Here is a 42,727-nt window from a genome sequence, read left to right as displayed (position 1 = left end):
CTGCGGGTGTCACGCTGAGCGATGTGGACATCTATCACAGCGACTGGGCTGTGGCGGGAGTATCCGGTCTTGAATAAACCCACCAACCCGCCCGGCATGGCGCCGGGCACGCCGCCAATCCTGCAACTGCGCGGCATCGCCAAGCTCTTTCCCGGCGTCGTGGCCAACAAGGACGTGGATCTTGATGTCTGGCCGGGCGAAATCCATGCCCTGCTGGGTGAAAACGGGGCGGGCAAGTCCACGCTGATGAATGTCGTGACCGGCATCTACCAGCCGGAGGAAGGCGAGATCATCCTCGATGGCTATGGCCAGACCTTCTCCTCCCCGCAGGATGCGATCCGCGCGGGCATCGGCATGGTGCATCAGCACTTCAAGCTGGTGGAAGCCTTCAGCGTGGCCGAAAACATCCATCTGGCTGGGACGAAGCGCCCCGCATCGCGTCACCCGCCGTCATGGAAGCCCGCACGCGCGAGATTTCGGAACGCTTCGGCTTTCCCGTCCGGCCCGATGCGCGTGTATGCGACCTGTCGGCGGGCGAGCAGCAGCGTGTCGAGATCCTGCGCGTGCTGGCGCGCAAGGCCCGCCTGCTGATCATGGACGAACCCACCGCCGTCCTGACGCCGGAGGAGACGCAGGAACTCTTCCGCGCGCTGCGCGCGTTCCGGGCGCAGGGCAACGCCGTCATCATCATCAGCCACAAACTTGATGAAGTGATGGAGATTTCGGACCGGGTGAGCATCCTGCGGCGCGGGCGCAAGGTCGGCACGTTCAATACGGCGGACTGCACGCCCTCCATGCTGGCCGCGACCATGGTGGGCCGTGACATTGTCCGGTGCAACATGCGCACCCGCCCCGAAGGGGCCGCCCCGATCGCCACCACGCCGATCATGCAGTTGCGCAATGTCACCGTGCGCGATGACCGGGGCGTGGACACGCTGCGCGATGTCAGCCTTGACCTGCATGGCGGCGAGATTCTGGGCATCGCGGGCGTGGCCGGTAACGGACAGCGCGAACTGACGCATGTGCTGACCGGCCTCATGGCCCGCACATCGGGCGAGATCGTGCTTGACGGCAGTCTGGTCTCCCGCGCGGATCCGGCCCTGTTCGCGGCGGCGGGCGTGGGCCACATCCCCGAGGACCGGTTGCGCAGCGCGCTTGCGCCCTCGCTGTCGATCACGACCAACATGGCGCTGCGCGAATATGTCCATGCCCCCATCGGGCGGCACGGCCTGTACGACGCCGCCGCCGCCAGCGCGCTGGCGGGCGAGATCGCGGAACTGGCGCAGGTCACCATTCCCGATTTCGCCATGCCGGTGCGCAACCTGTCGGGCGGTAACCAGCAAAGGCTGGTCGCCCGGCGTGAAATCCGCATCGCCAGCCGGGTTCTGGTCGCGGCCTATCCCGCGCGCGGGCTGGATATCGGGGCCATCGCCACCATGCTGGGCTACCTGACCGACCTGCGTGACCAGGGGGTGGCCGTTGTCTTCATTTCAGAGGATCTGGAAGACCTGCTGAATGTATCGGACCGGATCGGGGTCATGTTCCATGGCCGCCTCATGTCCGTGATCGAGGCCGAGGGGGCGGACATCGCCACAATCGGGATGCTTATGGGGGGGCGCGAGCCGACCGACATGCAACCAGGAGCAGCACAGTAATGGCCACACGTGCATTCCAGCGCCTGCCAACGGCGCCCGCGGGGCGGATTCTCGCCCTCCGGCTGGTGGCGATCATCGTGTCGCTGTTCATCATCGCCGGGGTGCTGGCGCTGGCCGGGCACAGCCCGCTCATGCTGGCGCAACTGATCCTGCGCTCCACACTGGGTTCACGCTTCGGGCTGGAGGATCTGGCCCTGTTCATGTGCCCGCTGCTGCTGACCGGCGCGGCGGTAACCGTATGCGGCACGATCGGCCTATGGAATATCGGGGCGGAGGGCCAGTTCTACGCTGGCGCCATCGCCGCGACCGGCGTGGCGCTGGGGCTGCATGGCCCGGCGCTCGTGCTGCTGCCGCTCATGACCATCGCGGGAATTCTGGGGGGCATGGCGTGGATCGCGGTGCCGACTCTGGCGCGTGCCTATGCCGGGGTGAATGAGATCATCACCACCCTGCTGCTCAACTTCATCGCGTCGCTCCTGACATATTACCTGACCACCGGCCCATGGCGGGACCGGATCAGCGGGGCGCAGGTCTCCACCCAGCGGATTCCGGTTTCCATTCCCGAAATGTGGGGCATCGTGCACTGGGGCTTCCCGGTGGCCATCATGATCGTGATCGGGCTGGCGCTGGTGCTGTCGCACACCCGCTGGGGGTATGAAATCCGTATTGGCGGGGCGAACCCGGAAGCGGCGCGCTATGCCGGGATTCCGGTGCAGTTGCGCATCATTTCGGTCATGCTGCTTTCGGGCGGGCTGGCGGGACTGGCGGGCATGTTTGAAGTGGCGGGCACGGTCCACCGCCTGCAGGGCGGCATGGCCAATAATTTCGGCTATCTGGGCATTGTGGTGGCGGTGCTGGCGCGGGGGTCGTGCCTGAACGTGATCCCGGCCGCCCTGCTTATGGCGCTTATCCTTGATTCCGGCATTGTCATGCAGACACAGCAGCTTTCGGCTTCGGTCATTCTGGCCATTACCGGGCTGATCCTGTTCATGATCGCGATCGGGGATGAACTGGCGCATTACCGGCCTGTGGCCAAGGTGGCGACGGGGGGGAAACTATCATGATCACATTGCTGACAGGCATGCTGGCCACCGCCGTGCTGGCCGGTGGCGTGCTCGCCCTTGCCGCGCTGGGGGAAGTCCTGGCCGAACGGGTGGGCGTAACCAACCTGGGCGTGGAAGGACTCATGGCGCTGGGGGCGGTTACGGCCGTCATCACCGTCTTTTCCATTCACTCCCCATGGGTCGGGCTGCTGGCCGCCATTCTGGTGGGCGCGCTGGGGGGCATGGTATTCGCCTTTGGCGCCGTGGTGATGCGGGCCAACCAGGTGCTGTGCGGTCTGGCCACCACCTTCATGGGGCTGGGGCTGTCCACCGCGCTGGGGCATAATTACGCGGGGCAGCCGGTGGATGCGATCTTCGGGCATGTCAACATCCCGCTGCTTTCCGCCATTCCGGTTATTGGCCCGGCCCTGTTTGGCCAGAACATCCTGATCGTGCCGATCTACGTGCTGCTGCCGCTGCTGGTGCATTTCGTGATGTTCCGCACACGCCATGGCCTGAACATGCGCGCGGTGGGGGAAAACCCGGCGGCGGCGGATGCGGCGGGCATCCCCGTCATGGCCATGCGGTTCTGGTACGTCACCCTTGGCGGGGCGTTCGCGGGCATGGCGGGCGGCTACCTGACGCTGACCTATGTGCCGGTATGGTCCGAAGGCATGGTGGCGGGACGCGGCTGGATCGCGCTGGCGCTGGTCATCTTCGCGGGCTACCGGCCGGTTATCGTCACACTTTCAGCCCTGCTGTTCGGGCTGGTTACGGCGCTGTCCTTTGTCGGGCAGGCGCATAACTGGCCGATTGATCCGCGTTCCTGAACATGCTGCCCTATCTGGGCACGATGGCCTTCATCATCGTGCCCGTGGTTGTCTGGCACCGCATGCGCCGCATCATGCCGCACCCGCCGCGCTGGCGCAGCCCTATTATCGCGACGTGCGCTGAAGCCTTCGTAACCCCTGCATCACGGGCGGGTTCCCGACCCGTGATGCAGGATATCGGCCGAGATATGGCGTGCGTAGCCCGCGGAATCGAGCTGTCGGGAAACAGGCCCAGCAGCTTGAGTTCATCCACATAGCGCGCGATCTGGGTTTTCAGGTCGTTGCCAACGGGGCTTATGCCCAGTACCTCGTGGCGCATCATCTGCAGGATCTCGTCCTGCCGCATGCCCGCCACCCGGCCATCAAGCAGGGTCGCGGCCTCGGGCATGTGGGCGGGAAGCCAGCGGGCGGCATTGTACAACGCCAGCACCAGCGCCACGGCGGCGGGTGGCGTCTGCTGCAGCAGATCCGTCGAGACGCCCAGCGCGAGATTGGTGCGGCGCGCGTACAGGCCGTTCACGCTATTGACCAGTTCGACCAGACCCAGCGCCGGGTTGCCCAGCAACTGCCACGCCAGCGGATCGTGCAGCGCCACGGCATCGACTTCCGGCCAGCAGGGCGTCATCAATCTGGTCAGGCGGCAGAATGACCCAGTTCGGGGCGGTATCGGGGTTCAGGCCCTTGCGCCGCAGGATGACGGAAAAGAACAGGCGATCGGCCATATCCGCATTCAGCACGGCAATCCGGTGCCCGACGAGATCCTCGATCTTGGCGATTCTGAGCCTGCGGCGCACCAGCAGGCGGAACGTGCCCGCCTGCAACCCCATGACAAGCCGGGCCGGCAGATCCGCATTCGCCTGAAAGGCCTGCAACCATGACAGCAGCGGCGCCACCGCCGCCATGCACCGCCCGGCCTGAAGATCGGCAATGGCGTCCCGCCCTGTCAGCACCCCTTCGCGCAGATGCACGTCCAGCCGGTACTGTGAAAAGAAATCCTGCCTGAGCGCCACGTTATACAGCGTTGAAGTCGTGACATAAGGCCATGACAGGGTCAGGTCATGGGGTTCGCCATCCAGCAGGGCATCATCACGCCGGACAATACGGGCCTGCTGGCGGCTTTGCAGCCATTGCGCGCCCACCATGGCGCACCCCGCCGCGGCCAGCAGCGGCATAACCACGCGACGGCGCGGCAGCAGCCGCTTCCCGTCCCTGTTCTCTTCTACCATTAGCTGCGGTTTCTCCTGCCCTGCGAAGGTGTTACCGTTCTTTTACCCGGTATGGCCCCCCTTATTTCCCTTTTTGAAAAAAAAGTTCAAAAGAGGGGTTTACGCCTCCCCATCCGTATGGCTATAAGCTGCTCAACGCTGATCCCGAATAGCTCAGTTGGTAGAGCAAGCGACTGTTAATCGCTGGGTCGTAGGTTCGAGTCCTACTTCGGGAGCCACCTTTCCTTAAAATAGAATATGGCGCGACAGGGCCACCATTCAGACTTCGATCCGAAGCTGGAATGGTGCCTTCATGGCTGTGGTCGCATGGCGAGGATGGGGATAATAGCCCCCATGCCTCCTTATGAGACTGTCTGCAAAGCCTGCTCAGGGATATTCCGCGAATTGCAGGAAGGCTTTGCCGCCATTTAACGAAAATCCGCCCTGAATTTCGTAACGGCGGCCTGTGCGCAGGCTTCGTCCTTCTCCCCGCCCGGCGCGCCCGAAACGCCGATACCACCCAGCACGGCATGATCGGATACGCGGCGCAACGTGACCCCGCCCGGCACGAACAGCACCTCCGGAATGGTGTTGAGCGCGCCATTGGCCGGGCCTGTCACCTTGGCCGCGATCAGTTCGCTGGTCGTATCCATGTTGAAGGCCAGACCATAGGAATAGGCCGTATAGGCCTTGCGATACGACACTGACAGCGATTGCAGCGGCACGCTGTCCCCCTTGATTACGGCCTGCTGGTGGCCGGTCGTATCCACAACCGTGGCGGTAACGGAATACCCCTGCGCGGCGCAGGCGCGCACGGCTTCGGCGGCCAGTTGCCCGGCCGTGGACCAGTCCAGTTTCGCTGTCGTGACAATATGGCTCTGGGCATGCGCATGACCACCTGCCACGAACCCCGCAAGGACAATGGCATTACGTAACAACCGATGTGAAAACATCTCCGGCCATTCCCTGTTGTGGTGCCACATGATGCAGAACAGTCCTGACCCCACGCAACCACAAAAGCCGCCTGTTCCGCCCCCTGCCGGTCACAACAAGGCGTGAAGTCCGCCCCGCCCATGCCCGCATCCGGAACCGGGGAAGGAAATAATCACGCAGCCGCACGGCATATGCCCGGAAAGCCCGGCCACAACGCAGAACCGTATCCGTAAACCAGCGTTACAGACTTTCTTTCCCCGCGCGGATGTTTCCATTCCGGGCAGGCGACAGAGCCGTGCGGAAATGGCAGGAAAGCATGCACAGCCTGTCATATATTGCATATATTTCACAACTTAACAAAAATAAACTTCCGTGCCGGAATTTTTATATATCATATGTGAGATATAAATAAGGAAGAATGCAATTTGTCAGACATTACGGCACTTGTTCTTGACGTTGGCCTGTTTGTTATTTTCCCGTGGGGATTGTGGCGGTTGCTGCACCGGGCGATACCTATTGTCGTCCTGCCGATCCTGCTCGGGATCATACTGGCCGTCATGCATGCGCCGGTGCAACGGTTCGGCATTCCGTCCGTTCTGGGCAACAACATAGGCTGGCTGGCCGTACTGGTGCTGGCGTTCACCGCCGGGCTGGAAATGTGGCAGGATCCGGATGTCCACCCTTCCGCCCATACCATCCCCTCCCCGCCACTGGGGCGGCTGCTGGGGGGCGCGCTGGTCGCCCTGGGGGGACCGTTCCTGCTCGGGTCCGTCTGTGTCTATTATTTCCTTCTGCCGCTGCATGGGTGGCAGCCGCCGCATGTCGGGCCGCTGATCGGGGCAATGTCGATCGGGCTGTGCATCGCCGTCAGCGCGCTGCCCGTGCTGATCGGGATCGTGCGTGAACTGGACCCGGTCCAGCGTTCCATCGGCCAGCTTGCGCTCAAGCTGGCGGTAGTGGATGACGCGGCGCTGTGGATCGGGCTGGTGGCGCTCCAGTTCATGGCGCGCGGTTCCGCCGCCCTGCACGGATGGACCGGACTGGAATTCGTGGCGGTCGCGCTGCTGGTCGCGCTGGCCATAGCCAGCAACTGGGCCACCCGCCACATGCCCAATCCCCCCGCCTGGGCATATGGGCGGCGGTGCCGGTCTATCTGGCCGCCGGATCATGGGCCAGCATGCAGCTTGGCCTGCATGAACTGATCGGGGCCTATTTTGCCGGTGCCCTCATGCCGCCCCGATGGGTCGCGCGCCTGCCGGTGGAACGGGTGGGCACGTTCTCGCTTATCTGGCTGGCGCCGATGTTCTTTGGCCATAGCGGACTGCACATCAATGGCGATGCGCTGACATGGCCCTCGGTCACGGCATCGCTGCTGCTGGTTGTCATTTCCGTGCTGGCCAAGATGGGATCGGTCTATCTCTTCCCGCCCGCCCCGAACCTGACACGGCGACAGGCGCTGGGCATGGGCGCGCTTTTGCAGTGCAAGGGACTGATGGAAATCGTGGCGGCCACCATCCTGCACGCGCAGGGCATGCTGTCGGATTTCGCCTTTGCCTCGCTCATGGTGCTGGCGGTGATCTCCACGGCGCTGACCGGCCCGCTATTCCGCCTGCTGGCCCCGCGCACGGGCGATGGACGCGCCACCGCCTGAAGGAAAGGCCGGGTGCCTGATCCCCACTTTCATTCAGGGGTAATGTCATCCAGCCGGTCCAGCTTCCATAGGGCGGGAAACATCCGTATCCACAGGGCGGTCACGACCAGCGTGCCCACACCGCCCAGCGCCACGGACCCGACCGGCCCGATCAGGCTGGCGACCATTCCGCTCTCGAACTCGCCAAGCTGGTTGGAGGAGCCAAGGAACAGCATGTTCACGGCGGAAACCCGCCCCCGCATGCTGTCGGGCGTGCGCAGTTGCACCAGCGCCCCGCGCACCACCACGCTGACCACGTCCGCGCCCCCCAGAACGGCAAGCGCCACGATGGAAACCGCCATGGACCGCGACAGGGCGAAAATAATGGTCGCCACCCCGAACAGGGCCACCGCCGCGAACATGCGCGCCCCCGCATGGTGGTTGAGCGGCCGCCATACCAGCAGCAGCGAACACAGCACCGCCCCGACGGCTGGCGCGGCCCGGAGCAGGCCAAGCCCCAGTGGACCGGCATGCAGGATGTCACTGGCATAGACCGGCAGCATGGCGGTCGCCCCGCCCAGCAGCACCGCGAACAGATCCAGCGAGATCGCCCCCAGCATATCGGGCCGGGCACGCATGAAGTGCATGACCTCCACAAAGGCCGCGCGGGAAAGCGGGGCACGCGCACGCGGCGTGAACGCAAGGCGGATCCGCAGCGTGCCAATGCACGCACACGCGAACCCGGCGGCGCAGACAAGGTAGCATACCCCCGCCCCCGCCCCATACAGCAGACCGCCCACCGATGGGCCGGTCACCGCCGCGGCCTGGAATAGGGAGGAAGAGACCGCCGCCGCGCGCGGGAACATGTGGGCGGGCACAAGGGCGGGCAGGAAGGTCTGCTGGCACGGCATCTCGAACGCGCGCGCCGCGCCGAATATGATGACCAGCACATAGATCATCCATGGCGTTGTCCAGCCCCCCAGCGCCCCGATGGCCATGAACAGCGCCGCGACCGCCTCGATACACTGGCACGTCACCACAATGGCCTGCCGGTTGAAGTAATCCGCCGCATGACCCGCGGGCAACAGCAGCCCGACCATGGGCAGGAACTGCGCCAGCCCCACCAGCGCCAGCGCGGTGGTGCTGTGGGTCAGCGCATAGATCTGCCACCCCACCGCCACCGCCTGCACGCAGGCGGAAAAGGACGAAGCCGTACGCGCGGCCAGAAACGCCACAAGGCCCGGATTATGGCGAAGGGAATCGGGCCGGACGGGCGGTTGGCTCCCGCTGGCGGCAGGCGAATGGGGGCTGAAGACATAATCTCTGCATCCTAGCAGCAGCCATGGCGGATTTCCTACGCTTCCCCGCTTAAAAATTCTGTTCCCGCGTTTGCAAATCCGCCCCAACACGGGCAAAAGCTGTTCCATGACAGACCCCGCCAGACATGCCGCCACCGCCGCCCCGCAGGGGGACGCGCGCGACTGGCTCGATATTCGTGCCGGTACGGTCGTGGCGGCCCTGCCCGTGCCCGAGGGGCAGCCGCACGCCTTCTGGCTGACCATTGATTTCGGCCCCCATATCGGGACCCGGCATTCGGTGGCGCGGGTCGGTCGTCGCTACAGTCCTGCCCGGCTGATCGGGCGGCAGGTCTGCGCGGTCATCAACATCCCGCCCCGGCAGGTCGGAACCTTCCGCAGTGAAGTGCTGACGCTGGGCATGCCCGACAGTAATGGAGAAGCCATCCTGATCCGCCCGGATGGCCGTGTTCCCGATGGAGGAAAACTTTTCTGATGGCTACAAGCTACGCAACCGTAACATGGGACCAGCTGCACCGAGATGCGCGCCAACTGGCCAGCACGCTGATCACCCGTGGCCCCTTCAAGGGAATCGTGGCCATCACGCGCGGTGGCATGATCCCCGCCGCGATCATCGCCCGTGAACTGGACTGCCGCCTGATCGAGACCGTCTCCGTCGTGACCTACGACGAAGAAAAAATGGGCCAGCCCAACGTGATCAAGAAACCCGAAGCCGCCGGTGACGGGGAAGGCTTCGTGATCATTGATGACCTGGTGGATTCCGGGGTCACGGCCCAGCTCGTGCGCCAGATGCTGCCCAAGGCGGTGTTCGCCTGCCTGTACGCCAAACCCGCGGGCCGTCCCATCACGGATCTGTTCGTGGTGGAAGTGCCGCAGGACACATGGGTACTCTTCCCGTGGGACACCGCGCCGCTGTTCATTCCGCCGCTGGCCAGCAAATCGGCCGGGGAAGAGTGATTTCCTCCTCAACACGAGGTATTGTTGACCGCGCCCGCCGCCATGACTTGCCGCGGAGGTGACGGGCGCGGTATTTTTTTGCAAGAATGTGCTTGCCAGCGCGGCAGTTGCCACATAGGTTCCCGCTCGTGGTCGCGGGGCGTGGCGCAGCCTGGTAGCGCGCGTGTTTTGGGTACACGAGGCCCCCGGTTCGAGTCCGGGCGCCCCGACCATATCCAGGGAGACGAGATGTTGTTACGAGCCCGGATTTACAGAAAGTCGAAGCCCTCCACCCAGTCGGGTCAGGCTGGCACCCACACATGGGTGCTGGAATATGGGCAGAACCGGCCCCGCCATGTCGATTCCCTGATGGGATGGACCGGCTGTGCGGATACGCCCTCACAGGTGCGGCTCCAGTTCCCCGATCAGGATAGCGCTGTGGCCTACGCGACCGAGGAAGGCATCCCCTTCGATATCGAGATCCCGCCCCCCGCATCCGCCGCGCCAAAGCCTATGCCGATAATTTCCGTTATGATCGTATCCAGAACTGGACGCATTAAGCGCCATCTGGCACAACGACATGCCACGCGCCCTTAGCTCAGTCGGATAGAGCAACAGCCTTCTAAGCTGTGGGTCGCTGGTTCGAATCCAGCAGGGCGCGCCAGTTTTCAAGGGGTTAGCCGCTTTGGCGCTTGCCCGGCCTGCTACATGTCATGGCTCGTGGCGGGATCGACCTGCGCTGGTCGACCCCGCGTAACGATGGCCCGGTGTTACGTCGCCACCCTTACTCCCAATGCTGTTACTGGCTAAACCATCTGCGCAGATGGCGCAGGTTGCAGGTATTCCTTCTATATTTTATCTCGGGCTCCGCGATCATGGCGTGGATGACCATCATGCCCGAAATCCCCCTCCCCTTGCAGTTCCAATAGCGATACTGAACCAATGGCGACCGGTCACATGACCAAGGGTGCAAATGACCGCCTCCCATATTGAAAAGCGGGGCGCGGTCTTTCTGCCTGTCCGGCCTGAGATGGTGGAAGAAAAGCCTGACGGTCACGGATGGCCAGCCAGACCATTCGCCCCTGGCCCGACCAGCTGAATTGACGGTGTATTTGCGTACCGCAACGCATATCCAGCCTCGCAACCATATAGATTGGGGCGATGAGTACGGCTGGCACAATCGCCATGGTCTCTGCCCGTATCTGGAAGAACGGCGTTTCCTGATGCTTTTTGAAAAAAGCTTCACCAAAAACTTTCTTCTGGTTTAAAAATATTTCATAGGCAGATCATTAGCAAATATCCAAAAATAAATTCTAAATATTCTTCTTGTAAATGACGAGTATTTCCTTGCCCTGCCTGGCTTATAAACTTCAGCATAATTTCTATTTATTGCATCATACAATTTCTTTCTCACCGTTTCATTTTCATCACTATTCGCAGGTGCATGCGACATAATATACATCGGCTTCTGGCTCAGCACCTTGTCAATCTCCTGAGCCGGGTCCATGCCTGTCGATTTTTTTTCGATGTCGGAATGGAAATGTCCGGGAAAAGGATGGTCCGTCAATTTACAGAACTGGTAAAAATCATAGAATATGGTGGAACCATTATAGATAAACAGGCATCCCCTGTCTTTTGAAAGCACATTCAGGACTTCCCTGAATACTTTGCCATTCCCTTCTTCCTGCCGGTGTTTGAGAATAATCATCTGCCCCTGTATCGTTCCGGCAAGCAGCAGCAGCGGCAGCCAGACCTTGCCAACCGCACTGGTAAAAAGTGGAGCCGAGGCAATGGAAAGCGGCAGGAATGCCGGTATTGCATAATGATTATACCATCCACCAATTGATAAAATACCAACAATGGAAACAGCAGACCATGCGTTGAAAAACAGATCGCATTTTCTCTGCTCATCCGTTCTGTTTTTACAGATTACTTTTTGCAAAATTATATTTACGAACAGCGGCACCACAAGCAACAGCAGATTCATGCCGTTATGCATAAGGATGTTGGCCGGTTCCTTGCCGCGCTGGAATATGGAAACCATATTGGCGAACCACCACGCGTGCCCATACCCGCACAGACCGTAAATCCCGCCCACCAGTGCGGTTGGCAACAGGGCGATGGTGGCGAACGCAAGGGCGTATTTACAGATTTCCGGCCATGAAAACCCGTTTCTGGCCAATAGATAAAGCAGGTAAATACCAGCGAAACAGCCTTCAAACACGGTCGTATATTTTATCTGCATGGACAGGCCAAACAGAAGCATGGCAATGCAGGATTTCCTGATAATCCGGGCGTGGGAAATATTCCGCGCAATAATGATCTGGACAATGTGCAGCATCGCGTAACTGACAGGCAGATCATAAAATACCGGCGACTGGCCGCGTTCACCACCAGCAAGGTTGAGCCAGGCAATATAGATCAGCGCAACCACAAGCGCGCCAGCACGCGACGAGACGGTTCTGGCCATTTTCATGATAAGAAGGCTTGTCAGCCAGACGCTGATCAGTGCCCCCACCTGATAGGCCCAGACCCGATATGGGCCAAACAGATGGAAAAATTCGTAGAGTATAAAAAGACCTAAGGGCTTCCTGTCCCATATATCCACAAAAGGGATGGAACCATGAAGCATTTCCCCACCGACGAACAGGTAGAAGGCTTCATCAGTAGTAAAGACAGGATTTCCGAAAGACAGGAACCGACACAGAATACAAAAAACAAGACTTATGAAATAATATTCATAGGGTATGCGATTATAACTTCCTTTGTTTTTACCCATTATAAATCTCATAATCCGCTTAAATTCCACAATCCATGAATAAAAAGTAAAAAAATCGGCAGACCTGTCTTTATTTCTTACCCTTACCCCGCACGGAAAATATCCGTTTTTCTCATACGGGAAAAGCGGCACGGACCCGACAGGACCAATTTCCCGCATGCCCCATGCGCGCGCAAACATACCGGCCTGATTTACCCGACGCGAGAGAACGCCACGGGTTCCCGGAACGCACGCAATTCTTCCACCGGTTGCAGGAATTGCAAAAAAAGTCTCCGCCCGGCCCAGGGGAGTACGGTCCCTGTAAAAGACGTCAGCCAGCCTTTTCCTTGATCCCGGCGGAAACGGATTCCGATGGCGGCTCCACCGGTTTGCGGCCTGGCGCCACACGGCGAAACCAGGCAAAGACAGGACGCAGGCAGACACACAGCATGATCAGCGCCGCCACGTCGGCCGCCGCCGCCGCCCCCTCCAGATGCCAGGTCATGGTCATGCCATAGACCAGGGGCAGATAGGTCAGCGTGACGATGATCCGTCCCTTCAGCACCTGCGAAATCTGCCCCATGACCGTCAGCAACGGTTCCAGCGGCACCACGCCCAGCCCCAGAATGGCGCTCCCCAGCATCAGCATGATCAGATGGCGTCCACCGTGCCAGTGCACATGCAGCATCCATGTCAGCAGGGTATTGCCCACCGCCATCGCCACCCCCATGAGCACGACGGAAAACCCGGCAATCATGCAGAACAGCTTGATCGTCACGCGCTTGATGCCATACCAGTCCTGCTTTTCACGCAGGCGGATGAATTCGGGGTAAAGGGCCGGCATCATAAGCTGCGCGGGCTTGGCGATCCCTTCGCCAATCTGGCGGGAAACGCGGTACACTGCCGCATCCGCCGGCCCCAGGATTCCGCCCACAAGCAGGGTGCCAAACTGGTTGAAGACCGAGCCCAGCACATGGTTGAAACTGGTGGAAAGCGTGAACCGCCAGATGCCCGGCGCATCCTCCGGCTTCAGGCGGGTAAACAGGCTGAACCGCAGGGAACCTCTGGCATGGCGCAGTTGCAGCAGCCCCAGCGTGGTGCCGCTTATGAACATGGTTATCTGTGTCGCGCTCCACACCATCAGGTAATAATCCAGCCCCATATGCCACATGAACCCGATGCCCGAGCCCACGGTACGGACCATGATGCCGGTCAGGTCGGTCAGCATTGTCAGCCAGAAGCAGTTACACAGGCGGAAAACCCCCGCCGACCAGCTTATGTTCATGAACCACAGGGTCAGCATATAGCCAAAGGCCGCCCCCTGATCCGCCGGGGGCCACCCCATATAGGTGCCGAACAGCGCCACCCCCCCGGTCCCGACAAGCCAGCCAAGCCCGCCGCTGATGTAATCCGCCCGTATGCAGAACGCCAGCACGCGTGAGAACTGCGCCCGCCTGCCGTTGGTGAACGGATCTGTGCCATAATGCAGCAAGGGCTGCCAGGATTGCAGATGCGTCGCGGCCGATACCGCCGTGCCGAAGGTGGTCACGAGCATGAGCACACCGAACTGCTGCAGCCCCAGCGCGCGCACCGCCCATGCGACATACACAAAACTGCAGATCGCGTTCGTCGCCCGCCCGGCGATCAGGAAACCGGTATTGCCGAATATACGCTTGAGCGCATCCCGTTCCTCAGTGGACATGGGTCATCACACGCGCAAAAACCCGTGCACGGGACAGAACCGGACACGTTCCTTCCAGGCAACAGACGAAAACGATGGCGCAAGCTCCTCTTAATACGGTCATGACCGGCGGAGAGTGAAGCGCCTTATCCGTCACTTCGCCCCGCGCGGGCACTCTAATGCGGCACCCCCTTCACGACTAGCCCCCCGCACCCCGCATTGCAACCGGCTGGCAACTGGAGAGGCCGCCAGCGCCCAGCCAACCGCCATGAACATCCACCCCGCACTTGGCTGGGTCAGGAATGAACTGCTGGACTGGACCGGCCAGAACAGGACGCCACATGTCACCGCCAGCATCAGCCGCTGCGGATCACGCGCGGGCACGATCCCCGCGCACATCACCCGCAGCCAGCACAGGCTCAGGGCCATGAACAGGATCAGTGCGGGCACACCCCCCATGGTTCCCATCAGCAGGTAATAATTATGCGGATGCAGGTTACATCCGCTGGCCCCGCCATACGGTCCTTCAGCCACACCCAGCCATGGCAGGCCATGGAAATAGGCCGGGTCCGGGCAGGCATGGCGAAAACCGTCAAAGCCCAGCCCCAGCCATGGATGGTGCCAGATCATGACCCCGGCGCGGATGAACAGCATTCCGTAAGGGCTCTGGGCAAAGCCGCGCATATGCATGATAAAATTCACAACCAGCTTGTGATAGGCCTGCGGCGCCAGCACCGGGGACACCCCGATACCGATTGCCCCGCATATACCGACCACCACCAGCCCGCCCCGCAGGCGCGGCACCAGAATCCCGACAATTCCCATACCCGCCAGCAGGCAGAGCAGCGGCATACGCTGGGCCACCAGCACCATTGTCAGGACCAGCCCCAGCAACATGCCCCCCGCCATGACCCGCCCCCGCGCGCCTTCACGCCAGGGCAAGCCGTATGGCTGGGGAAAAGGGCTGGCAGCGCGGTCATGACCAGCGCCTGCCCGGCGCGGGGTGCCCATAGCGGCCCCAGCAGCGCGCCATCCGCCCAGCGGCCATACCCCAGGAAATTACGTCCACACAGATATTGCTGCCAGCATCCGGCCACCAGCCACAACGCGACGGCCCCATAAGCCCGGACCATGACGCCACGCGTCCGCGAATCTGGCAATATCCATACCTGCAATGCCGCGACAAACAGGAAATACCGCACCAGACACAGGGCTTGCATGACCGCATGCGCACCGCCCATCACCGCGGAAGACAGGACGATTTCCCCCCACAGCATGCCCGCCACGACAACCCATGCCTGTCGTAGCCAGCCCCAGTCACGGCACAGCATACAGTGGGCGACAAACAGCACGGCCACCGCCGTCATGACGATTTCCGCCGGGGCGAGCGCGTACAGCAGGAGCAGCGGCATCGGGACAACAAGCCCGGTCACAACCCGCCGCATCCAGAGTTCTGCCTGCCGCATTCCCGCCCCCTTCCGGCTCCGCCTGTTGCGTCATACCGTATCAGGTGGATGTATCGCAGGGAGCAGGAAAACCAAACCGAAGGAATCCTCCTGAAACGATCCGTCACCTCATTCCAGGGGCCATCTGAAAAGCCCGCCTGAACATCCTGTTGACAGGACGCACCGCCACGCGACAGGTCAACGGAGCGTTCGTCCCTACAATCCGGAAGGCCGGCACCATTCCACGCCCCGGCCATCCATCACGGAAGTCATTCATGCCGACACTGTCCTACCACGCCGAATGGCGTCCCCATGCTCCGGCGGATTTACCGTCCTGCCATGCCACATCCTATCCGGCGCGGTTGCGGGATGGCTCCACCCTGATCCTGCCCCTCCGTCCGCTGCCTGATGGACACAGGGCCATCGCCCTGCTCATGTCCAACCAGACGGATTTTGCCATCGAGCGTGAAATCATCCGGTTGCTGACGGACATGGCGCGGGAACTGGCCCCGGAAGTGATCGTGGGGGTTCCGACCATGGGGCTGGCCTATGCACGGCCCGTGGCGGAAAACCTCGGGCTCGACAACTATGTCGCACTGGGGCACTCACGCAAATTCTGGTACGATGAGGCACTTTCGGAACCACTCACCTCCTCCACCAGTCCGGACCTGAGCAAGCGGTTATATCTGGACCCCGCACTTGTCGAACGTGTGCGGGGCAAGCGTGTCCTGATCGTGGATGACGTGCTGAACACTGGCCGGACCGCTGCGGTTGCGACCCGGCTCATGCACAGGGCGCAGGCCAAGGTCATCGGCATCATGGCCGTGCTGACGGAAGGCTGGGCCTGGCAGGCTGAGTTGCGCAAGATCGGACAGGACGCGCCCGATCTGGTTCACGCCCTGGGGCATATCCCCCTGTTTGAACGTGAAGCTCAGGGATGGCGCCCCATCGCGGGGACCTGAATGCGGATACTTCCCGGCATGCAGGGCTGCGCAGGTATATTCCGTAAATCGGAAGTTTCGGGGCGTCGCCTTTTCCCGAAAAGGCGACGTTTCCTGAAGCTTTCTGGATAAAGCTTCACCATGATTACAGGGTATTTCGTGGACTGGCTTTTTTAACAGCCTCCCATAAGGACGTATCGGGAAAACGCCGCCTGTTTGGAAACCGGTTATGGCCCGGAATTGTTGGCGACGACGTTTACCTTCTCCCTGGAGTTGTCCGCGACACCTCCGGCGCAGCCCCGGAACACATTGCCCGTGATGGTGCCATAAGCCACCTTCGGATCAATACGAACCGCTCCCATTGCAGTAGTACTGGTCCTGTCGGAACCACCGCAGAAATTCACCCCGCTGACCACGAAGGAACCGGAATCGGCCCCCACGCCATCAGCCTGCGCCTGCAGGAGAATGCCAAACGTGTCGGCTGACCTGGAATATGCCGCCCGGCGCTGATTGCACCCCATGATATCGCCGCCGATGAATTTGAAATCCTTGGCCGCGAACGTAACGCATGACCCCGCCGCACCTTCGACCTTTCCACCGTAAAATTCAACATGACCGGCACCGGCAAATGCACCCGACGCGACAATGCGAATGAGATTGTCAGGCCGGTTATAACCGAAGCACTGGAACGAATACGCCTCCAGATGAACAAGGTCGGTCGAATCAAGGCATGCGGACCTGTCAACGTTGTTGAGTGCGTTAATCTCCGTTTCCATGCGATCTATGTGAATGAACTGCGGGCATTCCCCTATCTGGATCGCGTTGGGGCAGTCAATTTTCAACCCGATGCTTGGCTGGTTACAGGTGCCGTGGCGGATCCACGTTGTCGCGGCGAAGCCTGACAGATGAATACAGCTTCCCGGAACAAAGCCCCTGGCGGATGACAGCATTTCATCAACGTGAAAATCGAATATTTCCGTAACATCACCCCGTGTCGCGCAGCCGCCGGGGCCAGAGGCGCAGTAATCTCCGGTAAAGGCGACAGCATACCCGTCATGAAGGGCCGGAGATGACGCCATCTGCTTTGCATAGAAGTCGTGAAACCGGTTCTTGAAGCCCGAATACGCCTTGAACAGGTTATAGGCTCCGTACGAATAGACATGATCCACCAGGCAACCGGCGCAATGGTCGAACTCGACGGCATAGCCGGTCTGGGTGACGGCTTCCGGTGTGTTCGCAAAGGTGAAGGCAACCGATGTCAGCCGCCCCCCATAGAAATATTTGTCACCCGCAGGCACTGGCATATTGAACTGGAACAGGGACGCATTGCCGCTTCCCCGCACCACAAAGCGACTGCCCCCGCTGGTGCGCGCCGCCGCCGGTGCCGCGAATGGTCACACCCGCGCATGGAATGGAATGACCGGCCGAAGCGGAGATGACATAATCCCCCGCCGGGAAGAACAGTTCACCGCCGGGGCTCGGGCTGTGCGCGCAGATTGCCGTTAGTGCGTTCTGGATGGCCGCGTCATCATTCGTGGTGCCATCCCCCTTGGCCCCGAAGTCCTTGACGCTCACGGTATCCTCAAGCCTGAGCAGCAACGTACGCTCCTTTGCCCGCGCCCAGGATGGAGAATACTGGATGAGCGTGGACAGCACGCAGGCCGCAGCATTCTGACATGTAAATGATGTCGCCGTGATCGCGCCATTCGTGGCCGCCGACGTCGTGGGGTTCTCGTGCCAGTTCGACAAGGATTGCGCCCATCCCTGCGCGGTCATGCAGACAAGACACAGGGCGGCCAGGAGGAAGCGTTTCATTCTTCGGTTTCTCCATCCCCCGGTTCATCCCCCCAGGGCAATTTCGTTATGGTACGGCCTGCGCCAGCCGATGAAACTGTCGTCAACGGCAAGGACGCCAATGCGGCTGTCGGGCGTGGTGGCAAGAATATACCGGCTGTCACAACTGACAATGTCACCCGGCGCGCATCCTGCATTCCGCACACCGCATAACGTATCCACCGGGGCAAGAGATGCAGGAGCGAATATTCGCCGCGCCGTTACCCATGATGCAGCCACGGGGAAACGTATCCATGACCGACCGGATCCGCCTGACAACGGACAACGTGGACTACGAACAATGCCGGTTCAGCCTTCGCCGCGCCCTACCGTATGGGAGCATCCCATCACAACACAGCCCCAAACCAGTGGCCCCAAACTTTGGGCTGGTCATGCCCCGGATTGCCGCAGACTATGAGGCACCATGGACGCAGCGTTTTTGTGCGTGCCGACATCTAGACGGCGGCGGATTACCTAGCTAAACAGACGATATGGAGAGGTGGCCGAGCGGTTGAAGGCAGCGGTCTTGAAAATCTCCGCCACTCTCCGATAAAATCCATAAATTGTTTATTATCAATGAAATAGCGTGCGCCTTCGTTTCGCATGTGACGCCCTGTTCCTGCCTTTCCGCACAGCAGGTCGGCACAAAAAGCGGCACAAAAAGCCTCATATTTTGAGGCATGTTCACGCACTTTTGCATTCCTAAATTCAAGACATCCGAGATGCTTTTCTAGCCAATGTAACAACAGGAAAATCAGTCTACATTCCTATTTAAAACATTTGGAGAGAAACGTAATATGCCTCTAGCAACTGATGTTGAAGTCCAAGGAACTGATGGTAAATGGCGGCCATTACGAGTTACGGCTCTATTGGCGATGTCAGAAGATGCGCGCCGTCAACGGCCCTTCAGATGCCTTGAGTGTCATGGTGCTGTCACGCTTCATCAACCATCAAAAGATAAAAAGAAAGCAGCCCATGCTGAACATAAAAGCCGATGGGCCGGATGCCCTCGAAGCGATTGTTACGATCATGCTGGGCTAAGACCTCATCCCAATCAAGTGCGATGACGCCCTGTTTGTCTCGCTAGGTGCCGAGGTGTCGGAACGGGAAGGCTCGCGCATTGGCGTAGTCCTGTTCGGGGAGATCAGAGTCTTTCATCGGCCCCACCCAAAGCCAGACACGGATAAGGGGGCGGTGGCATCTGTACGGAAATGGCTGGAGCAGAACGGAGTAACGCCATGAATAACATGATGGAGATTGGCAGCCACCGGGCCGTCATCCAGTTTGACCCGGAAATCGGCATGTTCTGGGGCGAGTTCCTTGGCCTGAACGGCGGAGCGGACTTCTACGCGGACAGCGTGGAAGGACTACGCAAGGAAGGCGAGACCTCGCTGCGCGTGTTTCTGGAGATGTGCGAGGAAAAGGGAATCGAGCCCACAAAACGCTACTCAGGCAAATTTCAGGTGCGCCTGTCCCCGGATGTTCATGCCCGCGCTGCTGAGATCGCGGCCGCCCGTGGCGTAAGCCTGAATCGGCTTGTCCAAGATGCGTTGGAGCTTGTGGAGCAGTAAGTTCTCCTGACCAAGATCAGGGCTTTTTTCCAGTATTTTGTGGATAACAACAGAACGACAGGGCCTTAACAGGTTCCTGCCGTTTCTATTTCCGGCACCCTTTCCGCAAACAGAACAGCCGGTGAATCCGGCGCCAGATCACGGCGCGGGCGGCCCGAGGTTATCGAATATGTAACGGCGATGATCTGCACGCTCTACGAAGTAGATCACCCATGCCAGAACGGACTGGGCTGCGATGATGCCAAGCGCCACACAGATCATTCCATCCGCCCCTGCCGCCAACAGTCACGCGCGAACGCGATGAGCAGATAACCCACCGCGCAGGCTGCCCCCAGCACAAAGCCGAGGGCCAATCCGGAATAGAAGTTCACGATGCCTGAATGGCCGCATTATCGGCCTTGCACTTGGCATAAATGGCCTCGATGTCCGCGGCGGTCGGGCCGCCGGATGACGCGGTATCTTCCACCGCCGTCTTGATCGTGGTCCAGGCATCGGGACCGTATTTCTCGATCAGGCTGATAACGGTGCTCGCGCCGCTTACGATGGCGCTCAGTTCTGCTGCTTCCATGTCAGTTACTCCCCGTGGTTGTGGTGGTCTGCGCGGTGGACAGGGCCGATTGCAGCCCGGCCAGCGCGCTTTCGGCCGTGGCCAGTTCAGATGCCGTGACCGTATCGCCATTGGATACGGCAGTATCCAGCGTGGTCAGGGGCACCAGCGCGGCTGCCGAAGCCGTCTTGATGTCGGCCTTGACCGTGGCGTTCACACTGCCGGAGGCCAGATAGGCTTCCGCACCGGTGGCGGCCACATGATAGGCGCTCATGGTATCGAACGCGGCCTTGCGCAGATTGGTCTGGCCGGCGCAGGCCCCAAGGGCTGCCAGCGAAAGAAGGGCCGCGCATGCCGTGATGCGGGATCGGTTGATCATGTCGGTTTTCCTCATGGAGTCGGCCACGCGCCGGGTACGAAGCACACCCAGCTATTCGTGGCGGTGCAGAGATAGATGCCGGACGCGGCGAAAATGATCTGGCCTGGCGCGCCGCTTGCCGTTACCGAGGCTGGCGGCGTGCCGATCTGGACAGTTCCCTCGAACACGCCGGTCAGGGTTCCTGACGACTCGCCAGAATACTCGCTGCCGTCGCTGGAAAGTTTGGATGCGAAGGCATCCAGCGCCTTGGTAATCGGATCCGTTGCGTTCGAAATCGCCACGGCAGTCGCGCGCCGGGTCAGGTATTTCCCGGCGTCGAAGCGGTCCGGCCGCCGGATGGGGTCAGGCGTTCCCATTGGTCGCCTGCTCCGGCTGGCCCTTTTTGTTCAGGACCGGGATGCCTGCCGAGGCTACAGCCTGTTTCGCTGCAGGCTTGTCAGCCACCGGCACGCGCACGGCGCTCTGCCCCGGCTTGAAGTGGTTCTCCGCCCATCCGATATTCAGGCCGATGGTGGTCATGACCTGATAGACAACAGCCCACCAGCTGCTGCATGCGGCGGCGGGACCATCGCGGCGGCGGCGCCACAGGCGATGATGAAGAGAGCCACGTACAGGTCATACTGTGCAGGCACATATTCCAGCATCATGGCGATGACAGCCCCGAGGCCGCCGAATTTCGCGGCTGTATTCATTTGCCGTCTCCATGCAGGCCGATCCGGTAGAAATCGTGATGGCCGATTGTCTTGATGAAAAACCGGGGGCTGGCCCATATCGGCACCGGGCTGCCGTGCCGGTAGTAACTGTCGGCCCCGTCCGTCAGGTCCACCAGCGTTCCCGCAACCAGCGACAGGGCCAGTTCATGCGCCACGCGGTATTGCGGGTCGGACTGGTTCAGGCAGGCCAGCCTGGCGGCATTGGGATCGCCGGGGTTCCAGCAGGAGAACTGCCACGGCGCGCGGCATACGGATGTAATGTCCGTGCCCCACCAGCCGGGCCGTGCGGCCCGGTTGCCGATCACGTTCAGGACCGCCTGCATGCCGTGCGGGCCTTCCCCCTCGCCTCGCCCCATGCGGTCATGGCGGACATATCTATGGCGGTGGCGTCCAGCATCAGCCGAACATCCCGTGCCAGAGGTGGCAGACGCCACGCCATGCGGCATCCCCGATCTGCCCCCAGCCCAGCAGGCCGGTAATCAGGACAGCCCAGAACATCATCCGTTTGTCGCGGGCGGCCTCCCGTTCCTCGATACGCCCCAGACGGGATGAAAGATCGTTGTCCCGATTGTCCTGCTTTTCCTGCAGGGCGCTGAACCGGTCGTTCATCTCCCGGCGTGTCTCGGCCGCGTTATCGTTGACCGCCTGCATCAGAAGCGCGTTCTGGTGCTTCATGTCGTCGCGCAGGTTGTCCTGCACGCCCTCCACACGGGCCACGCGCTCACGCACCACGGCGACCTCCTCGACCGTGGCATATCGGGGATCAGACATCAGTGGGATACCGCCTCACCGGACACGCCCGTCCACGCGCTGCCGTTCCACAGCACCAGCACGCCCTTGCTGCCGCTGCCGATATAGCAATCCGTGCAGCGGATCACCTGATCGCTGGATGCGGGCAGCTCGGCATAGGTGAAAGATGGTGGCGCATAAGCGGACAGATCAGCCTGGGTGGCGATGCCACCGGCCTCGGGCGGGAAGTTCCCACCATCAAACAGCCCATGCTGTTCGGGCGATGTGGGCGCGGCATGCGCCTGCACCGTGGCAAGAAGGCTGGCGGCTGCCAGAAGGTGAAAAAAGCGCATGCCGTCCCCGAAACTGAATGGTCAGGATTTCGGGGTATGGGTAGTTTGTTAGTACGGTGTGGAGAGATGGAGAACTATCATGGCACTTGATATGCACCCGTCCCTCGCCGTAAGCGTCGGCGGCTGGATCAGGACGGAACTGGTTGAGCCCCACGGCCTGAAGATCAAGGATCTGGCCGAACATTTCAGGGTATCGCGGCAGGCACTGAGCGCCCTGCTGAACGGCCGCACCCACCTGTCCGCCGATATGGCGATCCGGTTTGAAAAGGCATTCGGCGTGAAGGCCGATACCTTGATGCGCATGCAGATGGCATGGAACATGACACATGGCCACACCCTTGATGATGGATTTTGTTCCATCACGGGCGATGGTAAATAGATCACCCAGCCACTGATTTTAGCGAGTCATGCCCCTCAATTACCCTCCGCGCGTGGGAGATATTCTCCGATGCAATTATAATACCGGATTTGTCCCTCCAGAAATGGTCAAAGAGCGGTTGGTAGTCGTGGTCAATTCCCGATTGCCAAAAAGGGACAGACTTTGCTCAGTTGTGCCCTTAAGCACCACGCCCGCATGCTCGGGCGTGACCTATCAGGTAAAAATAGATATCGGACAAAGCCCTCCGGAGCCATTCCCTGGCCAGATCAAATGGGCGAAGGCTGACATGATGAGCGTTGTCAGTTACGACCGCCTGAACCTTCCCTATGACGGACGCTGCATCAAAACCGGCAGGCGTAAATACGTCCAGATTCGCATGCCTTTGGACCAGATGAAATTAATCAGAGAAGCGATTCTCGTGTCGCTCGATCTCGCCTACTTGATACCCGCGCTGAAGTGACCTACATTCTGTGTGCTTGCGGTAGCTTTCGGCGGTTACGTCATGGCTATGCGCCTCAAGTCCACCTTCGGGTGGCGGATGTGATGGCGATTCCAAGCTAGACCATTGACGGCCCCACCTTCCGAGGTGGGGCCTTTTTGATTCTAGCGATCAATCCTCAGGCTCGGCCTAACTGCCGGGCCCGCTCCAGCTTGATCCGCTGCACGTCATTCCACATCTGCATGATGCCATGCGCGGCAGACCGCAGGCTGCGTTCGCAGTTATCGGTATTGGCCCGGTCAGGCTCATGATAGATGCGGGTGCAGACAGCCAGCGCCTTACCCAACTCACCGGCGACTTCATTGGCAGGCAGGGGCTGCGCATCTTCAAAGAAATCGGGCTTCTGCGGCTGGAAATCTGTAGCCTGTGCAATATCCTGCTTCATGTCGGTGTCACTCCCGAGCGATGCGCGAAAGGGCGCGGGGTAGCCTTCTGGCTAGTTCGGCCGCCAGCGTGGTGTCATCTTCCGGCACATCCCCGATGATCGTCCTGATCTTCGCCAGCCCCTTCTGCGTAATCATCGGCTGGCCCACGCCTTCAACATAGCCGCTCCGCTTGACCTCGACATTCTTGGACTCCATCAGACCTGCCTTGATCTTGTCGGCATAGGCGCACTTGCGACCCGTGACGCTGTGGATATAGAGCCAGCCGAGTTCGATCAGGCGGTTGATGAACTTCCGCTCCGGCCACCCGCACTGCTGGGCCGCGGAACGCAGGTTATGGACACCTTCGAGGGATGCCAGTTTCTGCAGCGCCCCAGCCTGCGGAGCCAGTTCCGCAATTTCCTGATCCTTGGCCTCAAGCGCCTTCTGCTGCTCAAGCGCCAGCGTCAGGGCTTCGACCATGTTGGCTGGGGCTTTAATGGTCCTGTAGCCACCCGTCTTGCGGATGGAAGGCAGAACCTCCTCAAACACCCAGCGCTCAAATTCTTCCGCTTCGGGCAGCCTGCTCTTGATGATGAGGCGCAGCACGTCAGGCTCAAACAGGATGCGTACGTTCTGCGTTCCGCCGGACGTCCTAAGGGGGTGGCGTTTTACCACCCCCTTACAATGCAGCTTCATGGCATTGTTCGAATCGGCATATCCGAGGCGATCGCATACGTCCTTGCCGACGAACGCGGGTTCACTATCGACCAGAACAGTGCGGATTTCGTGGCCCTTGAATGCGAAGGGAATGATGCTGGATTTGTTGGTATCGAGTGTGTTATGTGTCGTCATAGCTGTTTTCCTTATTCAGCATGAGAGGCGTCGGAATTGCTGCCAGGCTGGTCCGACGCCTTTTCCATTTCCGCCAGATTGCGGACGATGCTCAAAAATTCTTTGTTGATACTCCGATCATTCTTCGCCGCCCGTACGCGCAGGTAACGAAGGAGGGACCGGTCCATTCGGAAAGTGATGCTTACGGTTTCTGTCATTTCCTCCTCGCGCAACCAAAATGGTTTCATCCATCATATGGCAGAGCAACCATTTTGGTGTCAATTGAAAAAGTGCAACCATTGTGGTTAGTGTTTTGCATGACTGATGAGCGCCGTGTGCCCATAACCCTGCGTATGCCGAGAGATCTTCTGGATCGCCTGAAGGCGGCGGCTGACGCGCGCTCGCATTCCATGAATGCGGAGATCATACAAAGGCTTGAGGAATCTTTTATTCCTCAAAATATAGATGACATCTTTGCCCTGCATAGCAAACCGCCGCCAGATCTAAATTACGCCCGAGTTAATGTTACCCTTGCTCACGATGCGCTTGAGCATGCCCAGGAAATGGTCGACTTTGCTGAGAGCGATCCTAGTGCAGGTGATCTCGAAAAGGCTCTCTCGCGTTACGAAGTCAAACGCGCTCAGAAGCATCTCGATAGATGTATCGCTATGCTGGAGATTTTAGAGGCTAAAAAATAAGGATACCATATCGGACAGAAAAAAGCCGCGTAGAGTGGAATACTATTCTGGTTGTAATCAGGAGCCTTCATGCAAGAAAAGACCCTGACTGGCCAAAGCGGCAAAGAATATCGCTTCGTTGCGATAGACCCCAAAGATGCTCCAGACAGGGCATGTCTATTTCTGGTTCAGGACACGCAATCCAATTCTTCATCTGACCAGATGTATATTGCCCATGTCCGGCATGGCAGAAGATGGGTGAAGTTTTACGGGGAAGTTCCGAATGGGCTAACCCCGTTCAGAGATATTATTGACGGCGGGGCGGAGCAGGTTTTGAGATATAAAATGCCACATGGAAGAGCGTGCCCTTGAGCTGATAGCAAAAAGCCGCCCCCAAGGGAAAGAGCATCTTAGCACTAGGCGGATGAAGTCCTGCATAACGGCAACATTAAAATAATTTTTAAATTTACTTCCCTACACTTTATTTAATAATTTAAACATTATTCCTGTTATTCTTTGATATGTCATACAAGAGTAAGCTCCGGATGCTGCCCATAGGCAGCCAAATCCACGCACAATACCCGCAGACATATGCTGACCTTGAGGAGCTACAAAAAAACCAGCAACAGATATAATGGCAAACATTACAGAGCCAGATATACCTTCTTTTAAATATTCAAATAGCAGTCCTAATAGGTCAGTTTTTTTAAGAGCGCCATATACTTCGCTGTCTTTAATAGTCAGTATTAAGCCCTGCGACACTCCAAGGAAGCCGGCAAAGACAGCAGCTAGTGTTGCTGAGGCCCCCAGCAATCCTGAAGGATCTTTGGGCAAAGAAAAACCTGAAATAAACCATATTCCGCCGGATGCAATTGCGACTATATATGGGCCATACCTTTCAAATTTTCGACCTGCCATTGTTTATTTACTCCAACACACCATCGTGCTGCCACTGTTTAAAAATTCCGACTAAGGCACTCCACCTTTCTTCAAGAGGTAGCCTTCTATTTTCGCCTAATGGAACTGATACATTTTGTTCGAGACGGGATTCCAGTAAATCCAGGGGCTCTCTTGGGCTGTCTTCATCAACGGATCCATCAACTTGCAACACATCAACATCTATACCAGACGAAATAATTTCCTTAATGGCAGATCTTACAACTCTCGCAGGAAGTTTTTTTTCTTTTCCTCGAGATGAGGAAATCTCAAGATTCAAGACATCTCCGTAGGAAACCAAATCACTTTCTATTATATCACTCAACGATTTGTTGTTTAAAACTGCGCCATCATCGCTATGTGGTATATGTATTTTACACTTAAATTTTTTAACGAAACTCATTTTGTCAAGCTTATCTATAGCACCCGGCTGCATTATTGGAATAATATTGAATCCACAATCTTCTTTTCCATTCGAAATAACATTGCAAAAATATGACAAGTATGAAGATATATTATTAAAGCGTGCGCCATAATGATTGTATTGAACAATTAACGCTTTACACTTATCCGAATATACGGCCGCGGTTTCCTCTCCAAAATCTTCAAAATCCTCCAGATCAAAATCCCTAATCGGATTTTCTGGACTCAATCTGCCAGGGCCATAATATCTAGCCTGAGAAAAATTTAAGTACCAGCCATTACTTTTTGTTTTTTTTGCTTCTTCAAGTCGAATTTTATGCATTCCGACATTTACAAAACGATCCTCCAGCGGAAGACCATTTATATAATCAACAATGTTAGAAAGCGTTAAACCATTCCGGTCGTAAACTTTGAATGCATGTATTTTCACCGAGTGTCCCTCATAATATTTACTATATTACCATCATGAGGCAGGACGCTAATCTTTGTGTTTGATTCGCGCAAATTTAATAATTATTCGATAATAAGATAAATGTAATTCAATACTCGATGAAATTTATGAGGAATTATTTGATATTATTATATAATAATTTCTTTTTTATGTAGCATCTGTCGAACGGATACATTTCGGGCGCTCGCACAGGAACAATTGGAAAGGCCGCTATGAGCCGGGCGAGGTCAGGAGCGGAGACTACGGAAATCCCGTATAATCTCTTCTATGGAAAGCAGCTTTGATCCTGCCAAGGATGACAACCATCTGATCATCCCCTCGATCCGGCCGGAAGACAATGAAGAGCGTTTCAAGGTTGTCGGTCTGGTTGGTGAAAAGCTGTTTACCGGCGTGTTTGTCTGGCGGGATGATCTGCCCCGCTTCATTTCCGTAAGAAGGAGCAACACAGGTGAAGAACGATCCTATCATTCTTCCTGCTGATCCCACTGACCCGGAAGATTTTCCTGTCACGCAGGAAGGCATGGACCGGGGCCAGCGTGCCCGGATAATCCGCCGGACACGGACGGCACTGGGCCTGTCGCAGGCGGAATTCGCCAGCCGTTTCCGCGTGCCGGTGGGTACGCTGCGCGACTGGGAACAGGCCCGTGTCAGCGCACCAGATTTTGCCATCGCCTACGTGCGCGTGATCGGCCTGCATCCGGATATGGTTGCTGATGCGGTGGCTGCTGAATAAGGCCATTCAACGGGAGGCAAAGTTCCATGCCGCGCAAACCTGAAATCATCATGCCAACGAACGAGGAAGATGCCCGGATCAACCGTGGCATTGCAGCGGACCCCGACAGTCCCGAACTGACGGCAGCGGATTTCCGCAATGCCTGGCCTGCCCGGTCTGTCGTCCGTAATGCGTGGAAAACTCTTGCTGACCTGCCGGCTTCCAAGGATGATTCCTCTTTAAAAATATCTGATAGAGAACTCATGAAAAGCTGGACCGAAGATCCCTATTTCACTGACGCCCTGGATGCACTGAACGATAAGCGCGAACATGGCCTACGCTTCCTCACGCTTGATCTGGATGCAATCAGTGAAGTTATCTCCAATGGCGATGGTCCTGCTTACAGGCTACTTGATGCCATGGTCAGCATAAAGGAAACGGAAGGCTATGACGGCATGAGGGGCGCGCCCCGTGTTCTGCTGGCTACATTGTTGAGATTGGCGGAGATATCAAAAACCGTGGAACAGCAACCGCGCCGTTAAGCAGATTCCTGCTGGAGTATCTTCGAGGCATCCCCTCTCTTCCTCCACACCACGACGCGCCGTGACACGGTATAATTCAGCCTGCCGTAGGACGGTTTTCGAACCGGATCGCCATGCAAGGTTACCGGGATGCCTTGCCGGTACGTCACTCTCCCCACAATTTCCTTGTCCGACGATCACCAATGCACATCGGGCCGTTGGGCCAGCTTCCCCTTTTGACCAGCGGTGAGGTGCGTTGACGCGACTCCTGCCGATCAGGAACAGTTGCAAGATGAGCAGCCAACCATTCACCGGCGAAATTTATAAAACCTACTGCGTCCTTGAAAGGGGTGGGTCACCACCCGCAATTCATATTGCAGATTTCATCTACATTGATGGCGCGCCTATATCGTCATCGAATGGAGGCCTGTGCCTGGCGGTAAACATCCAGAGATTCTTGTTCCCTTGGATGCTTCACAACTGACCGCCATTCCTGATCCCAAAGCGACGCATAATTATGCAGGTCCGCCCGTGGCAGATCCTCGCCGGCATAACTAAGGCAGACCGATGCGCGCTTAAGATTGTTCTTCCTGATATTCAGGGCAGCACAGAATCTGTAGAATGCCTTGATATCTTCCGGCTTGCTGCTGATGAATTCCATTCCTGATCTTTTCATCAGTTCGCCCCCATCGCCTGATAGGGACTCCAGCTAGGCGACAGCCAGAACGACTGGTTATTCTCCCGCTGCACCCTGTCCTGATACCGTTGCAGATAGCCGAGGTTCATCATGTCCTGTAGTCGGTAATAGACCAGATACTGCATGGCGGCCTTGGCATAGAAGGTATTCAGGACTGCGGCCCGGGGGGTGACCATGGCCCACGGCACATCGTTCATGGCGAAGCGCAGGGCCTCGCTGGCGGCTTCCTGATTGCCGCCGGCAAAGCCCCGGTTCAGGTATCCGTCACGGATGGATTTGAACATGTTGGCGGCATCATTCAGGTTGCCCATGGTCGGTCCTGCTGCTGTGGACAGCATTCCGCCGCCCATACGGTTGGCATCACCGAACAGGAAGTCCCCGAAAATTCCTGCTCCGCCACCCTGCGCCGCCGCTGCCATGACCAGCTTGGTATAGTCTGCCGGATTGTCCGCCGTGCGTGGCTCGCGCCCTTGGCCAGTTCCTTCAGGGTCATTGCAAAATACCCGAGTGTCGTAGTGGTGGCAATCAGCCATGCCAGACCGGGAACGTCCGCGCCCTGCCTTACGCCCTGTAGAAATCCCCTCATATCACCCGTCACGTTGCCCGGCCCCATACGCATCAGTTCGCGCTTCATGCTGCGGGCCATGAAATTCAGGGTGTAAGCCTTGAACTGCATGATTGTCCGGGCAATCTCACCCGCTGCCGTGCCGCGCTGGGTGCCCCACGTGGCCATTGCCTGCGTACCTGCCGCGCCTTCCGACATGCCTTCGCGGATCTGGTCATTAATATAGGTACGCAGCTTGCGTTGCAGTTCTTCCTTAACCCACTCCGGCCTGGCATCAATGTGCGCAACCGCTTCATCGGACAGGTCGCCCATGTGGCTGGCAGCACGTAGCTGCGACCATCTGCCGCGACCAGACTGCTTTTACGGATGGCCTGCCATTCAGCATCCTCAATACCGTAACGACGCAGGGCGACCTGCATATGTCCCGGCAACCCCGAAAAATCACGATCCACCATCCGGGCGAGGTTGTTGCTGAGCATGAGCGCAGCCCCGCGCTTTATGGCATCTGTCCAGTATTGTAGCCCGGTCAGGCGATGAAAACGGGCTACTGCGTCAGACAGCTTGCCCATATGCCCATCCTCCGCCTGAAAGCGGGACGCGATATCCCCCATCAGGCGTCGTGACCCACGCCAAGCAGTTCGGCCACATGCTGGCTTTCTTTACCTTCGGGTAGAAGGCCGCGCACCAGCCTGCTGAAACTCTCCATGATACCGATACCATTATGCCGGAGCATGCCCATCATCACCCCCACATCTGGCAAGGATGACATAAGGTACCGCCGAGCATCTGGACCTGATTAGCCATGCGCGTCATCTGCGATATCTTGGCCAGCGTGGTGTTGGATGGATGGTTGGCCATGCCGGTAATGGTATCGAATATCCGTTCATTCCAGTCCGTGCGCAGGGCCTTTACCGTTCTGTGGTCACCCCGTTCCTTCGCGCGGGCAATGGCGCGGTCGATCCAGTTCCTGCACATGACTTCGGGGTTCGTGCCAAAGCGGTTCATCAGTTCCGCGTTTTCCACTCCGCGCGCAATATCCGCCAAGACGGTATGCATGAGATTGGCCTGGCCAAAGCGGTCCTGATAAGCCATCCATGACGTGGCATCCCTGAAATGCAGAATACGTTCCTGGCTGACCCTCTTGGCCATGTTTCCGGGGCCACGGAAGCCATCCGCTACACCCAGCCCGTTTCTGGTATCATGCACGCCTGTTGCAAGGTTCTCGTAAACCCCACGCAGCCATTCATCCACATTACCGGTCACGTCCGCAAAGGTATCCGGATCCAGCAACGGTTTGATGAAGGATGTCCATTCATCGGCCGTCGCGGCAGAAATCTTGTAGATATCATGGCTCTGGCGCGCGATGTAATTCTTGACCTTCCCGATCCATGCCCCGACCTTGTTCTGTCGCAGGCGCGCCTCTTCCTGATACCGGCGGAAGATGCGGGCCACCTTCTGCGCGGCGGGATTACGGGTATCAGGCGCACTGGCCGGGTCTTCAATCCGGTAGAGTTCGGTTGCCACGTCCTGATCGAATGCGTGGTCCCCTCGCGTCGCGGCCTCAAGCACGCCAGCTTTTTTCAGGTCCGCCTCGATCCGGCCAAGTATTTCAGCCGATGCGCCCTTCATCGCTGCATCAACGGAATAGGCCAGACCGCGGGCATTCCCTTCCACCCCGGTCAGGGTCGCGCGGATATCCTGCACCTCATGCCCTGCCCGCACGGCATTATCCAGACCACGCGCGGCAGCGATATTGAAGGCAGCGGCACGCTTTTCGTTTATGTGAGCCAGACGCGCTTCATCCGCCAGATCCTTCCCGGCCTGCATGGCGGCATCACGTGGGGACATGCCTTCCCGCACAAGCCGTCTGATGCGGCCCTGCGCCCGTGAGAACAGATTGTACAGTTCGTCTTCGGACAAGGCGCGTCCGGCGGCGCGCGCTGCGGTTTCGAAACAGTGCCGGTATGCACCTTCAGCCATTGGTCATTTTTCCAATCATGCATGTGGCGGCGGCCTGCACGGCGCGTGCCATGCTTTCTATTTCCGCGTCGTTTTTATCGAGACCAGCCAATTCCGGGCTATGCTTGGCGTCGTCGCCAAGTTGTTCACGGATACGGGCAAGGTCGGCCTGCGCCTCGGAAAGCTGTTTCCCGGCTTCGGTTTCTGCTACAGTCGGCGCATCTTGCACTGTCTTGGCGGCAGCCCGGCGGGAAGCGGTGATTTCAGGGCTTTCCTCAATCTTGTTGCGACGGGCGGCATCCGAGAGTATATTCAGATTGCTCTGGCCTCGAGCGCTTGACAGGTCTGCCGAACCGGACGCTTCCTGCGGCGGATCACCAGATGAGGCCCCCGGTCCGGACGGGGGTGTGGCGGCGGGGTGCTCCGCCTGCCAGAGCAATTCCCTTTTGTTGAGATAGGCTCCCTTGAACCTGCCGGATGTTATGACCGTGTAGTGTCCATCAGGGTGCGGGCGCAGCGACGTGATAAGCGTGCCATGCGATTTGCGGTTTGACGTGTTCGGCATCCGCTTGATGACGAACAGTTGCCCATCCTCGTTGCGACGGATTTCGTTGGTGCCCTTCGCAATATCCTTTACGGCCGAAACAACATCAGGATACCCGGCGGCATGCAGTTCCGCCCCATGCTCGGCAGCAATATGCGCGCGGCCCATTCCTTTATGCGGGCCGGTATGAAACCCTTCCTCCAGGCGGATGGGAAGTGGTTCCACGCCCGGAATACCTTCGGGCACATGACCAACCGTAACCGGTTCAGAGATGGGTGTGTTGTCGAATTCACCTGCCGGGTCTTGCTGCCCTGCCCACCCATCCTGAATTGAAGGGGGCGGTTCTTCTGTCGGCTCCGCGCTTCGGGGATCAATCGTATCTGCAATCTGGCCAGCTTCGTTCGGCGTGCCTTCCACATGAGATGCGATGGCATCCCGCAGCATGGCGTCCGCCACATCCGGGCCACCCGCCTCAACCCTGTCGGCCACCGGGTTCGCCATTTCGTCCAGCGTCGGCGGCGCATTCAGATCTGGTATCGGATCGCCCGGCCTCCACCCAGACAACCTTGCCCCGGCAAGATGAAAGCCACCGCCAAGCAGGCCACCAAACGCAATGTTGGTCAGCATTTCCGCCATGGTCTGGTCATTATGCTCATCACGGCTGAGGTAATATTCGGGCACAGCGGCGGCGGCCGATCCGGCAGTAGCGGAAATTACCCCCTGCGCCGCCTTTCCCGACCAGCTCTGTTCAAATGCCGAACCAGCCCCACGCCATGCGGCACCGGCTGCCGTATCTCCCAGAGCGGCCCCAATGCGGGCTGCCCCCATTCCGGGACATAGAATGACGCGGTGCTGAGGGGATCGATAAACTGAGGCAGGGAGCCTGCGGCCCATCGGCCCACGCTTCCCGGCGCACCACCCTCACCTCCATCAATCACGGCCTGCCGCACGGTCTGGATGTGATGGGCGTCGTGCAGGTCCGCCGCGACGGTATCGGCTATGGGCCGGTCAAACTTCAGGCCGTCCATTCCATAACGGTCATTGGCTTCATCCGCGCTGAGCATCCGGGCGGATGGCGACCATGCTTCAGCCCTGTGCCGCACGAAATCCGCAAATTCGTTGACAGGTGCCTGGTCGATACCCTGAAGAAAGGCATTCCCAATGCTGTCCCCCATGCTGGATGGCAGGATATCCGTGCCAGCATTCTGGATCGCGTCATTCTGTAGCGGGCCACCGAAAGGGGCATCAGCCATTACTTCGCTCCCTTCCGGCTGGCTTCCATCCGATCAAGGGCGGTATCGCTATATGGATTGAGGCTGGAATAGTCCCCGCGCCGTATCCCTTCCATAGAGACGGATACAGGCTTACCGTCCTTCCTTATGACAGTGTAAGGGATAGCGCCGTTGCGCGAAGGGATCTGGAGATACAGGTTTTGGGTCGCATAATCCGGAACCCATTGTCCAAGGGATTTCGCCCCATACAGGGTATATCGCTGCCGATCTTCGGTTGTCAGGTTCGCGTTGCCCGGAACGGGCGCCAGATCGCCCAGTTTCAGGTTGTCCAGCGCGGCCCGCGTCTCGGTCAGAACCTGAGACTTGGAGACCTGACCCTTGGGGAAGCGTATCGTGCCGGATGTATCGTATTTGTTGTAAATCAGACCATTGACTGCATTGCTGATGGCGGTATGGGCAGTCTGACCATGCATGACGTAGAATGTGGCCAGCCGCTGAACTGCCTGATACGTGGCGCGATACTGCTGGTCACCCCCTGCCGTGTTCAGGGTGGTCAGATGATAGGCATTCAACCTATCTGCTATGGGATCAGCATTCGCACCGGCCTGTAATTTTTTACCCTCCATCCCGGCTGATTTCTGCATGTCCTCCAGCTTCATTCCCATGGCTGCATGCATATCGGCTGATGCCTGAACCTGAGACGGTTCGGTCATATCGCCCATGACGCCATAGACCGGATCAAGCTTTCCATGCTGCACGGCTTCAGCCATGACCTGCGGATAATAGTTCCCGTACTGCTGGCGGAGTTGAGCAAAGCGCGGGCGCAGATCCTCTCCGGATGGGACGCGGCTCAGCCCATCCGTAATGGTGGAGATCTGGCCGTTGGTCAGGATGCGCGGCTGCGCCACCCCCATGCGGGACTGGACTGTGCTGCTGGCACGGAACAGGTTCTGCTGTGCCTGCGCGATCTGGGCTGCGTCACCCGACTGCTGCGCCTGTTGAGCCTGCTGCGTGGCTGCCTGAACTTCCGGCTATTGGCCACATAGGTCACGGATCATCATGCAGGGATTTTTCATTGGCCTGCGCCATTGCCGTATAGCGTGTTGCAACCTGCTGGCGCTGTTTGTAATCTTGGGCATCGGCACCGGTCAGGTCTGTCACCTGACGCAATGTCCGGACACGCTCCGCCGGGCTGGCATAACGTGTGCCGTTGTAGCTACGGATGCCTGCCGTGATGCGCTCAGGCTGTCCTTCATCTGCTGGGCCTGCTCGGGCGGGAACCACTGGTCTATTTCCTGATCAGTCGGAGCATCGGGCACATCGTTCCCATGCAGGTAGGCATCATTCGCCCCGGCAAAGCGGTCCTTGATGTCGGCCATATGGGATGACGCGGTTGTCGCCCATATGGATTTGCCCTGCCGCATAAGTTCATAGCCATACGCCTTGGCTTCGTCATCATAGGGCGATGCGGCGATGCCCTGCGCCACCTTATCCCAGTCAGGAGGGATGCGGGACGTTGGGCCGCCGGGTTCGGCCTGTGCCGCACCCGTGCGGGAGACATAATTGCGGGTTTCATCAAACGGGATGGCCGCGACGAAATCAGCATCGCTGACGGCACCGGTGCGCGGGTCGCCAATATCCTTCACCCACTGGTCAACGCGGCCCGGCCCGGCGTTATACGCGGCGCAGGCCAGCGTCTGGTTGCCGCCATACTTCTGGCATAGCTGGTCGAAATAGAACCGACCGAGAGCACGGTTGTAGTTCGGATCGTTCCTGAACCTGTTTTCATCCCAGCCAAGGGGGGACTGTTGCGCGACCTGCCGGGCGGTATCGGGCATGAGCTGCGCCATACCAACCGCCCCCCTGCTGGACGTAAGCGGCTTGCCGTCCGCCCCCATCTGGTGGCCACCGCTTTCGTTGTGGACCATGCCAGAGAACGTGTCATCCGGGCTATTCCCCTTCGGAATGGCGTAGACGTTTCCGGATGCCTGCCCCATGGCGGCGTAGTAGGCCATCTTCCCCTGCTGGTGCCAGACATGCGGCTGCAGGCCCTGGGTCAGTTCGGCCCAGTCCTGCTGTGGCATATTGGCGCGGTTGGCATTTACGAAGTCCTGCGCGCCGATCGCATCGTTATCGGCCAGATGGGCCTGCGCGATTGTCTTGACGAATTTGGAATGGGCAGCCAGTACGGCGGTGTGAGTAGCCACATCGTTCGGGTTAAAGCCCTGCTCCACCATCCGGTTGACCGTTGCGCGCTGCGCCTGCCCCCATCCCAGACTGAGCGCGCTCGGGTTTTTGTAGTCGCCTGCCGCAATCTGGATGCCATTATCAGCCTGTGCCTGCGCCTCCCTGTCAGACCATGCATCTGTTTGCTGGCCGACATGCGATAGAACCTGGGCATTGATCATCTGCTGGTAGCGCGTGCTATCCATCGTGAACTGACGGGACTGCGCCTCATTTGTCAGAGTGCCGGCGGCATCTTTCTGCGCCTGATCCAGTTGCTGCTGGACCTGCGGATAAGCCGAGACCGCCTGCTGCCCTTTCAGGTTCAGGAAGCCCGGATAATTCTCCTGATCGTCCGGATCGCCATACATGATCTTCTGCACGGCTGCCTGATGGATATTGTTGGCGGAATTGAGCGCGAGCATGTTGGTCTGCTGCGCCCGACGCTGGGCAATCTGCTGCAGATTGTCGGATGCCTGACCCATCCCCTCGCCAATGCGGGAGAACCCTTCGGCAATGTTGCTGCCGAACGCGCCGGGCCGGGCATTGGCCTCAAGGTATCCATTGGGGATTTCGCCGGGCAGTTCGCCGCCCGGCTTGAAAACCGGCTCCGCCATCAGCCAACGCCCCCGGCATAGTTGGAATACCGCTGTGCCCAGTTATTCCACGACTGTCCGGCACTACTGGTGCCGCTTCCCTCAAGCGCGCCCATGTCCTTCATGTCATCCCACCTGTCCGCGAACTGGCTGGCGCCACCGATCAGGCTTCCGGCCGCCCCCATCGCGCCGCCAAATATGGCGGAACTGGCGGCCTTCCTGTCCGCTGCCGCCTCGTTATCGAAATTGACCACCTGATTGCGGTAATCCAGCGCGCGGGCATTGGCGTTATACTGGATGCCCGCCACATTCTGCCCCGTGGTCATGGCGATGGCGTTCTGTACATCCAGATCGGAACCACCGTTCAGGACCGTGCCATTGGCCGCCATCTGCGCACGCTGCGCGCCAAGACGTTGCGCCCCCTCCTGATAGGCGCGCTGGGCCGCCACATCGCCCTGATCCAGCGCCACATCGGCATCGTTTCCCGCCATGTTGGCGTTCTGCTGGGCGATGCGGGCTTCGTATCTGTCCTGGCTGGCCTCCGATATGCCGCCAAGGATCGAGCCTACACCACCAAAGAGTGACCCGGCTGCACCCAGCCCGGCCGATGCGACACCCATGTCATCCCCTCATCTCGGCACGGCAGAACAGCGCACCGCCAACGCCAACCGGCTCCGGGTCATGGATGGTGAACCCGAGCCAGCGCAGCCAGCGGATGGCCTGCACGTATTGGGCATCCACCCGGTTTGTTAGTACGGTGTGGGTGCGCCGCCATTCCTCCACCCAGCGCCGGGTTTCGCGCAGGAACAGTTTTCGGTGGCGGCCAAGGTGCATGGTGCCGATCATCCACGGGCAACCAATGGACGGGTCCAGCATCACCGGCTCGACCAGGCCGAACACGCCCAGCGGCCTGTCATCATCCAGCATGACGGCGGCCACGGCGGAATGCGCGATGCTGTGGCGGATGGACATGGCGACCGGAAGGGGTGACGTACGCGCCACCTCCTGCCGGTCCGCAGGGCGCAGGATGGGCGCGATCAGGTCCGCGTCATCCGGCACGGCGGCGCGGACGGTAATCAGTTCCCGACCTCGACATCCACATCCAGACCCGTCACCGTGCAGGGCAGCGGGTAATTCTGGAACACATCGATCTTGCCATACTGGTCCCAGTTCGCCGCGGGAATGACGAACTGCACGTCCGACGACAGGGTTCCGGATGTGGCCGCGCTCCCGACCGGTCGCGTGCGCGTGCCGCCATCAGTCGAGACCTCGATGCCCGCCGTATTGTAGAGCGTGGTGTAGATCTTGCTGACCCGCTTGCGGCGGCTGAACTGGGGTGGCTGGCCAAGGTCCAGCGGCAGGGATTGCAGGTGCGCCGTGATTGGCAGCCCGACCGTGACCGTGCTGCCCGCCACCGGCAGGATGACCGCGCCGTTCGTGACGGTCAGGCCGGTATAGCCCCTGCCATCAATGCAGGCGGAAACGGTCTCTCCTTCAAGATGGGACAGCCCCGATACCGTGCTGACGGGCGCGCCGGTGTATTGCAGCCCGGCATCCACGAACCATGACTTCGTGATGTCGCTGTTGGCCGCGCCAAGCTGGCGTGTGCGCAGGCGCTCGACATAGGCCACGCTCTCGCCGTTGATCGTGCGTTCAACCACGAAATAGGCGGTATCCTCCACCACACCGTTCTCGGTTTCTTCAGGAACGACCGTGACGGCCCTGAACTTTCCATTGGTCGTGGTGTGCTGGTGCCATGCCCATATCTGCTGTTCCTTCAGGTAGGTCAGGCCCAGCAGCGTCCCGTCCGAGCGGACGGCCCACACGATATTGAACGGGAACTGCGCGAACCGCCAGTCGTCTATGGTGTATCCATAGAAAAGATGGTCAGCCAGAACCGAAAGGTCGGTGCCATTATAGACGGCGGCATAATAATCATACTGCAGGTCGCGGACATGGCTGCCCTTGCTTTCAACGAACAGCACGTCCTGGTCGATGGGCAGCGGCAGGGTATCGGCCGCCCCCACGAACATCTGCGGCGTAACCGTCACATTCCCGGGCGTGATAACCTTGCCCGCATCGCCGCCGCTGACTTTCCATACGCTTCCCGCCGTGAAGATGATCAGATCCGCCATCGGCACGATATGCCTGATCTGGTTGACCTGCTGCGACGCGATGGTCGCCGTGATGGCATCGTCATCCTTGACGGGGTTGGCCACGTCCATGTTGGTATAGTTGCCCGAGCGCGTCATCCAGATGGTCTGCGGGTCGGATGCCGATCCCCCAAACACCCGGCGCTGCTGGAAATAGGACACACAGGCCGGGTTATTGCCGCTGAACGGGTCTTCATGCGTGGGGGGACCGATCGCCGTATCCGGCTCATAATCGGCATCCTGAAAGGTCAGGTCGGTTGTCGAGCCGATCAGTCCATAGGAACCGGCATATTTGCGGTAGATGTTGTAATAATCCGCACCGGAAACAGCCGCCCAGTCAACGGTATTGTAGTTCCCGTATTCGGTGTAATAGCCGATATTGTAGTTCGTGACCGAAGCTGTGGCCGAGACATTGCTTTCACTGTTCAGCGCGATGGAGACCGCCGTCACCACATAATCATAGGTGACGGACGAAATGCCCGGCGTCGTTCCGGTATTCCCCGCATTTCCGTTCGTGGCTGCGGCGCTGACGCCGGCAGGCGCCGCTATGCCCGCGGCGAACGAGATTTCGGAAAGCGTCCAGTCCGTCTCCCCGCCGCGCGAGAGATTATAGAGCGGATAGGACGGGTGCGCGATGGTCAGCACATCCGCCGACTGCACCCACCGGATATTCCAGACATCCGCCACGGCATAGGGCGTTGCAACCTCATACAGGCTGCCATCCGTATTGGTCAGGTACGCGCCATCGGAAATGAAACGGATGTAGCCGCCCCCCATCTCCAGCACATAGGACTGTGTGTTATTGTAGATGAAGGGCACAAGCCGGGGCAGATTGGCCACATCCTTCACCGCGCCGATGAACTGCATTCCGGACCGGTTGCTCGCCCCGCCCTGCACATGGACAAAGAAGTTCGTCAACTGGCATGCTCCTGTCTGCCACTTTTCCATATCTGAACGGAAGCGCAGCATGGGTGAAATGATTCCTGCCGCGAATGCCTGCCGACAGGCGATGGCGGGCCTGGGGCCGGATGGAGATTGCGGGGCCATACCGTCACGGCCCCGTGTTGTTGGCGGTTACGTTCACCGCTTCCGTGGAATTGTCCGCAACACCCCCGGCGCACCCCCGGAACACATTGCCCGTGATGGCGCCATAAGCCACCTTGAGGTCGATGCGGGCCGCGCCCATTGTCGTGGGGTTGGTTTCATCCGCGCCGCCACAGAAATTGACGCCGGTGACCACGAAGGAACCGGAGTCGGCCCCTACGCCATCCGCCTGCATCTGAAGCAGGATGCCAAAGGTATCCGCCGTTGCGGAGTATGTCCCCCCGCTCTGGTTGCACCCCATGATATCGCCGCCAATGAACTTGAAATCCTTCACGCGGCCGTGACGCACGACGCCGCCGCGCCTTCGACCTTGCCGCCATAAAACTCGACATGCCCCACGCCGTTGAAAGCGCCCGAAGCAGATAGCCGGATCAGGTTCTGGGGCTTGTTGTAGCCGAAGCACTGGAACGAATATGCCTCCAGATGCACCAGATCGGTCCCCACCAGACATGTCGACCCGCTGGGGTTGGTCATCGCGTTTATCTCGGTTTCCAGGCGATCGATGTGGATGAACTGCGGGCACTCCCCTATCGAGATCGGAGAGGGGCAATCAATGTTAACCCCGATATGGGACTGGTTGCATGTGCCATTGCGAATCCATGTCGTCGCGGCAAAGCCGGATATGTGGATGCAGCTTCCGGGCACAAACCCTGTATCCGAAGACAGCATTTCATCCACATGGAAATCGAATATCTCCGTCACGTCCCCGCGCGTCGCACAGCCAGAAGGACCGGCCGTGCAGTAATCGCCCGTAAAAGTGACGGCATACCCGCCATCCAGCGCGGCGGAAGACGCCATCTGCGCGCCATAAAAGTCATGGAACCTGTTCTTGAAGCCGGAATACGCCTTGAACAGATTGAACGCACCCCACGAATATACGTGATCCACCAAACAACCGGCGCAGTGGTCGAACTCAACCGCATACCCGGTCTGGGTCACCGCCTCAGTCGTATTCGCGAAACTGAACGCCACCGAAGTGACGCGCCCACCGTAAAAATACAGGCCCTGCAACGGCGCGTTGAACTGGAACAGGGAGGCGCTTCCACTTCCCTGCACCAGAAAACGGCTTCCCCCCGGCTGGTGCGCGCCGCCGCCAGTGCCGCGAATGGTCACGCCCGGGCACGGGATGGAATGACCGGTAGCAGCGGAAACGACATAATCCCCCGCCGGGAAGAACAGTTCACCGCCGGGGTTCGGGCTGCGCGCGCAGATCGCCGCAAGCGCATTCTGGATGGCGGCGTCATCGTTTGTGACACCATCCCCCTTGGCCCCGAAGTCCTTGACGCTCACGGTATCCTCAAGCCTGAGCAGCAACGTGCGCTCGGTCGCCTGCGCCCATGAGGGCGAATACTGTATAAGTGTGGACAGCACACAGGCGGCGGCATTCTGGCAGGTAAACGATGCCGCCGTAATCGCGCCGTTCGTGACGGTCGGCGTCGTGAGGGTCTGGTTGACCGACTGGCCGCCGGAAATCGTGGGCGTCGTCAGGGTCTGTCCTGTCGATTTTCCCCCTGACACGTCTACCTTGGTATCAAGAAGGTCGGGGAGGCTGTAATTCCCCCACTTCAGGCCCGAGCCATCTCCGTTGATGTCAAGTTTCCGTGCCCACCAGTCCTGCCACTCCTTCACTGTCGGAATGTAATTCTGGTGCCAGTCCGGAAAGGACTGTGCCCGCCCCTGCGCGGTCATGCAGACAAGGCATAGCACAGCCAGGAGGAAACGTTTCATTCTTCGGTTTCTCCGCCCCCTGGTTCATTCCCCAGGGAGATTGCATTGTGGTATGGCCTGCGCCAGCCGACAGGGCTACCGCCAATGGCGAGGATCCCAATGCGGCTGTCCGGTGTCGTGGCCGGGATATACTGACTGTCGCGGTTGGCGATGGCCCTGACGGGTATGCCCGCATCCGGCACGCCGTTCAGTGTATCCGCAGGCGTCAGGTAAGCAGGCGTCGGGCTGGCTGCCGCGCTGTCGCCCACGATAAAGCCGCCGGGGAAAGTCTCGTTCACCGACCGGATCGGCCGCCATTCATCGCGCAGCGCCGCCATGCCGCGCACCCTGATCCAGTCGGGCACGTAGTCGGTATTCTGCTGCTCGATCACCTGATCGGCCTGCATGGCCTGCTGCAATGTCTGTGCGGCCATGCCGCGCATCTGGCCGCGATCTCGCCGTTGCCTGTTACAGCAATGGCGATCTCGGCCGCCAGCGCCCATGTGAACGCCTCGCGGAACTGCTGGCGCCAGTTGTCAATGGGCTGCGCGTTGGAGACATACTGCACCTGCACACTGGCATGGTTGGTGCGGATGACCGGCCCGGTCGTGTCCGTGCCGGCCGTCCCCACGCCCTCACCAAATGGCAGTGCGGCGTGGAACAGCGCGTTCCGGGCCTGTCGGTCCATCGGGGGATGACGCGGCATCCGCGCGGACAGGACCGCATGCACCGTCACGCAATCGGATGGACGCTGGAACTCGTAGCGCCATTGCGGGTCCGTGCTGGCCGCTCCCTCGCCCGTGGCCGTAACGCGGCAGAAACGCCATTGATAGGCCGAGAGCAGCGTATCAAGGCACATCTGCCAGAACGCATTGCAGGCGGTCGCCTCGGCCGATCCATCCGTCAGCGACGTGATCGTGCTGCGCGTTCCCGCCCGCAGCAGCGCCGCATTGCACAGATCGATCTGCGTGGTCACGGCGCGGCCCTTACTGGCCCTGTTTTTCGATCATCGTGGCGATGAAACGGGGATCGGACGCGCTGATGCGCTGGCCGACCAGCTTCTGGTATTCGGCCCGCTTCTTTTCGGCAGCGGCATCCATCGGTTCCAGGTTTGAACCGGGGTTGCCACCATACTCGATGACTTCCCCCGCTTCCCTGATCTTGCCGCCGATGTAGCTGCGGGTGAGAACCTTGTATTTCGCCATGATACGCCTCACGCCACGTAGTTGCGGGGATAGGGGACGTTCGCGGGAACATCCAGATTGATGCCAGCCGTCACCGTGCCCGCGTCAAGTGCCACGGACGCCGTGTAGGTCAGGCGCATGTAGCGGTAGAGCGTGTTGGAAAACGCGGGCTTGGCGCGCACGAGGAAGGGCGTGCGCTGGCTCAGCACGGTCAGGTCGATGCCGGGGAATTCCTCAAGCGTGTCCCAGTCCGCCCCGTCCTGCGAAATCTGCACGGCCACATCCATCGTCGGATCGGCGGGGGCTGCAATCGAGACCGTGGGCGCGGATGCATATCCCGAACCCCCGTTGGTGACCGTAATGCCCGTGACAACGCCGTTTTCCACCGTGGCCGTCGCTGTGGCCCCCGTCCCGCCGCCACCGGACAGGGTGACCGCCGGGGCGGTGGCATAGCCCGAACCACCGCTCGAA

54 protein-coding genes, 3 tRNA genes and 7 pseudogenes are annotated in these 42,727 nt (G+C 59.4%); 24 read left to right on the top strand and 40 right to left on the bottom strand.

Annotation, left to right across the window (positions count from 1 at the left end):
• Positions 1 to 21: 21 nt before the first annotated feature.
• The 4 genes and pseudogenes from JCM25156_RS32500 to JCM25156_RS20405 all read left to right on the top strand — a co-directional run.
• Positions 22 to 551 (top strand): annotated as a pseudogene (locus JCM25156_RS32500) (ATP-binding cassette domain-containing protein); the annotation flags it as partial.
• Between the two features lie 42 nt (positions 552 to 593).
• On the top strand, positions 594 to 1,655 hold the full coding sequence (locus tag JCM25156_RS20410; RefSeq protein ID WP_407637078.1) for an ATP-binding cassette domain-containing protein: 1,062 nt from the start codon (positions 594 to 596) through the stop codon (positions 1,653 to 1,655).
• Positions 1,655 to 2,719, top strand: coding sequence for an ABC transporter permease (locus tag JCM25156_RS00815; RefSeq protein ID WP_025811588.1), 1,065 nt, complete (start codon positions 1,655 to 1,657; stop codon positions 2,717 to 2,719). Before JCM25156_RS20410 ends, JCM25156_RS00815 begins: the two co-directional genes overlap by 1 nt.
• A pseudogene (locus JCM25156_RS20405) lies at positions 2,716 to 3,652 on the top strand (ABC transporter permease). Before JCM25156_RS00815 ends, JCM25156_RS20405 begins: the two are co-directional and overlap by 4 nt.
• Before the next feature lie 19 nt (positions 3,653 to 3,671).
• Here the strand turns inward: JCM25156_RS20405 and JCM25156_RS20400 are convergent.
• Positions 3,672 to 4,754, bottom strand: a pseudogene (locus JCM25156_RS20400) (ABC transporter substrate-binding protein).
• Between the two features lie 142 nt (positions 4,755 to 4,896).
• Here JCM25156_RS20400 and JCM25156_RS00800 point away from each other — a divergent pair.
• A tRNA-Asn gene (locus tag JCM25156_RS00800) sits at positions 4,897 to 4,972 on the top strand.
• A 189-nt stretch (positions 4,973 to 5,161) separates the two neighbouring features.
• Here JCM25156_RS00800 and JCM25156_RS00795 read toward each other — a convergent pair.
• A complete protein-coding gene (locus JCM25156_RS00795; RefSeq protein ID WP_025811586.1) occupies positions 5,162 to 5,686 on the bottom strand; it encodes a GlcG/HbpS family heme-binding protein in 525 nt (174 codons plus the stop codon).
• Positions 5,687 to 6,091: 405 nt separating this feature from the next.
• Here JCM25156_RS00795 and JCM25156_RS20395 point away from each other — a divergent pair.
• Positions 6,092 to 7,317, top strand: a pseudogene (locus JCM25156_RS20395) (cation:proton antiporter).
• A 29-nt stretch (positions 7,318 to 7,346) separates the two neighbouring features.
• On the opposite strand, the gene JCM25156_RS00785 reads toward JCM25156_RS20395, so the two are convergent.
• Positions 7,347 to 8,633: an MFS transporter gene (locus JCM25156_RS00785; protein WP_034957928.1), complete on the bottom strand. Its 1,287-nt coding sequence runs from the start codon at positions 8,631 to 8,633 to the stop codon at positions 7,347 to 7,349.
• An 88-nt stretch (positions 8,634 to 8,721) separates the two neighbouring features.
• Here JCM25156_RS00785 and JCM25156_RS00780 point away from each other — a divergent pair, with 88 nt between their 5' ends.
• The 6 genes and pseudogenes from JCM25156_RS00780 to JCM25156_RS00755 all read left to right on the top strand — a co-directional run bounded on the left by JCM25156_RS00780 (position 8,722) and on the right by JCM25156_RS00755 (position 10,816).
• Positions 8,722 to 9,087 carry a tRNA-binding protein gene (locus tag JCM25156_RS00780; RefSeq protein ID WP_025811584.1) on the top strand — a complete coding sequence of 122 codons (366 nt, stop codon included), beginning with the start codon at positions 8,722 to 8,724 and terminating at the stop codon, positions 9,085 to 9,087.
• Positions 9,087 to 9,569: a xanthine phosphoribosyltransferase gene (gene gpt, locus JCM25156_RS00775; RefSeq protein WP_025811583.1), complete on the top strand. Its 483-nt coding sequence runs from the start codon at positions 9,087 to 9,089 to the stop codon at positions 9,567 to 9,569. Before JCM25156_RS00780 ends, gpt begins: the two co-directional genes overlap by 1 nt.
• Positions 9,570 to 9,704: 135 nt before the next feature.
• Positions 9,705 to 9,781 (top strand) — tRNA-Pro (locus tag JCM25156_RS00770).
• Between the two features lie 16 nt (positions 9,782 to 9,797).
• A pseudogene (locus tag JCM25156_RS26920) lies at positions 9,798 to 10,108 on the top strand (ETC complex I subunit).
• A 27-nt stretch (positions 10,109 to 10,135) separates the two neighbouring features.
• Positions 10,136 to 10,212, top strand: a tRNA-Arg gene (locus JCM25156_RS00760).
• A gap of 325 nt (positions 10,213 to 10,537) precedes the next feature.
• Positions 10,538 to 10,816 carry a hypothetical protein gene (locus JCM25156_RS00755; RefSeq protein WP_025811581.1) on the top strand — a complete coding sequence of 93 codons (279 nt, stop codon included), beginning with the start codon at positions 10,538 to 10,540 and terminating at the stop codon, positions 10,814 to 10,816.
• Here the strand turns inward: JCM25156_RS00755 and JCM25156_RS00750 are convergent.
• The 4 genes from JCM25156_RS00750 to JCM25156_RS30340 all read right to left on the bottom strand — a co-directional run bounded on the left by JCM25156_RS00750 (position 10,813) and on the right by JCM25156_RS30340 (position 15,453).
• Positions 10,813 to 12,714: an ArnT family glycosyltransferase gene (locus JCM25156_RS00750; RefSeq protein WP_148299266.1), complete on the bottom strand. Its 1,902-nt coding sequence runs from the start codon at positions 12,712 to 12,714 to the stop codon at positions 10,813 to 10,815. The two genes, JCM25156_RS00755 and JCM25156_RS00750, sit on opposite strands and share 4 nt — an antisense overlap.
• Positions 12,638 to 14,008: a lipopolysaccharide biosynthesis protein gene (locus JCM25156_RS00745; RefSeq protein WP_025811578.1), complete on the bottom strand. Its 1,371-nt coding sequence runs from the start codon at positions 14,006 to 14,008 to the stop codon at positions 12,638 to 12,640. The genes JCM25156_RS00750 and JCM25156_RS00745 overlap by 77 nt, the downstream gene beginning before the upstream one ends.
• A gap of 132 nt (positions 14,009 to 14,140) precedes the next feature.
• On the bottom strand, positions 14,141 to 14,896 hold the full coding sequence (locus JCM25156_RS30345) for an O-antigen ligase family protein (RefSeq protein ID WP_242402353.1): 756 nt from the start codon (positions 14,894 to 14,896) through the stop codon (positions 14,141 to 14,143).
• Positions 14,863 to 15,453 carry a hypothetical protein gene (locus JCM25156_RS30340; protein ID WP_242402352.1) on the bottom strand — a complete coding sequence of 197 codons (591 nt, stop codon included), beginning with the start codon at positions 15,451 to 15,453 and terminating at the stop codon, positions 14,863 to 14,865. Before JCM25156_RS30340 ends, JCM25156_RS30345 begins: the two co-directional genes overlap by 34 nt.
• 254 nt (positions 15,454 to 15,707) lie before the next feature.
• Here JCM25156_RS30340 and JCM25156_RS00735 point away from each other — a divergent pair, with 254 nt between their 5' ends.
• Entirely contained in the window at positions 15,708 to 16,394 is a 687-nt protein-coding gene (locus JCM25156_RS00735; protein WP_025811576.1) for a phosphoribosyltransferase, read from the top strand.
• A 206-nt stretch (positions 16,395 to 16,600) separates the two neighbouring features.
• Here the strand turns inward: JCM25156_RS00735 and JCM25156_RS00730 are convergent, their stop codons facing one another.
• From JCM25156_RS00730 to JCM25156_RS28435, 3 genes are read right to left on the bottom strand one after another with little or no spacing between them, the layout of a single operon-like run.
• Positions 16,601 to 17,719: a hypothetical protein gene (locus JCM25156_RS00730; protein WP_148299265.1), complete on the bottom strand. Its 1,119-nt coding sequence runs from the start codon at positions 17,717 to 17,719 to the stop codon at positions 16,601 to 16,603.
• Positions 17,658 to 18,188 (bottom strand): glycosyl hydrolase family 28-related protein, encoded by a 531-nt coding sequence (locus tag JCM25156_RS00725; protein ID WP_025811573.1) that lies wholly within the window; start codon positions 18,186 to 18,188, stop codon positions 17,658 to 17,660. Before JCM25156_RS00725 ends, JCM25156_RS00730 begins: the two co-directional genes overlap by 62 nt.
• 24 nt (positions 18,189 to 18,212) lie before the next feature.
• A complete protein-coding gene (locus JCM25156_RS28435) occupies positions 18,213 to 18,446 on the bottom strand; it encodes a hypothetical protein (RefSeq protein ID WP_148299264.1) in 234 nt (77 codons plus the stop codon).
• Between the two features lie 573 nt (positions 18,447 to 19,019).
• On the opposite strand from JCM25156_RS28435, the gene JCM25156_RS28430 reads away from it, so the two are divergent.
• From JCM25156_RS28430 to JCM25156_RS00710, 3 genes and pseudogenes are all read left to right on the top strand, one after another.
• Positions 19,020 to 19,247 (top strand): hypothetical protein, encoded by a 228-nt coding sequence (locus JCM25156_RS28430; protein ID WP_148299263.1) that lies wholly within the window; start codon positions 19,020 to 19,022, stop codon positions 19,245 to 19,247.
• A gap of 24 nt (positions 19,248 to 19,271) precedes the next feature.
• A pseudogene (locus JCM25156_RS27355) lies at positions 19,272 to 19,448 on the top strand (type II toxin-antitoxin system HicA family toxin); the annotation flags it as partial.
• Positions 19,445 to 19,777: a type II toxin-antitoxin system HicB family antitoxin gene (locus tag JCM25156_RS00710; RefSeq protein ID WP_025811570.1), complete on the top strand. Its 333-nt coding sequence runs from the start codon at positions 19,445 to 19,447 to the stop codon at positions 19,775 to 19,777. The pseudogene JCM25156_RS27355 and the gene JCM25156_RS00710, both read left to right, overlap by 4 nt.
• 138 nt (positions 19,778 to 19,915) lie before the next feature.
• Here the strand turns inward: JCM25156_RS00710 and JCM25156_RS31905 are convergent, their stop codons facing one another.
• From JCM25156_RS31905 to JCM25156_RS00665, 8 genes and pseudogenes are all read right to left on the bottom strand, one after another.
• A complete protein-coding gene (locus JCM25156_RS31905; protein ID WP_277909307.1) occupies positions 19,916 to 20,038 on the bottom strand; it encodes a hypothetical protein in 123 nt (40 codons plus the stop codon).
• A 106-nt stretch (positions 20,039 to 20,144) separates the two neighbouring features.
• On the bottom strand, positions 20,145 to 20,345 hold the full coding sequence (locus JCM25156_RS00695) for a hypothetical protein (RefSeq protein ID WP_025811569.1): 201 nt from the start codon (positions 20,343 to 20,345) through the stop codon (positions 20,145 to 20,147).
• Between the two features lies 1 nt (position 20,346).
• Positions 20,347 to 20,703 carry a hypothetical protein gene (locus JCM25156_RS00690; RefSeq protein ID WP_025811568.1) on the bottom strand — a complete coding sequence of 119 codons (357 nt, stop codon included), beginning with the start codon at positions 20,701 to 20,703 and terminating at the stop codon, positions 20,347 to 20,349.
• Positions 20,704 to 20,714: 11 nt separating this feature from the next.
• Positions 20,715 to 21,059 carry a hypothetical protein gene (locus JCM25156_RS00685; protein ID WP_025811567.1) on the bottom strand — a complete coding sequence of 115 codons (345 nt, stop codon included), beginning with the start codon at positions 21,057 to 21,059 and terminating at the stop codon, positions 20,715 to 20,717.
• Positions 21,046 to 21,395: pseudogene (locus tag JCM25156_RS20385) on the bottom strand (hypothetical protein). The gene JCM25156_RS00685 and the pseudogene JCM25156_RS20385 overlap by 14 nt, the downstream one beginning before the upstream one ends.
• Positions 21,392 to 21,850, bottom strand: coding sequence for a cell wall hydrolase (locus tag JCM25156_RS20380; RefSeq protein ID WP_242402350.1), 459 nt, complete (start codon positions 21,848 to 21,850; stop codon positions 21,392 to 21,394). The pseudogene JCM25156_RS20385 and the gene JCM25156_RS20380 overlap by 4 nt, the downstream one beginning before the upstream one ends.
• On the bottom strand, positions 21,813 to 22,187 hold the full coding sequence (locus JCM25156_RS00670; RefSeq protein WP_025811566.1) for a hypothetical protein: 375 nt from the start codon (positions 22,185 to 22,187) through the stop codon (positions 21,813 to 21,815). The genes JCM25156_RS20380 and JCM25156_RS00670 overlap by 38 nt, the downstream gene beginning before the upstream one ends.
• Positions 22,187 to 22,498 (bottom strand): hypothetical protein, encoded by a 312-nt coding sequence (locus JCM25156_RS00665; RefSeq protein ID WP_025811565.1) that lies wholly within the window; start codon positions 22,496 to 22,498, stop codon positions 22,187 to 22,189. The genes JCM25156_RS00670 and JCM25156_RS00665 overlap by 1 nt, the downstream gene beginning before the upstream one ends.
• 79 nt (positions 22,499 to 22,577) lie before the next feature.
• On the opposite strand from JCM25156_RS00665, the gene JCM25156_RS00660 reads away from it, so the two are divergent.
• Complete coding sequence (locus JCM25156_RS00660) at positions 22,578 to 22,877, top strand: HigA family addiction module antitoxin (RefSeq protein WP_025811564.1); 300 nt, start codon at positions 22,578 to 22,580, stop codon at positions 22,875 to 22,877.
• Positions 22,878 to 22,905: 28 nt separating this feature from the next.
• The gene (locus JCM25156_RS27350; protein WP_025811563.1) at positions 22,906 to 23,337 is read left to right on the top strand and encodes a type II toxin-antitoxin system PemK/MazF family toxin; all 432 of its coding nucleotides are present in this window, start codon (positions 22,906 to 22,908) and stop codon (positions 23,335 to 23,337) included.
• Between the two features lie 157 nt (positions 23,338 to 23,494).
• Here JCM25156_RS27350 and JCM25156_RS00650 read toward each other — a convergent pair whose 3' ends face one another.
• Positions 23,495 to 23,761: a hypothetical protein gene (locus JCM25156_RS00650; RefSeq protein WP_025811562.1), complete on the bottom strand. Its 267-nt coding sequence runs from the start codon at positions 23,759 to 23,761 to the stop codon at positions 23,495 to 23,497.
• Between the two features lie 7 nt (positions 23,762 to 23,768).
• Positions 23,769 to 24,593 (bottom strand): phage antirepressor, encoded by an 825-nt coding sequence (locus tag JCM25156_RS30335; protein ID WP_025811561.1) that lies wholly within the window; start codon positions 24,591 to 24,593, stop codon positions 23,769 to 23,771.
• 20 nt (positions 24,594 to 24,613) lie between these two features.
• Here JCM25156_RS30335 and JCM25156_RS29720 point away from each other — a divergent pair, with 20 nt between their 5' ends.
• Both JCM25156_RS29720 and JCM25156_RS28420 read left to right on the top strand, forming a co-directional pair.
• Positions 24,614 to 25,270 (top strand): Arc family DNA-binding protein, encoded by a 657-nt coding sequence (locus JCM25156_RS29720; protein ID WP_084296381.1) that lies wholly within the window; start codon positions 24,614 to 24,616, stop codon positions 25,268 to 25,270.
• Positions 25,271 to 25,339: 69 nt separating this feature from the next.
• Positions 25,340 to 25,621: a hypothetical protein gene (locus tag JCM25156_RS28420; protein ID WP_148299262.1), complete on the top strand. Its 282-nt coding sequence runs from the start codon at positions 25,340 to 25,342 to the stop codon at positions 25,619 to 25,621.
• 102 nt (positions 25,622 to 25,723) lie between these two features.
• Here JCM25156_RS28420 and JCM25156_RS28415 read toward each other — a convergent pair whose 3' ends face one another.
• Entirely contained in the window at positions 25,724 to 26,167 is a 444-nt protein-coding gene (locus JCM25156_RS28415) for a hypothetical protein (RefSeq protein ID WP_148299261.1), read from the bottom strand.
• A 7-nt stretch (positions 26,168 to 26,174) separates the two neighbouring features.
• Complete coding sequence (locus JCM25156_RS28410; protein WP_148299260.1) at positions 26,175 to 27,038, bottom strand: DUF6731 family protein; 864 nt, start codon at positions 27,036 to 27,038, stop codon at positions 26,175 to 26,177.
• 288 nt (positions 27,039 to 27,326) lie between these two features.
• On the opposite strand from JCM25156_RS28410, the gene JCM25156_RS00620 reads away from it, so the two are divergent.
• The 3 genes from JCM25156_RS00620 to JCM25156_RS30330 are packed head-to-tail and all read left to right on the top strand — an operon-like array spanning position 27,327 to position 28,313.
• Positions 27,327 to 27,539 (top strand): BrnT family toxin, encoded by a 213-nt coding sequence (locus tag JCM25156_RS00620; RefSeq protein ID WP_025811559.1) that lies wholly within the window; start codon positions 27,327 to 27,329, stop codon positions 27,537 to 27,539.
• Positions 27,508 to 27,792 carry a helix-turn-helix domain-containing protein gene (locus tag JCM25156_RS00615; protein ID WP_025811557.1) on the top strand — a complete coding sequence of 95 codons (285 nt, stop codon included), beginning with the start codon at positions 27,508 to 27,510 and terminating at the stop codon, positions 27,790 to 27,792. Before JCM25156_RS00620 ends, JCM25156_RS00615 begins: the two co-directional genes overlap by 32 nt.
• 26 nt (positions 27,793 to 27,818) lie before the next feature.
• Positions 27,819 to 28,313 carry a hypothetical protein gene (locus tag JCM25156_RS30330; protein ID WP_025811555.1) on the top strand — a complete coding sequence of 165 codons (495 nt, stop codon included), beginning with the start codon at positions 27,819 to 27,821 and terminating at the stop codon, positions 28,311 to 28,313.
• Positions 28,314 to 28,704: 391 nt separating this feature from the next.
• Here the strand turns inward: JCM25156_RS30330 and JCM25156_RS00605 are convergent, their stop codons facing one another.
• From JCM25156_RS00605 to JCM25156_RS00570, 8 genes are all read right to left on the bottom strand, one after another.
• On the bottom strand, positions 28,705 to 28,968 hold the full coding sequence (locus JCM25156_RS00605; protein ID WP_148299259.1) for a hypothetical protein: 264 nt from the start codon (positions 28,966 to 28,968) through the stop codon (positions 28,705 to 28,707).
• Positions 28,968 to 29,300 (bottom strand): hypothetical protein, encoded by a 333-nt coding sequence (locus JCM25156_RS00600; RefSeq protein WP_025811553.1) that lies wholly within the window; start codon positions 29,298 to 29,300, stop codon positions 28,968 to 28,970. The genes JCM25156_RS00605 and JCM25156_RS00600 overlap by 1 nt, the downstream gene beginning before the upstream one ends.
• Positions 29,288 to 29,866, bottom strand: coding sequence for a hypothetical protein (locus JCM25156_RS00595; RefSeq protein WP_025811551.1), 579 nt, complete (start codon positions 29,864 to 29,866; stop codon positions 29,288 to 29,290). The genes JCM25156_RS00600 and JCM25156_RS00595 overlap by 13 nt, the downstream gene beginning before the upstream one ends.
• Before the next feature lie 298 nt (positions 29,867 to 30,164).
• Positions 30,165 to 30,296 carry a hypothetical protein gene (locus JCM25156_RS31900; protein WP_277909306.1) on the bottom strand — a complete coding sequence of 44 codons (132 nt, stop codon included), beginning with the start codon at positions 30,294 to 30,296 and terminating at the stop codon, positions 30,165 to 30,167.
• On the bottom strand, positions 30,296 to 31,474 hold the full coding sequence (locus JCM25156_RS00585) for a hypothetical protein (protein WP_148299258.1): 1,179 nt from the start codon (positions 31,472 to 31,474) through the stop codon (positions 30,296 to 30,298). The genes JCM25156_RS31900 and JCM25156_RS00585 overlap by 1 nt, the downstream gene beginning before the upstream one ends.
• Before the next feature lie 52 nt (positions 31,475 to 31,526).
• On the bottom strand, positions 31,527 to 32,738 hold the full coding sequence (locus JCM25156_RS00580) for an ATP synthase subunit B family protein (protein WP_025811547.1): 1,212 nt from the start codon (positions 32,736 to 32,738) through the stop codon (positions 31,527 to 31,529).
• Between the two features lie 32 nt (positions 32,739 to 32,770).
• A complete protein-coding gene (locus tag JCM25156_RS00575) occupies positions 32,771 to 33,310 on the bottom strand; it encodes a hypothetical protein (RefSeq protein ID WP_025811545.1) in 540 nt (179 codons plus the stop codon).
• Positions 33,310 to 34,059 (bottom strand): hypothetical protein, encoded by a 750-nt coding sequence (locus JCM25156_RS00570; protein ID WP_148299257.1) that lies wholly within the window; start codon positions 34,057 to 34,059, stop codon positions 33,310 to 33,312. The genes JCM25156_RS00575 and JCM25156_RS00570 overlap by 1 nt, the downstream gene beginning before the upstream one ends.
• Here JCM25156_RS00570 and JCM25156_RS28405 point away from each other — a divergent pair.
• Positions 34,039 to 34,335 carry a hypothetical protein gene (locus tag JCM25156_RS28405; protein WP_148299256.1) on the top strand — a complete coding sequence of 99 codons (297 nt, stop codon included), beginning with the start codon at positions 34,039 to 34,041 and terminating at the stop codon, positions 34,333 to 34,335. The genes JCM25156_RS00570 and JCM25156_RS28405 overlap by 21 nt on opposite strands.
• Before the next feature lie 111 nt (positions 34,336 to 34,446).
• On the opposite strand, the gene JCM25156_RS26905 is transcribed toward JCM25156_RS28405, so the two are convergent.
• The 10 genes from JCM25156_RS26905 to JCM25156_RS29715 form a co-directional block, all read right to left on the bottom strand.
• The gene (locus JCM25156_RS26905) at positions 34,447 to 36,129 is read right to left on the bottom strand and encodes a transglycosylase SLT domain-containing protein (RefSeq protein ID WP_025811541.1); all 1,683 of its coding nucleotides are present in this window, start codon (positions 36,127 to 36,129) and stop codon (positions 34,447 to 34,449) included.
• On the bottom strand, positions 36,129 to 36,728 hold the full coding sequence (locus JCM25156_RS00555; RefSeq protein WP_025811539.1) for a hypothetical protein: 600 nt from the start codon (positions 36,726 to 36,728) through the stop codon (positions 36,129 to 36,131). The genes JCM25156_RS26905 and JCM25156_RS00555 overlap by 1 nt, the downstream gene beginning before the upstream one ends.
• 1 nt (position 36,729) lies before the next feature.
• Positions 36,730 to 37,167: a hypothetical protein gene (locus JCM25156_RS20360; protein ID WP_025811537.1), complete on the bottom strand. Its 438-nt coding sequence runs from the start codon at positions 37,165 to 37,167 to the stop codon at positions 36,730 to 36,732.
• Positions 37,168 to 37,184: 17 nt separating this feature from the next.
• Positions 37,185 to 39,179: a hypothetical protein gene (locus JCM25156_RS00545; RefSeq protein WP_148299255.1), complete on the bottom strand. Its 1,995-nt coding sequence runs from the start codon at positions 39,177 to 39,179 to the stop codon at positions 37,185 to 37,187.
• Between the two features lie 133 nt (positions 39,180 to 39,312).
• A complete protein-coding gene (locus JCM25156_RS00540) occupies positions 39,313 to 39,654 on the bottom strand; it encodes a hypothetical protein (RefSeq protein WP_025811533.1) in 342 nt (113 codons plus the stop codon).
• Positions 39,636 to 41,093 (bottom strand): glycosyl hydrolase family 28-related protein, encoded by a 1,458-nt coding sequence (locus JCM25156_RS00535; RefSeq protein ID WP_025811531.1) that lies wholly within the window; start codon positions 41,091 to 41,093, stop codon positions 39,636 to 39,638. Before JCM25156_RS00535 ends, JCM25156_RS00540 begins: the two co-directional genes overlap by 19 nt.
• Positions 41,090 to 41,506: a hypothetical protein gene (locus JCM25156_RS00530; protein WP_159104940.1), complete on the bottom strand. Its 417-nt coding sequence runs from the start codon at positions 41,504 to 41,506 to the stop codon at positions 41,090 to 41,092. Before JCM25156_RS00530 ends, JCM25156_RS00535 begins: the two co-directional genes overlap by 4 nt.
• Positions 41,461 to 42,048 carry a hypothetical protein gene (locus tag JCM25156_RS00525; RefSeq protein ID WP_025811527.1) on the bottom strand — a complete coding sequence of 196 codons (588 nt, stop codon included), beginning with the start codon at positions 42,046 to 42,048 and terminating at the stop codon, positions 41,461 to 41,463. The genes JCM25156_RS00530 and JCM25156_RS00525 overlap by 46 nt, the downstream gene beginning before the upstream one ends.
• 10 nt (positions 42,049 to 42,058) lie before the next feature.
• Complete coding sequence (locus JCM25156_RS00520) at positions 42,059 to 42,277, bottom strand: hypothetical protein (RefSeq protein ID WP_025811525.1); 219 nt, start codon at positions 42,275 to 42,277, stop codon at positions 42,059 to 42,061.
• Between the two features lie 8 nt (positions 42,278 to 42,285).
• The coding region (locus JCM25156_RS29715) for a hypothetical protein (protein WP_034957891.1) at positions 42,286 to 42,727 on the bottom strand (442 nt) is incomplete at its 5' end.

The organism is Komagataeibacter kakiaceti JCM 25156, from assembly GCF_000613305.1.
Note: the sequence above shows the minus strand (reverse complement) of the source record. Positions and strands in the feature narration are given on the sequence as shown.

Bases quoted from the DNA above. Each gene is read 5' to 3' on its own strand.
- JCM25156_RS20410 (WP_407637078.1), top strand. From the start codon at position 594: ATGGACGAACCCACCGCCGTCCTGACGCCGGAGGAGACGCAGGAACTC.
- JCM25156_RS00815 (WP_025811588.1), top strand. From the start codon at position 1,655: ATGGCCACACGTGCATTCCAGCGCCTGCCAACGGCGCCCGCGGGGCGG.
- JCM25156_RS00795 (WP_025811586.1), bottom strand. From the start codon at position 5,686: ATGTTTTCACATCGGTTGTTACGTAATGCCATTGTCCTTGCGGGGTTC.
- JCM25156_RS00780 (WP_025811584.1), top strand. From the start codon at position 8,722: ATGACAGACCCCGCCAGACATGCCGCCACCGCCGCCCCGCAGGGGGAC.
- gpt (WP_025811583.1), top strand. From the start codon at position 9,087: ATGGCTACAAGCTACGCAACCGTAACATGGGACCAGCTGCACCGAGAT.
- JCM25156_RS00745 (WP_025811578.1), bottom strand. From the start codon at position 14,008: ATGTCCACTGAGGAACGGGATGCGCTCAAGCGTATATTCGGCAATACC.
- JCM25156_RS30345 (WP_242402353.1), bottom strand. From the start codon at position 14,896: ATGGCGGGGGGCATGTTGCTGGGGCTGGTCCTGACAATGGTGCTGGTG.
- JCM25156_RS30340 (WP_242402352.1), bottom strand. From the start codon at position 15,453: ATGCGGCAGGCAGAACTCTGGATGCGGCGGGTTGTGACCGGGCTTGTT.
- JCM25156_RS00735 (WP_025811576.1), top strand. From the start codon at position 15,708: ATGCCGACACTGTCCTACCACGCCGAATGGCGTCCCCATGCTCCGGCG.
- JCM25156_RS00725 (WP_025811573.1), bottom strand. From the start codon at position 18,188: ATGAAACGCTTCCTCCTGGCCGCCCTGTGTCTTGTCTGCATGACCGCG.
- JCM25156_RS28430 (WP_148299263.1), top strand. From the start codon at position 19,020: ATGTTGAAGTCCAAGGAACTGATGGTAAATGGCGGCCATTACGAGTTA.
- JCM25156_RS00710 (WP_025811570.1), top strand. From the start codon at position 19,445: ATGAATAACATGATGGAGATTGGCAGCCACCGGGCCGTCATCCAGTTT.
- JCM25156_RS31905 (WP_277909307.1), bottom strand. From the start codon at position 20,038: ATGATCTGTGTGGCGCTTGGCATCATCGCAGCCCAGTCCGTTCTGGCA.
- JCM25156_RS00695 (WP_025811569.1), bottom strand. From the start codon at position 20,345: ATGGAAGCAGCAGAACTGAGCGCCATCGTAAGCGGCGCGAGCACCGTT.
- JCM25156_RS00690 (WP_025811568.1), bottom strand. From the start codon at position 20,703: ATGATCAACCGATCCCGCATCACGGCATGCGCGGCCCTTCTTTCGCTG.
- JCM25156_RS00685 (WP_025811567.1), bottom strand. From the start codon at position 21,059: ATGGGAACGCCTGACCCCATCCGGCGGCCGGACCGCTTCGACGCCGGG.
- JCM25156_RS00670 (WP_025811566.1), bottom strand. From the start codon at position 22,187: ATGTCTGATCCCCGATATGCCACGGTCGAGGAGGTCGCCGTGGTGCGT.
- JCM25156_RS00665 (WP_025811565.1), bottom strand. From the start codon at position 22,498: ATGCGCTTTTTTCACCTTCTGGCAGCCGCCAGCCTTCTTGCCACGGTG.
- JCM25156_RS00660 (WP_025811564.1), top strand. From the start codon at position 22,578: ATGGCACTTGATATGCACCCGTCCCTCGCCGTAAGCGTCGGCGGCTGG.
- JCM25156_RS27350 (WP_025811563.1), top strand. From the start codon at position 22,906: ATGCCCCTCAATTACCCTCCGCGCGTGGGAGATATTCTCCGATGCAAT.
- JCM25156_RS00650 (WP_025811562.1), bottom strand. From the start codon at position 23,761: ATGAAGCAGGATATTGCACAGGCTACAGATTTCCAGCCGCAGAAGCCC.
- JCM25156_RS30335 (WP_025811561.1), bottom strand. From the start codon at position 24,593: ATGACGACACATAACACACTCGATACCAACAAATCCAGCATCATTCCC.
- JCM25156_RS29720 (WP_084296381.1), top strand. From the start codon at position 24,614: ATGAGAGGCGTCGGAATTGCTGCCAGGCTGGTCCGACGCCTTTTCCAT.
- JCM25156_RS28420 (WP_148299262.1), top strand. From the start codon at position 25,340: ATGCAAGAAAAGACCCTGACTGGCCAAAGCGGCAAAGAATATCGCTTC.
- JCM25156_RS28415 (WP_148299261.1), bottom strand. From the start codon at position 26,167: ATGGCAGGTCGAAAATTTGAAAGGTATGGCCCATATATAGTCGCAATT.
- JCM25156_RS00620 (WP_025811559.1), top strand. From the start codon at position 27,327: ATGGAAAGCAGCTTTGATCCTGCCAAGGATGACAACCATCTGATCATC.
- JCM25156_RS30330 (WP_025811555.1), top strand. From the start codon at position 27,819: ATGCCGCGCAAACCTGAAATCATCATGCCAACGAACGAGGAAGATGCC.
- JCM25156_RS00605 (WP_148299259.1), bottom strand. From the start codon at position 28,968: ATGAAAAGATCAGGAATGGAATTCATCAGCAGCAAGCCGGAAGATATC.
- JCM25156_RS00600 (WP_025811553.1), bottom strand. From the start codon at position 29,300: ATGGGCAACCTGAATGATGCCGCCAACATGTTCAAATCCATCCGTGAC.
- JCM25156_RS00595 (WP_025811551.1), bottom strand. From the start codon at position 29,866: ATGGGCGACCTGTCCGATGAAGCGGTTGCGCACATTGATGCCAGGCCG.
- JCM25156_RS31900 (WP_277909306.1), bottom strand. From the start codon at position 30,296: ATGATGGGCATGCTCCGGCATAATGGTATCGGTATCATGGAGAGTTTC.
- JCM25156_RS00575 (WP_025811545.1), bottom strand. From the start codon at position 33,310: ATGGCTGATGCCCCTTTCGGTGGCCCGCTACAGAATGACGCGATCCAG.
- JCM25156_RS28405 (WP_148299256.1), top strand. From the start codon at position 34,039: ATGCTGCACGGCTTCAGCCATGACCTGCGGATAATAGTTCCCGTACTG.
- JCM25156_RS00570 (WP_148299257.1), bottom strand. From the start codon at position 34,059: ATGGCTGAAGCCGTGCAGCATGGAAAGCTTGATCCGGTCTATGGCGTC.
- JCM25156_RS26905 (WP_025811541.1), bottom strand. From the start codon at position 36,129: ATGGCGGAGCCGGTTTTCAAGCCGGGCGGCGAACTGCCCGGCGAAATC.
- JCM25156_RS00555 (WP_025811539.1), bottom strand. From the start codon at position 36,728: ATGGGTGTCGCATCGGCCGGGCTGGGTGCAGCCGGGTCACTCTTTGGT.
- JCM25156_RS00535 (WP_025811531.1), bottom strand. From the start codon at position 41,093: ATGAAACGTTTCCTCCTGGCTGTGCTATGCCTTGTCTGCATGACCGCG.
- JCM25156_RS00530 (WP_159104940.1), bottom strand. From the start codon at position 41,506: ATGGCCGCACAGACATTGCAGCAGGCCATGCAGGCCGATCAGGTGATC.
- JCM25156_RS00520 (WP_025811525.1), bottom strand. From the start codon at position 42,277: ATGGCGAAATACAAGGTTCTCACCCGCAGCTACATCGGCGGCAAGATC.